Source organism: Serratia sp. CY47444, from assembly GCF_052168635.1.
In the GTDB taxonomy this organism is placed as follows: Bacteria; Pseudomonadota; Gammaproteobacteria; order Enterobacterales; family Enterobacteriaceae; genus Serratia; species Serratia bockelmannii.
Genome location: NZ_JBJNMH010000021.1, coordinates 1 through 55,543, shown reverse-complemented (window position 1 = coordinate 55,543; position 55,543 = coordinate 1). Strand labels below are relative to the sequence as shown.

The 55,543-nt window shown below is 59.8% G+C and carries 52 protein-coding genes, 1 rRNA gene and 1 riboswitch; of the genes, 25 read left to right on the top strand and 28 right to left on the bottom strand.

The annotated features are described in order from the left end of the window. Positions 1 to 6 precede the first annotated feature (6 nt). The 3 genes from secB (at position 7) to cysE (ending at position 2,424) form a co-directional block, all read left to right on the top strand. Positions 7 to 477 (top strand): protein-export chaperone SecB, encoded by a 471-nt coding sequence (secB, locus tag ACJ8IL_RS21610; RefSeq protein WP_025304678.1) that lies wholly within the window; start codon positions 7 to 9, stop codon positions 475 to 477. Continuing rightward, positions 477 to 1,496 (top strand): NAD(P)H-dependent glycerol-3-phosphate dehydrogenase, encoded by a 1,020-nt coding sequence (gene gpsA, locus ACJ8IL_RS21605; protein WP_060448503.1) that lies wholly within the window; start codon positions 477 to 479, stop codon positions 1,494 to 1,496. Before secB ends, gpsA begins: the two co-directional genes overlap by 1 nt. A 106-nt stretch (positions 1,497 to 1,602) precedes the next feature. Beyond that, positions 1,603 to 2,424: a serine O-acetyltransferase gene (gene cysE / locus ACJ8IL_RS21600; RefSeq protein ID WP_025304676.1), complete on the top strand. Its 822-nt coding sequence runs from the start codon at positions 1,603 to 1,605 to the stop codon at positions 2,422 to 2,424. A gap of 61 nt (positions 2,425 to 2,485) precedes the next feature. On the opposite strand, the gene ACJ8IL_RS21595 is transcribed toward cysE, so the two are convergent. From ACJ8IL_RS21595 to cpxR, 5 genes are all read right to left on the bottom strand, one after another. Next, entirely contained in the window at positions 2,486 to 3,157 is a 672-nt protein-coding gene (locus tag ACJ8IL_RS21595; protein WP_025304675.1) for a DUF3313 domain-containing protein, read from the bottom strand. Positions 3,158 to 3,260: 103 nt separating this feature from the next. Further along, positions 3,261 to 4,034, bottom strand: a complete 774-nt coding sequence (locus ACJ8IL_RS21590) for a CHAD domain-containing protein (RefSeq protein ID WP_261427571.1) — start codon at positions 4,032 to 4,034, stop codon at positions 3,261 to 3,263. A gap of 50 nt (positions 4,035 to 4,084) precedes the next feature. Next, entirely contained in the window at positions 4,085 to 4,558 is a 474-nt protein-coding gene (gene trmL / locus ACJ8IL_RS21585) for a tRNA (uridine(34)/cytosine(34)/5-carboxymethylaminomethyluridine(34)-2'-O)-methyltransferase TrmL (RefSeq protein WP_025304673.1), read from the bottom strand. Between the two features lie 43 nt (positions 4,559 to 4,601). Further along, complete coding sequence (gene cpxA, locus ACJ8IL_RS21580) at positions 4,602 to 5,996, bottom strand: envelope stress sensor histidine kinase CpxA (RefSeq protein WP_015379421.1); 1,395 nt, start codon at positions 5,994 to 5,996, stop codon at positions 4,602 to 4,604. Beyond that, on the bottom strand, positions 5,993 to 6,691 hold the full coding sequence (gene cpxR / locus ACJ8IL_RS21575) for an envelope stress response regulator transcription factor CpxR (RefSeq protein WP_025304671.1): 699 nt from the start codon (positions 6,689 to 6,691) through the stop codon (positions 5,993 to 5,995). Before cpxR ends, cpxA begins: the two co-directional genes overlap by 4 nt. Before the next feature lie 148 nt (positions 6,692 to 6,839). Here cpxR and cpxP point away from each other — a divergent pair, with 148 nt between their 5' ends. The 4 genes from cpxP (at position 6,840) to ACJ8IL_RS21555 (ending at position 10,721) form a co-directional block, all read left to right on the top strand. Continuing rightward, complete coding sequence (gene cpxP, locus ACJ8IL_RS21570; RefSeq protein WP_004931122.1) at positions 6,840 to 7,319, top strand: cell-envelope stress modulator CpxP; 480 nt, start codon at positions 6,840 to 6,842, stop codon at positions 7,317 to 7,319. A 132-nt stretch (positions 7,320 to 7,451) separates the two neighbouring features. Next, positions 7,452 to 8,354 (top strand): CDF family cation-efflux transporter FieF, encoded by a 903-nt coding sequence (fieF, locus tag ACJ8IL_RS21565; RefSeq protein ID WP_025304670.1) that lies wholly within the window; start codon positions 7,452 to 7,454, stop codon positions 8,352 to 8,354. Between the two features lie 231 nt (positions 8,355 to 8,585). Next, the gene (gene pfkA / locus ACJ8IL_RS21560; protein ID WP_004931116.1) at positions 8,586 to 9,548 is read left to right on the top strand and encodes a 6-phosphofructokinase; all 963 of its coding nucleotides are present in this window, start codon (positions 8,586 to 8,588) and stop codon (positions 9,546 to 9,548) included. Between the two features lie 183 nt (positions 9,549 to 9,731). Then, positions 9,732 to 10,721 (top strand): sulfate ABC transporter substrate-binding protein, encoded by a 990-nt coding sequence (locus tag ACJ8IL_RS21555; RefSeq protein ID WP_043140999.1) that lies wholly within the window; start codon positions 9,732 to 9,734, stop codon positions 10,719 to 10,721. A gap of 65 nt (positions 10,722 to 10,786) precedes the next feature. Here ACJ8IL_RS21555 and tpiA read toward each other — a convergent pair whose 3' ends face one another. Both tpiA and ACJ8IL_RS21545 read right to left on the bottom strand, forming a co-directional pair. After that, on the bottom strand, positions 10,787 to 11,554 hold the full coding sequence (gene tpiA / locus ACJ8IL_RS21550) for a triose-phosphate isomerase (protein WP_004931113.1): 768 nt from the start codon (positions 11,552 to 11,554) through the stop codon (positions 10,787 to 10,789). 127 nt (positions 11,555 to 11,681) lie between these two features. Beyond that, entirely contained in the window at positions 11,682 to 12,266 is a 585-nt protein-coding gene (locus ACJ8IL_RS21545; protein WP_025304668.1) for a DUF1454 family protein, read from the bottom strand. Between the two features lie 199 nt (positions 12,267 to 12,465). On the opposite strand from ACJ8IL_RS21545, the gene ACJ8IL_RS21540 reads away from it, so the two are divergent. Then, entirely contained in the window at positions 12,466 to 12,885 is a 420-nt protein-coding gene (locus tag ACJ8IL_RS21540; protein WP_197781697.1) for a DUF805 domain-containing protein, read from the top strand. Positions 12,886 to 12,896: 11 nt separating this feature from the next. Here ACJ8IL_RS21540 and fpr read toward each other — a convergent pair whose 3' ends face one another. Both fpr and ACJ8IL_RS21530 read right to left on the bottom strand, forming a co-directional pair. Continuing rightward, positions 12,897 to 13,643 (bottom strand): ferredoxin--NADP(+) reductase, encoded by a 747-nt coding sequence (gene fpr, locus ACJ8IL_RS21535; protein ID WP_442516824.1) that lies wholly within the window; start codon positions 13,641 to 13,643, stop codon positions 12,897 to 12,899. Positions 13,644 to 13,646: 3 nt separating this feature from the next. Further along, positions 13,647 to 14,258, bottom strand: a complete 612-nt coding sequence (locus tag ACJ8IL_RS21530) for a helix-turn-helix transcriptional regulator (RefSeq protein ID WP_442516823.1) — start codon at positions 14,256 to 14,258, stop codon at positions 13,647 to 13,649. A gap of 297 nt (positions 14,259 to 14,555) precedes the next feature. Between ACJ8IL_RS21530 and emrD the strand changes: the two genes are divergently transcribed. Next, positions 14,556 to 15,740, top strand: a complete 1,185-nt coding sequence (emrD, locus tag ACJ8IL_RS21525; protein WP_025304666.1) for a multidrug efflux MFS transporter EmrD — start codon at positions 14,556 to 14,558, stop codon at positions 15,738 to 15,740. A 135-nt stretch (positions 15,741 to 15,875) separates the two neighbouring features. Further along, on the top strand, positions 15,876 to 16,850 hold the full coding sequence (gene tehA / locus ACJ8IL_RS21520; protein ID WP_141971943.1) for a dicarboxylate transporter/tellurite-resistance protein TehA: 975 nt from the start codon (positions 15,876 to 15,878) through the stop codon (positions 16,848 to 16,850). A gap of 40 nt (positions 16,851 to 16,890) precedes the next feature. On the opposite strand, the gene glpX is transcribed toward tehA, so the two are convergent. The 3 genes from glpX to ACJ8IL_RS21505 form a co-directional block, all read right to left on the bottom strand. Continuing rightward, positions 16,891 to 17,901, bottom strand: a complete 1,011-nt coding sequence (gene glpX / locus ACJ8IL_RS21515) for a class II fructose-bisphosphatase (RefSeq protein WP_025304665.1) — start codon at positions 17,899 to 17,901, stop codon at positions 16,891 to 16,893. A gap of 132 nt (positions 17,902 to 18,033) precedes the next feature. After that, a complete protein-coding gene (gene glpK, locus ACJ8IL_RS21510) occupies positions 18,034 to 19,542 on the bottom strand; it encodes a glycerol kinase GlpK (protein WP_025304664.1) in 1,509 nt (502 codons plus the stop codon). 42 nt (positions 19,543 to 19,584) lie between these two features. Beyond that, a complete protein-coding gene (locus ACJ8IL_RS21505; protein WP_049195738.1) occupies positions 19,585 to 20,430 on the bottom strand; it encodes an MIP/aquaporin family protein in 846 nt (281 codons plus the stop codon). A 524-nt stretch (positions 20,431 to 20,954) separates the two neighbouring features. Between ACJ8IL_RS21505 and zapB the strand changes: the two genes are divergently transcribed. After that, the gene (gene zapB, locus ACJ8IL_RS21500; protein ID WP_004931092.1) at positions 20,955 to 21,194 is read left to right on the top strand and encodes a septal ring assembly protein ZapB; all 240 of its coding nucleotides are present in this window, start codon (positions 20,955 to 20,957) and stop codon (positions 21,192 to 21,194) included. 60 nt (positions 21,195 to 21,254) lie between these two features. Here zapB and rraA read toward each other — a convergent pair whose 3' ends face one another. The 7 genes from rraA to priA form a co-directional block, all read right to left on the bottom strand. After that, positions 21,255 to 21,740: a ribonuclease E activity regulator RraA gene (gene rraA / locus ACJ8IL_RS21495; protein WP_004931090.1), complete on the bottom strand. Its 486-nt coding sequence runs from the start codon at positions 21,738 to 21,740 to the stop codon at positions 21,255 to 21,257. A 75-nt stretch (positions 21,741 to 21,815) separates the two neighbouring features. Next, on the bottom strand, positions 21,816 to 22,733 hold the full coding sequence (locus tag ACJ8IL_RS21490; protein WP_015379416.1) for a 1,4-dihydroxy-2-naphthoate polyprenyltransferase: 918 nt from the start codon (positions 22,731 to 22,733) through the stop codon (positions 21,816 to 21,818). Positions 22,734 to 22,829: 96 nt separating this feature from the next. Further along, positions 22,830 to 24,164, bottom strand: coding sequence for an HslU--HslV peptidase ATPase subunit (gene hslU, locus ACJ8IL_RS21485; protein WP_025304663.1), 1,335 nt, complete (start codon positions 24,162 to 24,164; stop codon positions 22,830 to 22,832). A 12-nt stretch (positions 24,165 to 24,176) separates the two neighbouring features. Next, complete coding sequence (hslV, locus tag ACJ8IL_RS21480; RefSeq protein WP_004931085.1) at positions 24,177 to 24,707, bottom strand: ATP-dependent protease subunit HslV; 531 nt, start codon at positions 24,705 to 24,707, stop codon at positions 24,177 to 24,179. Between the two features lie 102 nt (positions 24,708 to 24,809). Beyond that, positions 24,810 to 25,748 (bottom strand): cell division protein FtsN, encoded by a 939-nt coding sequence (gene ftsN / locus ACJ8IL_RS21475; protein WP_442516822.1) that lies wholly within the window; start codon positions 25,746 to 25,748, stop codon positions 24,810 to 24,812. Between the two features lie 65 nt (positions 25,749 to 25,813). Then, on the bottom strand, positions 25,814 to 26,842 hold the full coding sequence (gene cytR / locus ACJ8IL_RS21470) for a DNA-binding transcriptional regulator CytR (protein WP_025304661.1): 1,029 nt from the start codon (positions 26,840 to 26,842) through the stop codon (positions 25,814 to 25,816). A 291-nt stretch (positions 26,843 to 27,133) separates the two neighbouring features. Then, positions 27,134 to 29,329 (bottom strand): primosomal protein N', encoded by a 2,196-nt coding sequence (gene priA, locus ACJ8IL_RS21465; protein ID WP_346421478.1) that lies wholly within the window; start codon positions 29,327 to 29,329, stop codon positions 27,134 to 27,136. A gap of 199 nt (positions 29,330 to 29,528) precedes the next feature. Here priA and rpmE point away from each other — a divergent pair, with 199 nt between their 5' ends. Next, the gene (gene rpmE, locus ACJ8IL_RS21460; RefSeq protein ID WP_004931078.1) at positions 29,529 to 29,744 is read left to right on the top strand and encodes a 50S ribosomal protein L31; all 216 of its coding nucleotides are present in this window, start codon (positions 29,529 to 29,531) and stop codon (positions 29,742 to 29,744) included. A 77-nt stretch (positions 29,745 to 29,821) separates the two neighbouring features. Here the strand turns inward: rpmE and metJ are convergent, their stop codons facing one another. Beyond that, the gene (gene metJ, locus ACJ8IL_RS21455) at positions 29,822 to 30,139 is read right to left on the bottom strand and encodes a met regulon transcriptional regulator MetJ (protein ID WP_006317756.1); all 318 of its coding nucleotides are present in this window, start codon (positions 30,137 to 30,139) and stop codon (positions 29,822 to 29,824) included. Between the two features lie 304 nt (positions 30,140 to 30,443). Between metJ and metB the strand changes: the two genes are divergently transcribed. The 3 genes from metB to metF all read left to right on the top strand — a co-directional run bounded on the left by metB (position 30,444) and on the right by metF (position 35,168). Further along, the gene (gene metB, locus ACJ8IL_RS21450) at positions 30,444 to 31,604 is read left to right on the top strand and encodes a cystathionine gamma-synthase (protein WP_025304659.1); all 1,161 of its coding nucleotides are present in this window, start codon (positions 30,444 to 30,446) and stop codon (positions 31,602 to 31,604) included. A 2-nt stretch (positions 31,605 to 31,606) separates the two neighbouring features. Then, positions 31,607 to 34,042 carry a bifunctional aspartate kinase/homoserine dehydrogenase II gene (locus tag ACJ8IL_RS21445; RefSeq protein WP_442516821.1) on the top strand — a complete coding sequence of 812 codons (2,436 nt, stop codon included), beginning with the start codon at positions 31,607 to 31,609 and terminating at the stop codon, positions 34,040 to 34,042. Positions 34,043 to 34,271: 229 nt separating this feature from the next. Further along, positions 34,272 to 35,168, top strand: a complete 897-nt coding sequence (gene metF / locus ACJ8IL_RS21440) for a methylenetetrahydrofolate reductase (protein ID WP_004931071.1) — start codon at positions 34,272 to 34,274, stop codon at positions 35,166 to 35,168. Positions 35,169 to 35,275: 107 nt separating this feature from the next. Here the strand turns inward: metF and ppc are convergent, their stop codons facing one another. Then, positions 35,276 to 37,912: a phosphoenolpyruvate carboxylase gene (ppc, locus tag ACJ8IL_RS21435; RefSeq protein ID WP_049205361.1), complete on the bottom strand. Its 2,637-nt coding sequence runs from the start codon at positions 37,910 to 37,912 to the stop codon at positions 35,276 to 35,278. A 257-nt stretch (positions 37,913 to 38,169) separates the two neighbouring features. Beyond that, the gene (gene argE / locus ACJ8IL_RS21430; RefSeq protein ID WP_038630012.1) at positions 38,170 to 39,315 is read right to left on the bottom strand and encodes an acetylornithine deacetylase; all 1,146 of its coding nucleotides are present in this window, start codon (positions 39,313 to 39,315) and stop codon (positions 38,170 to 38,172) included. 216 nt (positions 39,316 to 39,531) lie between these two features. On the opposite strand from argE, the gene argC reads away from it, so the two are divergent. From argC to argH, 4 genes are all read left to right on the top strand, one after another. Further along, positions 39,532 to 40,536: an N-acetyl-gamma-glutamyl-phosphate reductase gene (gene argC, locus ACJ8IL_RS21425; protein WP_025304655.1), complete on the top strand. Its 1,005-nt coding sequence runs from the start codon at positions 39,532 to 39,534 to the stop codon at positions 40,534 to 40,536. A 20-nt stretch (positions 40,537 to 40,556) separates the two neighbouring features. Beyond that, complete coding sequence (gene argB / locus ACJ8IL_RS21420) at positions 40,557 to 41,330, top strand: acetylglutamate kinase (RefSeq protein ID WP_016929723.1); 774 nt, start codon at positions 40,557 to 40,559, stop codon at positions 41,328 to 41,330. A gap of 25 nt (positions 41,331 to 41,355) precedes the next feature. Next, the gene (locus ACJ8IL_RS21415) at positions 41,356 to 42,576 is read left to right on the top strand and encodes an argininosuccinate synthase (protein WP_004931061.1); all 1,221 of its coding nucleotides are present in this window, start codon (positions 41,356 to 41,358) and stop codon (positions 42,574 to 42,576) included. Between the two features lie 69 nt (positions 42,577 to 42,645). After that, a complete protein-coding gene (gene argH / locus ACJ8IL_RS21410; RefSeq protein WP_261427562.1) occupies positions 42,646 to 44,019 on the top strand; it encodes an argininosuccinate lyase in 1,374 nt (457 codons plus the stop codon). Positions 44,020 to 44,055: 36 nt separating this feature from the next. Here argH and ACJ8IL_RS21405 read toward each other — a convergent pair whose 3' ends face one another. The 4 genes from ACJ8IL_RS21405 to ACJ8IL_RS21390 form a co-directional block, all read right to left on the bottom strand. After that, positions 44,056 to 44,382: a type II toxin-antitoxin system HicB family antitoxin gene (locus ACJ8IL_RS21405; RefSeq protein WP_019452249.1), complete on the bottom strand. Its 327-nt coding sequence runs from the start codon at positions 44,380 to 44,382 to the stop codon at positions 44,056 to 44,058. Next, on the bottom strand, positions 44,369 to 44,629 hold the full coding sequence (locus ACJ8IL_RS21400; protein WP_025304653.1) for a hypothetical protein: 261 nt from the start codon (positions 44,627 to 44,629) through the stop codon (positions 44,369 to 44,371). The genes ACJ8IL_RS21405 and ACJ8IL_RS21400 overlap by 14 nt, the downstream gene beginning before the upstream one ends. Positions 44,630 to 44,793: 164 nt before the next feature. After that, a complete protein-coding gene (locus ACJ8IL_RS21395) occupies positions 44,794 to 46,242 on the bottom strand; it encodes a dihydrolipoyl dehydrogenase (RefSeq protein ID WP_261427560.1) in 1,449 nt (482 codons plus the stop codon). Positions 46,243 to 46,314: 72 nt separating this feature from the next. Further along, positions 46,315 to 47,046 (bottom strand): glutathione peroxidase, encoded by a 732-nt coding sequence (locus tag ACJ8IL_RS21390; protein ID WP_015379403.1) that lies wholly within the window; start codon positions 47,044 to 47,046, stop codon positions 46,315 to 46,317. Between the two features lie 151 nt (positions 47,047 to 47,197). On the opposite strand from ACJ8IL_RS21390, the gene oxyR reads away from it, so the two are divergent. Then, positions 47,198 to 48,115 (top strand): DNA-binding transcriptional regulator OxyR, encoded by a 918-nt coding sequence (oxyR, locus tag ACJ8IL_RS21385; RefSeq protein ID WP_025304651.1) that lies wholly within the window; start codon positions 47,198 to 47,200, stop codon positions 48,113 to 48,115. On the opposite strand, the gene sthA is transcribed toward oxyR, so the two are convergent. Next, on the bottom strand, positions 48,098 to 49,495 hold the full coding sequence (sthA, locus tag ACJ8IL_RS21380) for a Si-specific NAD(P)(+) transhydrogenase (protein ID WP_004931047.1): 1,398 nt from the start codon (positions 49,493 to 49,495) through the stop codon (positions 48,098 to 48,100). The two genes, oxyR and sthA, sit on opposite strands and share 18 nt — an antisense overlap. 218 nt (positions 49,496 to 49,713) lie before the next feature. Here sthA and fabR point away from each other — a divergent pair, with 218 nt between their 5' ends. Together fabR and ACJ8IL_RS21370 are read left to right on the top strand one after the other, a co-directional pair. Further along, positions 49,714 to 50,346, top strand: a complete 633-nt coding sequence (gene fabR, locus ACJ8IL_RS21375; protein WP_004931044.1) for an HTH-type transcriptional repressor FabR — start codon at positions 49,714 to 49,716, stop codon at positions 50,344 to 50,346. A 15-nt stretch (positions 50,347 to 50,361) separates the two neighbouring features. After that, positions 50,362 to 50,733 carry a YijD family membrane protein gene (locus ACJ8IL_RS21370; RefSeq protein WP_025304650.1) on the top strand — a complete coding sequence of 124 codons (372 nt, stop codon included), beginning with the start codon at positions 50,362 to 50,364 and terminating at the stop codon, positions 50,731 to 50,733. 34 nt (positions 50,734 to 50,767) lie between these two features. On the opposite strand, the gene trmA is transcribed toward ACJ8IL_RS21370, so the two are convergent. Next, positions 50,768 to 51,871 carry a tRNA (uridine(54)-C5)-methyltransferase TrmA gene (gene trmA / locus ACJ8IL_RS21365; protein ID WP_147823565.1) on the bottom strand — a complete coding sequence of 368 codons (1,104 nt, stop codon included), beginning with the start codon at positions 51,869 to 51,871 and terminating at the stop codon, positions 50,768 to 50,770. A 115-nt stretch (positions 51,872 to 51,986) separates the two neighbouring features. Then, positions 51,987 to 52,206, top strand: a riboswitch (cobalamin riboswitch). A 69-nt stretch (positions 52,207 to 52,275) separates the two neighbouring features. On the opposite strand from trmA, the gene btuB reads away from it, so the two are divergent. The 3 genes from btuB to ACJ8IL_RS21350 form a co-directional block, all read left to right on the top strand. Next, positions 52,276 to 54,153 (top strand): TonB-dependent vitamin B12 receptor BtuB, encoded by a 1,878-nt coding sequence (gene btuB, locus ACJ8IL_RS21360; RefSeq protein ID WP_147823566.1) that lies wholly within the window; start codon positions 52,276 to 52,278, stop codon positions 54,151 to 54,153. Next, a complete protein-coding gene (gene murI / locus ACJ8IL_RS21355) occupies positions 54,098 to 54,961 on the top strand; it encodes a glutamate racemase (protein ID WP_025921004.1) in 864 nt (287 codons plus the stop codon). The genes btuB and murI overlap by 56 nt, the downstream gene beginning before the upstream one ends. 373 nt (positions 54,962 to 55,334) lie before the next feature. Beyond that, a 16S ribosomal RNA gene (locus ACJ8IL_RS21350) occupies positions 55,335 to 55,543 on the top strand; the annotation flags it as partial.

Genomic DNA, 55,543 nt, shown 5'->3' with positions numbered 1-55,543 from the left:
ACTCACATGTCAGAACAAAACAGCACCGAAATGGCTTTCCAGATCCAACGTATCTATACCAAGGATATCTCCTTCGAAGCGCCGAACGCGCCGCAGGTTTTCCAGCAGGAATGGCAGCCGGAAGTTAAACTTGATCTGGATACCGCGTCCAGCCAGCTGGCTGACGAAGTGTATGAAGTGGTACTGCGCGTAACCGTGACGGCGAGCCTGGGCGAAGAGACCGCGTTCCTGTGCGAAGTGCAACAGGCGGGCATCTTCTCGGTAGCAGGTATCGAAGGCACGCAGCTGGCGCATTGCCTGGGTGCATACTGCCCGAACATCCTGTTCCCGTATGCGCGCGAGTGCATCACCAGCCTGGTTTCCCGCGGTACATTCCCGCAGCTGAACCTGGCACCGGTCAACTTTGACGCGCTGTTCATGAACTATCTGCAGCAGCAGGCGGAAGGCGAAGGTGCCGCACCACATCAGGATGCCTGATGAACACCGTCAATGCTTCAATGACTGTTATCGGTGCCGGCTCGTACGGCACCGCATTGGCCATTACGCTGGCGCGTAACGGCCATGCCGTGGTGCTGTGGGGGCATAACCCCGCGCAAATTCAAACGTTGCAGCAAGATCGCTGCAATCAGGCGTTTCTGCCCGACGTTCCTTTCCCCGATACCCTGCTGCTTGAGGCCGATTTGGCGCGTGCGCTGGCGGCCAGCCGCGACGTGCTGGTGGTGGTGCCAAGCCACGTGTTTGGCGACGTGCTGCGTCAGCTGAAGCCGCATCTGCGCCCGGACGCCCGCATCGTGTGGGCCACCAAGGGGTTGGAAGCGGAAACCGGGCGATTGCTGCAGGACGTGGCGCGTGAGGCGTTGGGCGAGGCGATCCCGCTGGCGGTGCTCTCCGGGCCGACGTTCGCCAAAGAGCTGGCCGCCGGTCTGCCGACGGCGATCGCGCTGGCGGCGACCGATGCGCAGTTCGCCGACGATCTGCAACAGCTGCTGCACTGCGGCAAGAGCTTCCGCGTCTACAGCAATCCCGACTTTATCGGCGTACAGCTTGGCGGCGCGGTGAAGAATGTGATCGCCATCGGCGCTGGCATGTCCGACGGCATCGGTTTCGGCGCCAACGCCCGCACCGCGTTGATTACGCGCGGGCTGGCGGAAATGAGCCGTCTGGGTTCTGCGCTGGGCGCCGATCCTTCGACGTTCATGGGCATGGCGGGGCTGGGGGATCTGGTGCTAACCTGCACGGACAACCAATCGCGCAACCGCCGCTTCGGCATTATGCTGGGGCAAGGTAAAGGCGTGCAGGAAGCGCAGGACAGCATCGGTCAGGTGGTCGAGGGCTATCGCAATACCAAAGAGGTGTTGGCGCTGGCGCAGCGGCACGGCGTGGAAATGCCGATCACCGAACAGATTTATCAGGTGCTTTACTGCCATAAAGACGCCCGCGAAGCGGCGCTGAGCCTGCTGGGGCGAGCCCGAAAGGACGAAAAACCCAGCGCGTGACATAAAACGATATGTCGGGGCAGCGGAATGCTGACCCCGCAAATGACCTGGGCCGCTCCGCGCTACCGTGTGAAACGGCCCGTTTGGCAAGGCAAAGGGGTATGTGATGTCGTCAGAAGAGTTGGAACAGGTCTGGAACAGCATTAAATCAGAAGCGCGAGCACTGGCTGATTGTGAACCGATGCTGGCCAGCTTTTTCCATGCGACGTTGCTCAAGCACGAGAATCTGGGCAGCGCGCTCAGCTATATGCTGGCCAACAAGCTGGCGACGCCGATCATGCCCGCCATCGCGGTGCGCGAGGTGGTGGAAGAGGCCTACAAGTCCGACAATCAGATGATCGTTTCGGCGGCGCGCGATATCCTCGCGGTGCGGCTGCGCGACCCGGCGGTCGATAAATACTCCACGCCGCTGCTTTACCTCAAAGGGTTCCATGCGCTGCAGGCTTACCGCATCGGCCATTGGCTGTGGCAGCAAGGGCGGCAAGCGCTGGCTATCTACCTGCAAAATCAAATTTCCGTCGCCTTCGGCGTGGACATCCACCCGGCGGCGACCATCGGCTGCGGCATCATGCTTGACCACGCTACCGGCATCGTGATCGGTGAAACGGCGGTGGTGGAGAACAACGTTTCTATCCTGCAGTCGGTCACGCTCGGCGGTACCGGTAAAACCAGCGGCGACCGTCACCCGAAAATCCGCGAAGGGGTGATGATTGGCGCCGGCGCCAAAATTCTCGGCAATATCGAAGTGGGCAAGGGCGCGAAGATCGGCGCGGGTTCGGTGGTTTTGCAGGCGGTGCCGCCGCATACCACCGCCGCCGGGGTGCCGGCGCGCATCGTCGGGCGGCCGGAGAGCGATACGCCGTCGATGGATATGGACCAATACTTCAACGGTACCAACCACGGTTTCGAGTACGGCGACGGCATTTGAACGCCGTTTGCGTATCCATTCAGGGGGAGCTTTGGCTCCCCCTGTGTTTTTCAGGCGGCGGTCAGCCCTGTTTCGGGAACTGGGTGATATCGGTAACGATGTCGTCGATCGCCGCCTTGACGTCATCCGCCGTGACCGGCGTGCTGTCGTTGTTGACGGTTTTACCGTAGGCCTTGCGTACCACTTCCATCACCGTTTTACCGGTATCCTGGTCGATCAACTCGCCTTCAATATACAGCGCGGTATTTTGCGTCCGGTGCCCGGTAGCCGCCATGGTGCTGGCAACCACTGCAGCGACCGGCACCACTTCATAGAACTTCATGTCTTCGTTTTCGGCCGAAACGGCGGTGATGGCGAGTTTGGCCACCAGAACGCGCGAGCCCGTCGGGCTTGGCAGAATGGTAAAGCGGTTCTGCAGCGCGGTTTTGATTCGCTGGGTCGCGTAGGCCTTAATCTTGTTCAGCGTGTCCTGGCTGACGCGCGCCGTGGGTTTCTCCGCCGGGAAATAGACCACCGGTTGGAAATAGATACCGCGATAGTTGGATTCCTTGTAGCTCGGATCTACCCAGCGCAGCGTTTTATGACCGCTTGGCGAGGTGGTTTCCTGCAGTTTGCTGTAATCGGACAAAAAGCCCGAATATTGCGACGTTTGGGTGACTTTGGACGAACAGCCCGCCAGCAACAGGCCCGCTGCCAGAACGGCCATGGCAACGCTCAAGCGTTGTTTTTTCATGTGGTTTCCTATGATGAGTGGTGATTACCCTTACAAAACATAGCGCATTATCTGCGCCTCATCGGGCATTTTCGGGGCCGGGCGTGCCCTGCTGCGGCCTTTTTCAGGATCGTGATGCGCCGCCGGTTTTCACCACCAGTGCGGGTGATAAGGCAACGAGCAAGATGTCCGCTCTGGCCAGCGCCTGGTGTTGCTCTGCTTGCCATCGGGGCAACAAGGGCCAGAGATCCGCCTGATGTTCTGCCTGCAGGCACCAGACCTCCCGGTCGTGCCAATCGCCGAGGGCGTTTTGCACCGCTTTCAGGCCCGCCATTGCGGCGGGAGAGAGGGGGAGGCGTTGCGGGTAGGCTTCGGCCGCGTAGCGCAGGCGTTTGACCAGCAGCCGCAGACGGTGGCGATCGTAGCCGGTATCAGCCAACGCCCTGCGCAATTGCCGCTGCTGGCGCTGCAGGCGTCGGTTCACACGGTGTTTGGCGGGGCGCTGCGCGATGCGGAGAAAGCGGTGCGGCCAGGCGTGCAATAGCGAAGGGAAGCTGATGAGCAGCGGGTTGGCGAGCAGTTGGCGGCAGCGGGCCTGAAAATCGCTTTGGCGCACGTTGGCCTGCCAATCGAGGCGATGGTGCGCCAATTCGACGATCAGCACCTCGAGATCGCGCAGCGGCGTCGTGAGCTTGCCCAACTCGGCGGCGGCCCGATCGAGCCGCGTTGCGCCGGGGCAGCCGCGCAACGGACGCAGCAGGCTGCGAATGCGGCGCAGGCAGACGCGCAAGTCGTGTAGCGCCTCGGTGTCTTGCGCCTGTTGCAGCCGCAACAGCGCCTCGTTCAGCGCCGATTCGAGCCGGCGAAGCTGGGTAACAATATCTGCGATGAAAGCCATGTGCCGTATCTGGAGAGGTTAACCCTTCCAGTATGGCGCGTCGTCGCGGATTACGCTTTGATCAGCGCGCCGGCATAGTCCAACTGCCGCCAGGCTTCATACACCACCACCGATACGGCATTCGACAGGTTCATGCTGCGGCTTTGCGCCTGCATTGGGATGCGGATTTTTTGCTGCGCGGGCAGCGCATCGAGGATGTCGGCAGGCAATCCACGCGTTTCCGGACCGAACAGCAGGTAGTCGCCGGCCTGGTAGCTGACGGCGCTGTGCGCCGGCGTGCCCTTGGTGGTGAGGGCAAACAGCCGCTGCGGATTTTCGGCGGCGAGAAAAGCGGCGTAGTCGGCATGACGGTGGACGCGGGTGAACTCATGGTAATCCAGCCCGGCGCGGCGCAGGCGTTTGTCGTCCCACGGAAAACCCAGCGGTTCGATCAGATGCAGATTAAAGCCGGTATTGGCGCACAGGCGGATGATATTGCCGGTATTGGGTGGAATTTCGGGTTCAAATAAAACGATGTTCAGCATGTTGCAGGCCCCTCGTGAACGAGGGGCGCAGGATAGCAAACTCTTACTGTTCTGTCTTAGACGATAGGCGTTGATGATGCAGCGGCAGCCACAGCACCAGCCGCAGGCCGCCAAGCGGGCTGTCTTCGGCCTTCACCCAGCCGCGATGCTGGTTGACCGCCGCCTCGACGATCGCCAGGCCGAGGCCGGTGCCGCCGGACTCACGGTCGCGCGCTTCATCGGTGCGGTAGAACGGACGGAAGATCTGCTCGCGGTCTTCGGCGCTGACGCCGGGGCCGTCGTCGTCAACCTGGATGGTCACGCCCTGATTGTCGGCGCTGAACGCCACGGCAATGCGGGTGTGAGAATACCGCAGGGCGTTGCGCACGATGTTTTCCAACGCGCTGTCCAGCGCGCTCGCGTTGCCGAACAGCGTCCACGGACCTGGCGGCGCAGCGATCTCCAGCTGCTTGCCCATCTGTTCCGCTTCGAAACGGGCGTTGTCCAGCACGTCGGCCCACAGTTCGTTGGCCTTCAACTGCTCGCGCGCCAGCTCGCCCTTTTGCTGCCCGCGCGACAGCGCCAGCAGATCGTTGATCATCGAATCCAGCCGCTGCGCTTCGGTTTCGATGCGCGCCAGTTCGTGCCCTTCGCCGTGGCGGCGGCGCATCAGCGCGGTGGCCAGCTGCAGGCGCGTCAGCGGCGTGCGTAGCTCGTGCGAGATGTCCGAGATCAGCCGTTGCTGGGCGTTCATCATGCGTTCCAGCGCGCTGACCATCTGGTTGAAGCTGGCGCCGGTGGCCAGGAACTCCTGCGGGCCGGCCTCCAGTTCCGGATGCTGCTTCAGGTTGCCGCGCGCCACGTCATCGGCGGCGTTCTTCAGCTTGCGTGCTGGTTTCGCCAGGCTCCAGGCCAGCCACAGCAGCAGCGGGGCGCTGATCAGCATGGTGACGATCAGCAGCAGCAGCGGCCGGTCGAACATCAGGTTGATGAAATCGGATTGCGGGCTGTTGGCGGGACGGATCAGGTACAGCTGGTAGTTGTCTTCGCCGTCGCGCACCGCGAACGGCCCGACCAGCTCGACGCGGCCGTACTTTTTCTTCTTGGGATGATCCGAATTATCGGATTGGCCGATGAAGTTGCGGACGATCTGCATTTCGTTGCGCTGCGCGCCGATCACCCGGCCTTCGCTGGTGACCAGCAACAGGCGTTGGCCCGGCGGCGCCCATTTGTCGATGGCGCGGAACAGGCGGCGCCACCACATCAGATCGTTGGCCGGATCGTTTTGCAACTCGGCCTCGACGTGCTGTTCCAGCATCAACCCCTGCCGCTGCTCGCTGTCGAGCAGCGAGGTCATTTGGCGGGAGTCGAGCTTGGGCACCATCAGCACCAGCATTAGCACCAGGGCTAACGTAAACCAGAAAATGGCGAAGATGCGTGCCGTCAAACTGTTGATCATGTTGCAGATACCATCAAATAACCACGCCCGCGCAGGGTTTTGAACCACGGATGCCCGTCTTTGCGATCCGGCAGCTTACGCCGCAGGTTGGAGATGTGCATGTCGATAGCGCGATCGAACGGAGTCAGGCGTTTGCCCAGCACTTCCTGGCTCAGCAGTTCGCGCGATACCACCTGCCCGAGGTGTTGCGCCAGCAGGTAAAGCAGGGTGAACTCGGTGCCGGTCAGATCCAGCACCTGGCCGTCGAAGCTGGCCTCCTGGCGGCCGGGATTCAGCTGCAGGCCATCGACATCCAGCGTCGGGGCGCCGCTGTCGACCTGCTGCTGCTGTTCGCTCCAGTTGGAACGGCGCAGAATGGCGCGAATGCGCGCGACTAGCTCGCGATCGTTGAAGGGTTTCGGCAGGTAATCATCGGCGCCCAGCTCCAGGCCCAGCACGCGGTCCAGTTCGCTGCCGCGCGCGGTCAGCATGATGACCGGTGTCTGGTGATGTTGGCGCAGTTCTTTCAGCGTATCGATGCCGTTTTTCTTCGGCATCATGATGTCGAGCAGCAGCAGATCGATGGAGCTGTCCAGCAGCGACAACGCCTGCTCGCCATCGTGCGCGACGACGATATTAAAACCTTCCATTTCAAGCAGTTCTTTTAACAGCGAGGTCAACTCGCGGTCGTCGTCAACTAACAGAATCTTGTTCATTATGATTTACCTCCAGACGCAAAATACGTCATCAACTGTTGCCATTCCATGACTTTACGTAGTTTTACATGCACTGACGCAGGTTTTCAGGTGTAGCGGTACACTGCTCCTCGTTGATTCGCAAAGTGAGAAAGCTTGAGGAGTTGAAATGCGTAAGGTGACCGCATTAGTTATGGCATCACTGCTGGCAATTGGTTCGACCGCTGCCTTCGCTGCCGACACTATACCGGACACAGCCCAACCTCCCGGCAACGACGCGATGACCCGAATACCCGGCCAGCACCATATGTTCGACGGTGTCAGCCTCAGCGAACAGCAGCGCCAGCAAATGCGCGATTTGATGCGCCAGGCCCGGCACGATCTGCCTGGTGTCAATGTAGCTGAAATGGAAGCCATGCATAAACTGGTGACCGCAGAGAAATTTGACGAAGCCGCCGTGTACGCCCAGGCGGAGAAGATGGCCCAACAGCAGGTCAAGCGCCAGGTCGAAATGGCCCGGGTGCGCAACCAAATGTATAACCTGCTGACGCCAGAGCAAAAAAGTGTTTTAGACCAGAAACATCAGCAGCGTATGCAGCAGATGGAGCAACAAATTTCTGGTTTGCAGCAAGCTTCTGCCCAGAAGTGAAGTACGACTGAGTAGTCCCCTGTTTTTCCTTGCCATAGACACCATCCCTGTCTTCCCCGCCATGATGGCGGGGTTTTTTTTATCCGACATTTCGCTATATTGAGCGCCACACCTTTTGACCGGGATCCCTTAATGGAACAGCGTTATGCTCGCCTGGTAAAGTCCGCTGCGTTGGCCGCAACTGCGTTGGCGTCGTCGCTGCTGTTGATCAAAATCGTCGCCTGGTACCACACCGGTTCGGTCAGCCTGTTGGCGGCGCTGGTGGATTCGTTGGTCGATATCGCCGCCTCGCTGACCAACCTTCTGGTGGTGCGTTATTCGCTGCAGCCGGCCGATGCCGAGCACACCTTCGGCCACGGCAAAGCGGAGTCGCTGGCGGCGCTGGCGCAAAGCATGTTTATTTCCGGCTCCGCCCTGTTTCTGTTCCTCACCGGCTTCCAGCATCTGTATGCGCCGCAAACGCTGCGCGATCCCGGCGTTGGGGTCGTCGTGACGGTGATCGCGTTAATCAGTACCCTGATTCTGGTCACCTATCAACGTTGGGTGGTCAGAAAAACCCGTAGCCAGGCGGTGCGCGCAGATATGCTGCATTATCAGTCAGATGTCATGATGAATGGTGCTATTCTTATCGCTCTTGGGCTAAGCTGGTACGGCTTCCACCGGGCAGATGCGCTGTTCGCGCTGGGCATCGGCGTATACATCCTCTATAGCGCGCTGCGCATGGGCTACGAAGCGGTGCAGTCGCTACTGGATCGGGCGTTGCCGGATGACGAACGCCAGGCGATTATCGAGGTGGTTTCCTCCTGGCCCGGGGTGAAAGGCGCGCACGATCTGCGCACGCGTCAGTCGGGGCCGACGCGTTTCATCCAGCTGCATCTGGAGATGGAAGACACGCTGCCGCTGCGTGAGGCGCATCGGTTGGCCGATCAGGTGGAACAGGCGTTGCGACACCGTTTTGCGGGGGCGGACGTCATCATTCACCTGGATCCGTGCTCCGTGGTGCCGCCGGGTAGGCAGGGGCATTGGGAGCTATAATCAGATAGAGGCATAGCGCGAAGTATTATCATGAATATCTGAGTTAGCTCAGCGTGCCATGCGGTGTTTTTACCGTTATATTGCGTGACTTGAATCAATTCAGCTGGGTGTTTTTGATATAATATCCAGCAATAAGCCGTAAAGCTGGTTTTCTGCAGCCGGAGAGGTTTCAAGACGATCGGCGGAGACAGAATTCTTAAGAAATTGCATCTACACAGTTCAGAGGTAGTCATGATCAAGAAAATCGGTGTACTGACGAGCGGCGGTGATTCGCCGGGTATGAACGCTGCAATCCGCGGCGTTGTGCGTTCTGCGCTTTCAGAAGGTCTGGAAGTTTTTGGTATTTACGATGGCTACCTTGGCTTGTACGAAGATCGCATGGAGCAGCTGGACCGCTATAGCGTGTCCGACATGATCAACCGCGGCGGCACCTTCCTCGGCTCGGCCCGCTTCCCGGAGTTCAGGGATGAAAACGTGCGCGCCAAGGCGATTGAAAACCTGAAGAATCGCGGCATCGACGCGCTGGTGGTGATCGGCGGCGACGGTTCCTACATGGGCGCCAAACGCCTGACGGAAGAAGGCTTCCCGTGCATCGGCCTGCCAGGCACCATCGATAACGATGTTGCCGGTACCGACTACACCATCGGTTACTTCACCGCGCTGGAAACCGTGGTGGAAGCGATCGACCGCCTGCGCGATACCTCCTCGTCGCACCAGCGTATCTCCATCGTGGAAGTGATGGGCCGTTACTGCGGCGATCTGACGCTGGCGGCGGCGATTGCCGGCGGTTGCGAATTCATCGTGCTGCCTGAAATCGAATTCAATCGTGAAGATCTGGTGTGCGAAATCAAGGCCGGTATCGCTAAGGGTAAAAAACACGCCATCGTAGCGATCACCGAGCACATCTGCGACATCGATGAGCTGGCGCGCCACATTGAGCAGGAAACCAAGCGTGAAACCCGCGCCACCGTGCTGGGCCACATTCAACGCGGTGGTTCACCGGTCGCCTACGACCGTATCCTGGCCTCGCGCATGGGCGCCTACGCCATCGAACTGCTGCTGCAGGGCTACGGCGGCCGCTGCGTCGGTATCCAGAACGAAAAAATGGTGCATCACGACATCATCGACGCGATCGAAAACATGAAGCGTCCGTTCAAGGGCGACTGGCTGGAAACGGCGAAAAAGCTGTACTGATTCGCCGCTCTCCGCGCGCTGAAAGCCTCCGCTTGCGGGGGCTTTTTTATGCTTGTCGGCGACATATTCCAGAATCATCTATCCCAAAATTTTTTATTCTTTAATTGCCGGGAAAGTTTCTGGCAGGCTCTGATGCTAAATCAACCGATTGAGGTTGCGTTAATTTTCTGGGAGAGCCTGTCGATGCGTAAATGGGGTGTAGGTCTGACATTGGTGCTGTTGGCGTCCGGCGCCATGGCGAAGGATATTCAGTTGCTGAACGTGTCATACGATCCGACGCGTGAGTTCTATCAGGCTTACAACACGGCATTCAGCAAGCACTATCAGGCGGAAACCGGCGACAAGGTGACGGTGCGACAGTCGCACGGCGGTTCCGGCAAACAGGCGACCTCGGTGATCAACGGCATCGAGGCCGACGTGGTGACGCTGGCGCTGGCCTATGACGTTGACGCCATCGCCGAACGCGGGCGCATTGAGAAAGACTGGATAAAACGCTTGCCGGACAACTCGGCGCCTTACACGTCGACCATCGTCTTCCTGGTGCGCAAAGGCAACCCGAAGCAAATTCATGACTGGCCTGACTTGATTAAGCCGGGCGTGTCGGTGATCACCCCGAATCCGAAAACCTCCGGTGGCGCCCGCTGGAATTACCTGGCCGCCTGGGGCTACGCGTTGCACCACAACAACAACGATAAGGCCAAGGCGCAGGACTTCGTCAAAAACCTGTACAAGAACGTCGAAGTGCTGGATTCCGGCGCGCGCGGCTCGACCAACACCTTCGTTGAGCGCGGCATCGGCGACGTGCTGATCGCTTGGGAAAACGAAGCGTTGCTGGCGGAGAAAGAGCTGGGCAAAGACAAGTTCGAGATTATTACGCCGAGCGAATCGATCCTGGCCGAACCGACGGTGTCGGTGGTGGATAAGGTCGTCGATAAACGTGGTACCCGCGACGTGGCGACCGCCTACCTGAAGTATCTGTATTCACCGGAAGGGCAGACTATTGCGGCGCAGAACTATTATCGCCCGCGCGATGCGGCGGTGGCGGCCAAGTTCGCCGGGCAGTTCCCGCAGCTGAAGTTGTTCACCGTGGATGACACTTTCGGCGGCTGGACCGAAGCGCAGAAGGTGCACTTCGCTACCGGCGGCGTGTTCGACGAAATAAGCAAACGCTGATGCCGTTTGAGAGGCAATAAAAAACCCCGGCAAGCCGGGGTTTTTTTATGGCAAGCCTAGGGCAATCAGGCTTTTTTTGCTGCGGCAGCGGCTTTGACGATCACGGCGAAAGCGTCGGCTTTCAGCGAGGCGCCGCCAACCAGCGCGCCGTCGATGTCCGGCTGGGAGAACAGCTCTGCGGCGTTCTTGTCGTTCACCGAACCGCCGTACTGGATGATGATTTCAGCGGCAACCGCGGCATCGTGTTTGGCGATGTGATCGCGGATAAATTTGTGCACGGCCTGTGCCTGTGCAGGGGTCGCGGATTTGCCGGTACCGATGGCCCAGACCGGCTCATAGGCGATCACGGTGCCTTTCATCGCCGGTGCGCCCAGCGTTTTCAGCACGGCGTCGATCTGGCGCGCGCACACTTCTTCAGTTTTGCCCGCCGCGTTTTCCGCTTCGGTTTCACCGATGCACAGTACCGGGATCAGGCCGGCTTCTTTCAGCACGGCGAATTTCTCGGCGATCACTTCGTCGCTTTCTTTGTGGTAGGTACGACGCTCGGAGTGGCCGATGATGATGTACTGGGCGCCGACGTCTTTCAGCATGTTGGCGGAAACTTCACCGGTGAAGGCGCCGGACAGGTTAACGTCCACGTTCTGCGCGCCCAGCGCGATGCGGCTGCCGGCCAGCGCGTGCTTGGCCTGATCCAGATACATCACCGGCGGGGCGATGGCGACGCCACAGCCGTCAACGCTGCTCAGCTCATTGCGCAGACCGGCGATCAGTTCGTTGACCATGTGAGTGCTGCCGTTAAGCTTCCAGTTACCCATAACTAATGGATGACGCATGTTTTTTCCTCCAACTAGGGAACGCGAGAGTCGAAATGACAACTGCCGGACCGGCAGTTTACCTGCCCAACAGTATAGAGATCATTAAGCGCGAAGGCTTTGCTTTTCGTCATTAAATGCCGCGCCGTTACGGCTCGGAAAGCGCCAGCTTAATCGGTTCAACCGCGAAGGTTACGCCTTTATCGCCGTTGTCCGAAACGACATAGCGAATGGCGCCGACCTGCTGTTGGTAAAAGCGCGATCCTTTGCCTTTTTCCAGCAGGCTGTTCACCTTGTTCTGGCTCTGTTCCACCGTCAACGCCGGTTCGAACTGGCGCATCAGCGCCGCCATGTAGCTGATGGCGATGGCGCGCGCGGCTTTTTCTTCATTGGCCTGCTGCAGCGGCAGGTGAGTGATCTGCAACGTTTTGATTTTACCGGTGCCTTTCTCCAGCGCGGTGGAGGCATACAGGTTTTCGTTGAGTTTGCTGGCGGCGCGCGTCAGCAGCGGCGAATCGTCTTCGGTGGCGGGAATGGCGCGGAATTCGCCAATCGGCAGCTTCGGGTTGTCGCGATTGTATTTTTCGCGGAATTTGACCACCGTCAGATCGAACGTCGGCGCCCCGGCCAGCAGGTAAGGTGCGGCAGGCGTCGCATCGGCGGCCGGTGGATCGGCCCAGGCGCTGGCGGCCACCTGCAGCAGGCAGGCGATAACGAGGGTTTTTCTCAGCATGGCGTATGGCATCAAGGACAAAGATGGCTCCGATTAAAGCGATAACCCGCGGGGCTTGTCAAAGATCCCACGCCATTATCGGTTCGCTGACGAGAAAGCTGTGCGGCGCGCCGCGTTATGCGAGGCGGAAAACTCGGCCCGGCAGCGCCTATGTTACACTGCGGCGCAGAATATGGGCAGGCTTAGAGCGCAGGAATCGATGACGTTACAACAGTGGTGTTTTTCTTTTAAGGGCCGCATCGGGCGGCGCGACTTCTGGATCTGGATGGGACTGTGGTTGGCGCTGATGGCGGCGGCGTTTACGCTGGCCAATTATCAGCTGATCGCCATCCAATCCATCGCCTTCTTTATCGTAGCGCTGCTGTGGCCGACGGCGGCGGTGCTGGTCAAGCGCCTGCACGATCGCAACAAGGCCGGCTGGTGGGCGCTGTTGCTGATCCTGGCATGGATGCTGGCGGCGGGGAACTGGCAGATGCTGGCGCCGATCTGGCAATGGGGCGTCGGACGTTTCATGCCGACGCTGATTATCGTGATGATGATGATCGATCTGGGTGCCTTCGTCGGCACGCCGGGGAGCAATCGGTTCGGCCCGGAAGCCGAACCGGTGAAGTTCCGCTGACCCTCGCCGGGTTACCAGTAGTGCTCGCTGGTGATGTGGCCCGGTTTGCGGCGCAGGTGTTTGCGCATTTTGCGGTGGTCTTTCAGCGTTTGCTGGGTGTCCCGCACCATTTGCGGGTTGCCGCACAGCATCACGTGGCTGGTTTCGGCGTCGATGGTCAAGCCGGTCGCCGCTTCCAGCCGGCCGTCCTCGATCAGCGCCGGCACGCGGCCGGTCAGTGAGCCGGGCGTTTCTTCGCGGCTGACGACGGTCTGGATGCGCAGCTTGCCGTTGTAGCGTTGTTGCAGTTGCTGCATCAGCGGCAGGTAGCTCAGGTCGCGCGCGAAACGCGCGGCGTGCACCAGCACCAGGTTGTTAAAGCGATCCAGTCCGATGCCCTGTTGCAGAATCGATAAATAGGGGCCGATGGCGGTGCCGGTCGCCAGCATCCACAGCGTGTCGCAGTCGGGCACCTCGTCCAGCACGAAGAAGCCGGCCGCTTCTTTGGTCACCATCACGTCCGAGCCTGGCCGCAGCTGATTGAGGCGCGGGCTCAGTTTGCCTTCCGGCACGGTGACCAGATAGAACTCCAGGTTGGCGTCATCGGGAGCATTGACGTAGGAATAGGCGCGCTGCACCCGTTCGCCGTCGATCTCCAGCGCCAGTTTGGCGAATTGCCCGGCGGTGAAAGGATCGATGGGGGCATTGACCACCAGGCTGAATAGCCCGTCGGTCCATTGTTTTACCTGCGTAACCTTGCCGTTTACCCATTCAGCCATACTCTAAAGCTCCCGTGGTCGAATCAAATAAGCACAATGTCGTGAGCCGGAAATGGCGTGCGCGGTGCGCTCTACCCGGTAGTCGTTGCCGAACAGGCGGTGAAACAGCTGTAGCTCGGAATTGCACAGGCTGCTGCAGCTGGAGCCGGCCACACCGACCGGACAGTGGTTTTCCACCAGCAGCGTACCGTGTGGATGATCGAGCAATTCGGCCATGTAACCGTCGTGTTGCCGCAGGCGCACCAGGCGGGCTAACCGGTCCTGATGGCTGCGCTCGGCGGACAGCTCTTCGGCATAACGCAGATAAAGCTGATCTTCGCGCGCGCTGAGCAACGGTTCCACCCCGGCGCCGCCAAACAGCTGCAGCGCGGATTCCCGCAGTCGCGCCTGATCGGCGGCCACATAGGCGTGCCCCCGTTCGGTCAGCGACCAGTAGCGCGTCGGGCGGCCGACCTTGCTGCGCGCTTCTTCGTAACAAACCAACTCACGTTTTTCCAGGGATTGCAGATGTTGTCGGATGCCCATCGGCGTGATGTCCAGACGCTCCGCCAGCATTTTGGCCGAGTGCGGGCCGAGAGCCTTTAACTGCAATAAAATCAGCTCAGGTGTTTTCATGAACCAAATCCCTATGGTGTTATTTTATTTCAAGTTGATGAAAATAATTATCGATTAAATGCTAAAGCCCGGCTACTGCAAGGGCGCTATTTTTAACTCCAAAGCGTTATACGTACAGTTTAATTTACGAGCCTGGTCGGGTTTGCTGCCAGTGTGACCTGGATCAATATCTGCCTGAAACTCGCTAAAAAAATCAGATTTGATTAGTTTATGCCGCCATAGAGGGCTGCTCGCCGTTCTGGCTGCTGCAACGGCCATACCGGGACGCTGTGACGAGTTGAAACGTTAACGAAGATAATGAGAAAACTAGAGAACTTTCACCTGCTGGTGATGCTTATCCTGTTGGTCGCCGTCGGCCAGATGGCGCAAACCATTTATGTTCCCGTGATTGCTGATATCGCCCACGATCTGTCGGTTCGTACCGGCGCCGTGCAACGGGTGATGGCGGCGTATCTGCTGACCTACGGTTTCTCCCAGCTGATTTACGGGCCAATATCGGATCGTATTGGGCGTCGTCCGGTGATCCTGACGGGTATGATGATCTTCCTGGTTGGCGCGCTGGGCGCGTTGCTGTCCACCAACCTGACGATGCTGGTCGCCGCCAGCGCCATCCAGGGGATGGGCACCGGCGTGGCGGGCGTGATGGCGCGCACCATGCCGCGCGATCTGTATGCCGGCACCGCGCTGCGCTATGCCAACAGCCTGCTGAACATGGGGATTTTGGTCAGTCCGCTGCTGGCGCCGGTGATCGGCGGCGCGCTGGCAATGGTGTTCGGCTGGCGCGCCTGTTACGCCTTCCTGCTGGCGCTGTGCGCCTGCGTCGCCTTCGCGATGTTCCGATGGTTGCCGGAAACCCGCCCGGTGCAAACTGAAAAACGCCGCATGCTGGCCAGTTTCCGCCAGCTGCTGAGCGACAGCACCTTCAGTTGCTATCTGGTGATGCTGATCGGCGCGCTGGCGGGGATTGCGGTATTTGAAGCCAGCTGCGGCGTGTTGATGGGTGGCGTGTTGGGGCTGAGCGGCCTGACCGTCAGCATCCTGTTCATTCTGCCGATCCCGGCGGCGTTTTTCGGTGCCTGGTACGCCGGGCGCGACGGCAAAACCTTCCACACCCTGATGTGGCATTCGGTGCTGAGCTGTCTATTGGCGGGAGCGATGATGTGGATCCCGGGCTGGTTCGGCGTGATGAACATCTGGACGCTGATCGTGCCGGCCGCGCTGTTCTTCTTCGGCGCCGGTATGCTGTTCCCGCTGGCGACCACCGGGGCGATGGAGCCGTTCCCTTACCTGGCCGGCGCAGCGGGCGCGCTGGTGGGCGGCATGCAGAATATGGGATCGGGGCTCGCGACCTGGCTTTCCGCCATGCTGCCGCAAACCGGGCAGTTCAGCCTCGGATTGCTGATGTTCGCGATGGCGCTGTTGATCCTGCTGTGCTGGTGGCCGCTGTCCAACCGGATGCAACATCAGGGGCATACCGCATAACACCCTCCCCGAACCGGCGCAGGCCTTAGTCTTGCAAGACGGCTGAGGTCATGCCGCCGGTTTTGACCCAGGTTATTACTGCGCTGTGGCGATCGGTATACACTTTACCGACAGTGTTTTTCCGGGTTATTCGCTATGTCATCACTGCAGTTCATTCAACGTGTTCCCGTCGGCTTCTTTGGGATGGTTCTGGGGGTTTTCGGCCTCGGCAGCGCCTGGCGATACGCCGCCACGCTCGGCTATGGCCCCGGCTGGCTGGGCGAGTCGCTCATCTTTCTCGGCAGCGCCATCTGGCTGACGCTGGCGCTGATCTATCTCTGCCGTTGCCTGATAGACTCACGCGCGGTGCGTGACGAGTTTCGCAGCAATACTCAGTTCAGCTTTATCAGCCTGCTTCCGGCGGGCGGCGTGCTGGTGTCCATCGGCCTGCATCCCTACAGCCTGCCGCTGGCGAATGGGCTGATGGTCGCGGGCTCCGTCGGCCAGCTCATCTTCTCGGCTTGGCGCTGTGCGCCATTGTGGCGCGGCGAGTTCGCGTCGGAGGCCACGACGCCGGGATTTTACTTGCCGACGGTGGCCGCTAACTTTATCTGCGCGATGGCGTTTGGCACCTCCGGCCACCCTGATATCGGCATGATGTTTCTTGGCGCCGGTTTGATTTCATGGCTGACCCTCGAACCCGCCATCATCCACCGTCTACGCACAAAGGCCGCGCTGCCGGCCGCCGCCCGCGGCGTTATCGGCATTCAGTTGGCTCCGGCCTTTGTCGCCTGCTACGCGTGGTTATGCGTCAATGGCAACGACTTCGATACGTTCGCCCTCATCCTGTTGGGCTACGGCCTGCTGCAGCTGTTCTTCATGTTCAGGTTGGTGCGTTGGTTTTTTGCCGGCGGCTTCAGCCCGGGCATGTGGGCTTTCTCGTTCGGCTTATCGGCAATGGCGAACGCGTCGCTGCGGTTGCTGCAGAGCCAGCGCGGGGAAGAGATGCAGGTGCTGGCCTGGGGGCTGTTCGTGTTGGCCAACCTGCTGCTCATCGGCCTGATGGTGAAGACGCTGTGGCTGCTGTTGCGCGGAAAACTGCTGCCCGCCAAAACCCCGGTGGCGGGATGAACCCGCCCTCAGCGGCTGCGGGGGGCGGTCTCTTGCCGGCTTACAGCAAAAACTCGTGCAGCGCCGGGTCCTTGCGATCCAGATAGTGGGTCGAACGGATGCGGCGGATGGTGCGCGACTTGCCGCGGATCAGCAGGGTTTCGGTCGTGGCCATGTTGCCCTGGCGGCTGATGCCCTCCAGCAGATCGCCCTTGGTGATGCCGGTGGCGGAGAAGATCACGTTGTCGTTGCGCGCCATCTGATCCAGACGCAGCGCCTGACCGGCTTCGATACCCATTTCCCGGCAGCGCGCCAGCTCCTGTTCGCCGATGCGGCGGTTTTCGGCGCTGTCGCCTTTCACCTTATGGCGCGGCAGCAAACGCGCCTGCATGTCGCCGTCCAGCGCGCGGATCACTGCGGCTGAGATCACCCCTTCCGGCGCGCCGCCGATGCCGTACATCACATCGACCTCGCTTTCCGGCATGCAGGTGAGAATGGAGGCCGCCACGTCGCCGTCAGGAATGGCGAATACCCGCACGCCCAGCTGCTGCATCTGCGCGATGACGCCGTCGTGGCGCGGTTTGGCCAACACGATGACCGTCAGCTGTGACAGCGGTTTGCTCAGCCGCGCGGCGACGTTCCGCAGGTTCTCCGCCAGCGGCAGATTGAGATCGATGGCGCCGCGCGCCGCCGGGCCGACCACCAGCTTCTCCATGTACATGTCCGGCGCGTGCAGGAAGGTGCCGCGATCGCCCACCGCCAAGACCGCCAGCGCGTTGGATTGGCCCATGGCGGTCATGCGGGTGCCTTCGATCGGATCAACAGCGATGTCGACCGCGTCGCCCTGGCCGCTGCCGACCTGTTCGCCGATATACAGCATCGGCGCTTCGTCGATCTCGCCTTCGCCGATCACGATGCGCCCATCGATGTCCACTTTGTTGAGCATGATGCGCATGGCGTGGACCGCCGCACCGTCGGCGGCGTTCTTGTCGCCGCGTCCCAGCCATTTGTAGCCCGCCAGCGCAGCGGCTTCGGTAACGCGGGAAAATTCGATGGCTAATTCACGTTTCATGGCAAACCTGTCTGTGAGAAAGGGAAGAAAATATCGGCAAAGTCTATCACAGCGCGGCGCCGGCGGGGGGCGGGGCAAAAAAAAGCGCCGCCCGCAGGCAGCGCAATTTGGGGGGTAACGGCAAGGCTGGGTTTAGTCGTGATCTTCCCACGCCTGCGCGCGTGCCACCGCTTTTTTCCAGCCGCTGTAGCGGTAGTTGCGTTCGGTGGTTTCGATGCTTGGGCGGAATTCACGCTCAATCACCGCTTTGCTCTTCACCTCATCCAGATCGTTCCAGTAGCCGATGGCCAGGCCCGCCAGGAACGCGGCGCCCAACGCCGTCGATTCACGCACTTCAGGGCGCTCTACGCGGGTGCCGAGGATATCGGACTGGAACTGCATCAGGAAGTTGTTGGCGACCGCGCCGCCGTCCACGCGCAGCGATTGCAGGCGGGTGTTGGCGTCGGCCTGCATGGCGTCCAGCACGTCGCGAGTCTGGAAGGCGATGGATTCCAGCGTGGCGCGGATGATGTGGTTGCTGTTGGCGCCGCGGGTCAGGCCAAAGATGGCGCCGCGGGCATACGGATCCCAGTAGGGCGCGCCCAGGCCGGTGAAGGCCGGCACCACGTAGACGCCGTTGCTGTCTTTCACTTTGGTGGCGAAATATTCGGAGTCGGCGGCGTCGCTGATCAGTTTCAGCTCGTCGCGCAGCCACTGGATAGACGCACCGCCGATGAACACCGCGCCTTCCAGCGCATAGTTCACTTCGCCGCGTGGGCCGCAGGCGATGGTGGTCAGCAGGCCGTTTTTCGAACGCACCGCTTCTTTGCCGGTGTTCATCAGCAGGAAGCAGCCGGTGCCGTAGGTGTTCTTCGCCATGCCCGGTTGAACGCACAGCTGGCCGTACAATGCCGCTTGCTGGTCACCGGCGATACCGGCGATAGGAATACGCGTGCCGCCCTTACCGCCGATGTTGGTCTGGCCGTACACCTCGGAGGAAGGACGGACTTTCGGCAGCATGGCGCGCGGGATATCCAGCACTTCCAGCATGCGCTCGTCCCAGTCCAGCTCGTGGATGTTGAACATCATGGTACGTGAGGCGTTGGTGTAATCGGTGACGTGTACGCGCCCCTGGGTCATCTTCCACACCAGCCAGGTATCGACGGTGCCGAACAGCAGTTCGCCGCGTTTGGCGCGCTCGCGGGCGCCTTCGACGTTGTCCAGGATCCACTTCACCTTGGTGCCGGAGAAGTACGGGTCAACCACCAGGCCGGTGTTGTGACGGATGTACTCTTCCAGGCCGTCGCGTTTGAGCTTCTCACAGATGTCGGCGGTGCGGCGGCACTGCCAGACGATGGCGTTGTAGACCGGCTTGCCGGTCTCTTTTTCCCAGACGATGGTGGTTTCGCGCTGGTTGGTGATGCCGATGCCGGCGATCTGATCGGAATTGATGTCGGCTTTCGCCAGCACTTCTACCAACGTCGAGCTTTGCGACGCCCAGATCTCCATCGGGTCGTGCTCAACCCAGCCGGCCTTTGGATAGATCTGCGGGAATTCGCGTTGCGATACCGCAACGATGTTGGCGTCGTGATCGAGCACGACGGCGCGTGAGCTGGTGGTCCCTTGGTCGAGTGCGACAATGTATTTTTTTTCTACAGTCATGGTAATTATCCTGCTGTTGTTAACCGTGTAAAACTGCACCCATCACGCTTTGCGCTGCTGGGTCTTGGCGTCGGGCTCTTCTTCCGTCACGCAGACGTCGCACGGCAGGTGGCGGCCAATCAGCGCGCGGTAACCGAAAGCGCCCAGGCCACAGCCGACGATAGGAGCGAAGATCGGCACCAGGAAGTATGGGATGTCGCGTGCGCCGGTGAAGGCGACTTTGCCCCAGCCGGCCAGGTAGGCGAACAGTTTCGGGCCGAAGTCACGCGCCGGGTTCAACGCAAAGCCGGTCAATGGTCCCATGGAGGCGCCGATCACGGCAATCAGAATACCGATCAGCAGCGGTGCCAGCGGGCCGCGCGGGATGCCGTTGCCGTCGTCGGTCAGCGCCAGGATCAGGCACATCAGGATTGCCGCGATCACCATTTCTACCAGGAAGGCCTGGCCGACGGAGATGTGCGCGTTAGGGTAAGTCGAGAAGATGCTGGCCAGTTCGAGGCTTTCGTTGCTGCCGCGCACCATGTGGTGCGCCGCTTCGAAGTCGAAGAACAGGTTGTAGTACAGCCCATAGACCAGGGCAGCGGCGCAGAAGGCGCCGGCGATCTGCGCAATGATGTAAGGCACCACTTTGCGCCCGTCGAAGCAGGCGAACAGCCACAGGGCGAGGGTGACCGCTGGGTTGAGATGCGCGCCGGAAATGGCGGCGGTCAGATAGATGGCCATGGCGACGCCAAGGCCCCAAATGATGCTGATTTCCCACTGGCCGAAGCTGGCGCCCGCCAGTTTCAGTGCGGCAACGCAGCCTACGCCAAAGAAGATCAGCAGCGCCGTGCCGAGGAACTCGGCGATGCACTGGCCTTTTAATGTCGGACTGGTGGTTTGGCTCATAATGTTGGTGTCCTGCAAAACGGCGGTTGTTGGTTTATAGGCTCAGTTGGGTAGAGATCCGGCCTATGGGCACATTTTTTTTCATCTCGTCCAATTATTGAATGAGGACGTGATGTAAATTTATCGTTAACGAACATAAACGAGAAATAGCGAAATCAAAATGTGTGTGGCGCGTCATAAAATTGAGCGATTTCGCGTCGTTTAGTGTTCTTTCTGAGCCATAAAAGTGTGATCTGACCAGTGGTTTGGTGAGGGCTGTTAACAACTCGCGGCGATGATGGTGGGGATTTTCAGTTTTTACTGATGGTGAGGGCAGGAAAATTGCAACAGACTGCGCGATGATCCGGTATGTTGCTAGACAGGCGGAGACTGGCTACTTACAATCGTTTTTAACGAATCGAGACTGGCGCGCCTTCCGTAACGGCGCGCGTCACTGAGCGCGATGCAATATTCGCAGTAGCTGCAGCCGACGTTGCGGCCGCTACTTATAGATGTACGCCTTGCTATCATGAGGGGACTGAAGCATGTCATTTGAAGTATTTGAGAAACTGGAAGCAAAAGTACAGCAGGCGATTGATACCATCACCTTGTTGCAGATGGAAATTGAAGAGCTGAAAGACAAAAACAACTCTCTGTCGCAGGAAGTTCAGGCTGCCTCCGGCAACCACGAAGCGCTGGTGCGCGAAAACCAACAGCTGAAAGAAGAACAGCACGTATGGCAAGATCGCCTGCGCGCGCTGCTGGGCAAAATGGAAGAGGTCTGATTCCTCACGTCATGCAGCAACGAAAAGGGCGCCTCAGGCGCCCTTTTTCATGTCCGAAAATCACTCGATGTCGAGCGGGTCTTCGGAGAGGATGATGCCGGTGTTGTCGGCATACAGGTGATCGCCGGAGAAGAAGGTGACGCCACCGAAGTTGACGCGGATATCGCTTTCGCCCACGCCTTCGCTTACGGCACCCGCCGGGATCGCCGCCATCGCCTGAATGCCGATGTCGAGCTCTTCCAGATCGTCCACCTGGCGCACCGCGCCGTACACCACGATGCCTTCCCATTCGTTCTGGGCGGCCAGGCGCGCCAGTTCGGCGTTGATCAGCGCCCGGCGAACCGAACCGCCGCCGTCGACCAACAGCACGCGGCCGCGGCCGTTTTCTTCAAGCAGATCGAATAACAGGCCGTTATCCTCAAAGCATTTCACCGTGGTGATCTGCCCGCCAAATGAAGTACGCCCGCCAAAATTGGAGAACAGAGGTTCAACAACGTTCACCTCTTCATGATAGATGTCGCAAAGTTCGGAAGTATCGTATTTCATAGGATTTTACGTCTGTTTGCCGCAGGAATGTTCAGTATATCCCTTTATTCGCCCTGTTGGCAAAATCATCAGTTTTTAACTGAGCGCCACGCCGATGGCGAACAGCAGGTTGGCCAGCAACGCCGCCTTGACCATGTGCTCCAGCATCGGCCGCATGCCGACCGGCGTCGGATCGCGCAGCACGCGCAGGCCGTGGCGCACCAGCAGCGGGATCGCCAGCACGAACAGCCAACCCCACGGACTGTGGAGGTTGAACAGCGTAAACAGCGCGAAACACAGCACCGCGCCGCCGAGCAGCAGGGCATGGTAAATGCGCGCCTTGTGCGGGCCGAGACGCACCGCCAGCGTATTCTTGCCGTTTTCGCGATCGCTCTCGATATCGCGCAGATTGTTGATGTTGAGCACCGCCGTCGCCAGCAGGCCACAGGCGGTGGCCGGCAGCATCACGACGCTGTCGAAGGTGTGCGTTTGCAAATAGTAGGTGCCGGCCACGCTCAGCCAGCCGAAGAACACCAGCACCGAGATGTCGCCCAGCCCCAAATACCCGTAGGGCTTATTGCCGACGGTATAGGTGATGGCCGCCACGATAGACAGCCCGCCCAGCACCAGGAAGCCCACCACGTCGCTGGGTTGCTCGCAGGCGACGGCGATCAGCGAACAGCCGGCGAGGGCGATCAGCACCACCGTCACCACCAATGCCCGTTTCATCTGCGCCTGGGTGATCATGCCTTTTTGCATGCCGCGCAAGGGCCCGATGCGATCTTCTTTGTCGCTGCCTTTGACCGCATCGCCGTAGTCGTTAGCCAGGTTGGAGAGGATCTGCAGCAGACCGGCGGTCAACAGCGCCAGCAGCGCCACTTCAGGTTTCAGGCTGCCGTGCCAGGCGGCGATCGCCGAGCCGACTACGATGGAGGCAAAGGCCAACGGCAGGGTGCGGGGGCGTAGACTTTCCAGCCAGGCGGAAATCGGGGTGGTGGAGGTTGATGAGCTCATGTTTCGCTTCTGTCAGTAAGTTGCGGTGTCCGTTAGAAATAATTGTGGGAGGCAATGCCTCCCACACAGATGACTGACAAGACAATGATTGAGCGATTATAGGATAAAACGACTCAAATCTTCATCCGCCACCAGTTCATCCAGATGACTGCGCACGTAATCCGCATCAATTGTAATGGATTGGCCATTAATTTCACTCGCATCGTAGGAAATATCTTCCATCAGACGCTCCAGCACGGTGTGCAGACGACGCGCGCCGATGTTCTCGGTGCTTTCGTTGACCTGCCACGCGGCTTCGGCGATGCGGCGGATGCCGTCGGCGGTGAATTCGATATTGACGCCTTCGGTGCCCATCAGCGCTTTGTACTGTTCGGTCAGCGATGCGCTCGGCTCGGTCAGGATGCGCTCGAAGTCTTCGGTAGTCAGCGCCTGCAGCTCAACGCGGATCGGCAGACGGCCCTGCAGTTCCGGGATAAGATCCGACGGATTGGCGGTCTGGAACGCGCCGGAAGCGATGAACAGGATGTGGTCGGTCTTCACCATACCGTGTTTGGTGGACACGGTGCAGCCTTCCACCAGCGGCAGCAGATCGCGTTGCACGCCTTCGCGCGAGACGTCCGGGCCGGAGCTCTGGCCGCCGCGCTTACAGATTTTGTCGATCTCATCGATAAACACGATGCCGTGCTGTTCAACCGCTTCGATCGCCTGCTCTTTCAGCTCTTCCGGGTTCACCAGCTTGGCGGCTTCTTCTTCCACCAGCAGCTTGAAGGCTTCTTTGATCTTCACCTTGCGCGGCTTTTGCTTCTGGCCGCCGAGGTTCTGGAACATCGACTGCAACTGGTTGGTCATCTCTTCCATGCCCGGAGGCGCCATGATTTCCACGCCCATCGGCGCGGCGGCCAGATCGATTTCGATCTCTTTGTCGTCCAGCTGGCCTTCGCGCAGTTTCTTGCGGAATGCCTGACGGGCGGCGGACGGCTCCTGATGCTCTTCCGGCTGGCCCCAGTTGTTCTTGGCCGGCGGGATCAGCACGTCGAGAATGCGCTCTTCGGCCAACTCTTCGGCACGGGTGCGGTTTTTCTCGATCGACTGCATACGCACCATTTTGATGGCAGCATCGGTCAGATCGCGGATGATGGAGTCCACTTCTTTGCCCACATAGCCCACTTCGGTGAACTTGGTGGCTTCAACCTTGATGAACGGCGCGTTGGCCAGCTTCGCCAGACGACGGGCGATTTCGGTTTTACCGACGCCGGTCGGGCCGATCATCAGAATGTTTTTCGGGGTCACTTCGTGGCGCAGCATCTCGTTGAGCTGCATCCGGCGCCAGCGGTTGCGCAGGGCAATGGCGACAGCGCGTTTGGCCTTGTTTTGGCCAATGATATAGCTGTCCAGTTCGCTGACGATCTCGCGCGGGGTCATTTCAGACATGGTATTCGATCCTTACGCTTTGGAAGGCAATTCTTCAATGGTGTGGAAATGGTTGGTGTAAATACAGATGTCACCGGCGATGTTGAGGGATTTCTCAACGATATCGCGGGCGCTCAGCTCGGTATTTTCCAACATGGCGCGGGCGGCGGCCTGAGCGTACGGGCCGCCGGAACCGATGGCGATCAGATCGTTTTCCGGCTGCACCACATCGCCGTTGCCGGTGATGATCAGCGAAGCGGTTTCATCAGCGACTGCCAGCAGCGCTTCGAGCTTGCGCAACATGCGGTCGGTGCGCCAATCTTTCGCCAGCTCCACGGCGGCTTTCACCAGGTGGCCCTGATGCATTTCCAGTTTGCGTTCAAACAGTTCAAACAGCGTGAAGGCGTCAGCGGTGCCACCGGCGAAACCGGCGATCACTTTGTCGTTATACAGGCGACGCACTTTCTTGACGTTACCCTTCATCACCGTATTACCCAGGGTTGCCTGGCCATCACCACCGATGACGACCTGGCCGTTGCGGCGTACGCTTACAATTGTTGTCACGAGCAGACCCTCGTTAAAGACGGAAAGAAGTCCCCGCAGCGCCTGCTTTCGCAGACGCTACGAGGCATATTGAGAGTATAGATGGGGGGGGATTGACGCTTTTCAACCCCCAACGGAGAGGGGAATGCAACTCGACATGCCGACGCCCTTCAGGCGCGAAAGGGTTTTGTCCGCTGCGGCGCGGCTGCTGTAGGGGCCGAGCACCACGCGATTCCAGCCGCCGCCGGCGGTGATGCGGCTCTCGATGCCTTCGAACGCCAGGCGCGCACGCACGGATTCAGCCTGATCGGTGGCGCGGAACGAACCGCATTGCACCATCCACTTCTGCTTCGACTCCGGTTTGGTTTCCTGCTTGGCCGTTTCCTGTTTCACTTCCGGTTTCGGCTCCGGCTCCGGCTTCGGTTGCGGCTTCGGCTCAGGCTGTTTCACCTGCACCGGCGGTGGGGTGACCGGCTTCGGCTGCTGGTGCTGCTGCACCGGCGCGGTGGTGGCCCCGTTGTTGAATGGGTTGCGCGGCGCCTGGGTAACCTGCTGCTGCTGTACCGGCTGCTGCTGCATTTGCTGTTGTTGCATCTGCTGCTGCTGGCGGTTACTGCGCGCGTTGACCTGGCCCGGATCGTTATACGGCACTTCGTTCAGCTGCGTCGGGCGCTGCTGCATGTCGGCCTGCATCTGCTCCAGCAACTGCCGCTGTTCGGCGGTCAGCTGAGTTTTGGAATTGAGCTCGCCGCCGGCCGTCGGTTCGGTCGGTGTTTGCACGCCGATCTGCCGGTTTTCCAGCTCTTTGATGTAGCGCCAGCGCTCTTCCGGCTTCGGCGGCAGGCCGTTGCCGGGGCGCGTGGTGTGCGCAGGCAACAACGGCGCGTCTTCCGGCTTGTTGTGGGTAATGAAATAGAGGCCACCGACAAAGATAACCAGCAACGCGGCGGCTAACGCCAGCACGGTTTTGGAAACCTTCGGAGAACTGCGTTTTTTACGGCTGGGGGTTTTACGCTTAGCTCCTGCTGCGCGCCCACGGCTTACATAGTCTTTTTGTGCCACTATTATTCCGCTGTGTCCTGATGAGAGGATAAGTCCGTCATGTTACTGAACCCTAAAATATTTGACTAGCGTTTCGGGGCAGCGGTGCTGCCTCTGATAATCAATTCACTGTCCAACAGCCGGGAGCCGCTGGCCACCGTCTGGCCGTTCAACTGCTCCAACAGCAATAACATCGCCTGTTGGCCTATCTGGAAACGCGGCTGCGCCACCGTGGTCAGCGGCGGATCGCAATATTGCGCCAGCTTGAGGTCGTCAAAGCCGACGATCGACAGATCCTGCGGTACCCGCAGCCCCATTTTCTTCGCCTGGGACAGCACGCCGATCGCCATGACATCGCTGTGGCAGAATACCGCCGTCGGCGGTTTCGGCTGAGCCATCAGCTGGGTCAGCGCTTGCGCGCCGGCTTCGTAGGTAAAATCACCCCGGGTAATATAGCTGCTTTCGACGGTAATGCCATTACGACGTAGCGCTTGAACGTAACCCTGTAGCCGATAATGGCTCAGCGGCATCTGTTCCGGCCCGGCGACGCAGGCGATCTGCCGGTGGCCCAGTTGATGCAAATAATGCACGGCTTCAAAGGCGGCGGTCAGGTTGTCGATATGCACCGTCGGCAGTTCCAGCTCGGGCGCGAACTCGTTGGCCATCACCATCGGCGGCAGGTTGCGCTGCTCTTCCTTGCTGGCGTCGAACGGCAGGTTAGAGCCCAGCAGCAGCATGCCGTCGATCTGTTTGGTGATGATCAGATTGACGAAGGTGCGTTCTTGCTGGTTTTGCTGCGCGCAGTCGCCGATCAGCACCAGATAGCCTTGTTGGGCGGCGGTCTGTTCGATCCCCTGGATCACATCGGCGAAAAACGGATCGCAGATGTCGGGCACGATCACCAGGATGGTGCGGGATTCGTTGCGCTTGATATTGCGTGACAGAGCATGAGGAGAATAACCCACGGCCAGGACGGCCTGTTCCACCTTCTGGCGCGTCGGCGTTGACACCTTTTCCGGGTTCATCAGCGCACGCGATACGGTAGCCGTTGAAACGCCCGCCATTTCGGCGACGTCTTTCATGGTCGCCATGGATAACTCTTTCTTGTGTTCCAACGCCTTTCTCCTTGCGTCAGCCCCATGCCGACGCCACTACTGCTGTTTGCTCACAATGTCCGGCATGCGGTGGCGAGATTGTTGTCATTGAGCGCCACTCGCGTTCGGGCACTCCGTCGCGCTGCGATGTGGCGACAAAATTTGCCCTCGCAGACATTCTAAACAGAATACGCCCCGCCTTTGTTACCTAATTTGCATAAAAAATGTGACCTGAGAAGGTTTTTTAGCGTTCGCTCGCAATTTCAAGGGTAAACGTTTGCACTGCGGCAGCTAAATCGGACTTTTCCGGGATCAGCTGTCGATCGGATCGACATCCAGCGTCCATTTCACCTTGCGCGTTTGCGGCAGGGTGCCGATCAGCGGCAGCGAGCTTTTCATCAGCTGTTGCAGGACGCGCCGCGTCGGATGTTGCAGCAACAGCTGCCAGCGGAAACGGCCGCCGCGTTTCGACTGCAGCGCCGGCACCGGGCCCATCACCCACAGCGAGTCGTCCTTCAGCGGGCTGGCTTCCAACAGATTGCGCAGCTGCTGCAAGAACAACGGGGCCTGCTGGTTGTCGTGATCTTCGGCGCGCACGATGATGTGGCTGGTGTAAGGCGGCAGAAACACGCTGTTGCGCTCCGCCAGCGTCTGTTTGGCGAAGGCGTCGTAACCCTGTTGCAGCAGCACCTGCAGCAGCGGGTGCTCCGGATGGTGGGTTTGCAGCAGCACTTCACCCTGTTTGCCCGCGCGGCCGGCACGCCCGGAGACCTGGGTATACAGCTGAGCGAAACGCTCGGCGGAGCGGAAGTCGGCGGAGAACAGCGCGCCGTCCACGTCCAGCAACGCCACCAGCGTGACGTCGGGAAAATGGTGGCCTTTGGCGAGCATCTGTGTGCCGATCAGAATGCGCGCTTCGCCGCGATGAATATCCGCCAGGTGTTGCTCCAGCGATCCTTTGCGGCTGGTGGTGTCACGATCGATGCGGGTGATCGGCGTGTCGGGGAACAGCGGCGCCAGCTCATGCTCCAGCTGTTCGGTGCCGACGCCGACCGACACCAGATGGGTGGATCCGCACTGTGGGCACTGGTGCGGCACCGGTCGCTGGCTGTCGCAGTGGTGGCAGCGCAGCTGACGCTGATGCTGGTGGAAGGTGTAGTAGTGATCGCAGCGCTGGCACTCGGCGATCCAACCGCACTCGTGGCACAGCAGCGCCGGGGCGTAACCGCGGCGGTTGAGGAACAGCATCACCTGGTTGCCGGCTTTTAAATGGTGCTGCATGCTTTTCAAAAGCGGTTGCGACAGGCCGACCTTCAGCGGCAGCCCTTTCAGATCGATCAGGTGCTGCGCCGCCGGTTTGGCGTTGCCCGCGCGCTGGGTGAGCTTCAACTGGCGATATTTGCCCAGTTGCACGTTGTGCAGCGTTTCCAGTGCCGGCGTGGCGGAGCCCATCACCATCGGGATGTCTTCTTCCCGGGCGCGGAACACCGCCAGATCGCGGGCGTGGTAGCGCCAGCCTTCCTGCTGTTTATAAGAGCTGTCGTGCTCTTCGTCGATGATGATCACGCCCAGCTGCCGGAATGGCGTGAACAGCGCCGAACGGGTGCCGATGACGATGGCGGCTTCGCCGCTGCGCGCGCGCAGCCAAACCGCCAGCCGCTCGCTGTCGTTCAACCCGGAGTGCAGCACGTCCACCGGCGCGTTGAAGCGCTCGCGAAAGCGGGCGATGGTTTGCGGCGTCAGGCCGATTTCCGGTACCAGCACCAGCGCCTGTCGGCCTTTGGCCAGCACGTTTTCCAGCACGCTGAGGTACACCTCGGTCTTGCCTGAGCCGGTCACCCCGGCCAGCAGCCAGGCGGCGAACTGCTCATCCTCGCTTCTGATCGCCCCGACGGCGGTGGCCTGTTCGGTATTCAGCCGCAGCCGTTCGCCGAGCACCGCGAAGTTGGGGCGCCAGTCGTGCGTATCCGCGACCTGAGCGCGCAGATCGATCAGCCCTTTGGCGCGCAGCGCCTGCAGGGCGCTTTCCGTCAGCTCCAACTGGCTGACCTGATGGCGATAGACCGGGCGTTGCAGCAGCGCCGCCAGCGCCTGCTGCTGTTTCGGCGCGCGTTTCAGGCTTTCGGGTGGGGTGGCGCGCCCCTCTTCGGTGGCGAACCATTGCCACAGCGGCGCGGCTTCGGCCGGTTTGCCTTGCCGCAGCAGGATCGGCAGCGCGTGAAACAGCACTTCGCCGATGGGGTAGTGATAGTAATCGCTGGCCCAGCGCAGGATGCGCCACAGGCTGGGGGAGAACAGCGATTCCGTGTCGATCACGCTGTCGATCGGTTTGAGCTTATCCAGCGGCAGTTCGCTGGTGTCGCTGCAGCCGGTGACGATGCCGATCGCATGCTGCCTGCCCCAGGGCACGCCCACGCGCGCGCCGGCCACCGGCTGCATGCCGGGCGGCAGCAGATAGTCGAAGGTGCGGGCGAGGGGGACCGGTAAGGCAACGTGTACGACGGGCATGATCTCATCCAAATTGAAAAAAGTGGGCATCAGTTTACACGGCGCATCGGCAAATGTACGGTTCCGATTGCGCGCCTCGGCTAATGCTGTATAATTTGCCGCCTTTGGTATAATTCGATACCAAAATTCTATTATCAACCACGTGTGGTGTCTGGCGAAACAGGGCTGGATAGCGACACGGCCTTAACTGAGGTTTCCCATGAAACAAGGTATCCACCCAAAATACGAAGAAGTTACTGCTAACTGCTCTTGCGGTAACGTGATGAAGATCCGCTCCACCGTGGGCCACGATCTGAACCTGGACGTTTGTGGCGCATGCCACCCGTTCTACACTGGCAAGCAGCGTGACGTTGCTACCGGTGGCCGCGTTGACCGCTTCAACAAGCGTTTCAGCGTACCAGGCGCTAAGAAATAAGATTTCTTATCGTCCGATGAAAAAGGCGCCTTTGGCGCCTTTTTTCGTTTCTGCCGCCGGCGTTCGCCGGGCGGTTCTCAATATTCCCAGGTATCGGGATCGACACCCAGTTCGCGCATCAACACTTTTGCGGCTTCCGGGATTTCATCGCTGCGCTCTTTGCGCAGGTCTTCATCGTTCGGCAGCGGCTGGCCGGTAAAGGCATGCAGAAACGCTTCGCACAGCAGTTCGCTGTTGGTGGCGTGGCGCAGGTTGTTCACCTGGCGACGGGTCCGTTCGTCGGTGAGGATTTTCAGGACCTTCAGCGGAATGGATACCGTGATCTTTTTGACTTGCTCGCTTTTTTTACCGTGTTCAGCGTAAGGGCTGACATACTCGCCGTTCCACTCAGCCATGGGACACCTTAACTTTGTCAGAAAAATTACAAAATTCTAAAAACCGGCCAATTATGCCCGATCTTCACTGTTCTCACTAAATAAATGTCAATTTTACGCGACCAGGGTCACTGAATGCCCCGCTTCGGTCAGGCATTGCCGCTTAACATCTTATCGTCATGTCATATCGGCATAATTTTAGCGGGTATTGTGTCATTGCTCAATCTATACGCAAAGAAGTTTAGATGTCCAGATGTATTGACGTCTATCAATCCTGCGATTACTCTTTAGGCCTCATTCACCGAACCGAGAGCCGAGCGAGACCATGACGCGTAAACCAGCCACGATTGCCGTACGCAGCGGCCTGAACGATGACGAACAGTACGGCTGCGTCGTCCCGCCGATTCATCTGTCCAGCACCTATAACTTTACCGACTTCAACCAACCCCGAGCCCATGACTACTCGCGCCGCGGCAACCCGACGCGCGACGTGGTGCAACGTGCGTTGGCGGAGCTGGAAGGCGGTGCCGGCGCGGTGATGACCGGCAGCGGGATGTCGGCGATCCATCTGGTGACCACTGTGCTGCTGAAGCCCGGCGATCTGCTGGTGGCGCCGCACGACTGCTACGGCGGCAGCTATCGGTTGTTCGACAGCCTGAGCAAGCGCGGCGCCTATCGCGTGCTGTTCGTCGATCAGGGTAATGAAGCCGCCCTGCAGCAGGCGCTGGCGCAAAAGCCGAAGCTGGTGCTGATTGAAAGCCCCAGCAATCCGCTGCTGCGGGTGGTGGATATCGCGGCGATCTGCGCCGCCGCGCACGCGGCGGGCGCGTTGACGGTGGTGGACAACACCTTCCTCAGCCCGGCCCTGCAACAGCCGATCGAACTCGGTGCCGATCTGGTGGTCCATTCTTGCACCAAATACCTGAATGGGCATTCGGACGTGGTGGCCGGCGCGGTGATTGCCAAAGATCCCGAGCTGGCGGTCGAATTGGCTTGGTGGGCGAACAATATCGGTGTAACCGGCGGTGCGTTCGACAGCTATCTGCTGCTGCGCGGCATGCGCACGCTGTCGCCGCGCATCAAGGCGGCGCAGCAAAACGCCGAAGCGATTGTCGGTTATTTACAGCAGCAACCGCTGGTGAAAAAGCTGTATCATCCCTCCCTGCCGGAAAATCCGGGGCATGAGATCGCCCGCCGGCAGCAGCGTGGTTTCGGCGCGATGCTGAGTTTTGAACTGGACGGCGATGAAGCGGTGCTGCGCCGTTTTCTCTCTGCCCTTGAGCTGTTTACTCTGGCAGAATCGCTGGGCGGCGTAGAAAGCCTGATCTCGCATGCAGCGACCATGACCCACGCCGGCATGGCGGCGGAGGCGCGGGCAGCGGCCGGCATCTCCGAGAGCCTGCTGCGCATTTCCGTGGGTATTGAAGACAGTGAAGATTTGATTGCCGATCTGGAACGCGCTTTCCAGGCGGCGGCAACGAGGTAAGCATGAATGCAATTGCTGTAGCAGGGCCGGTGAGCGGGCGTCAACTGCACAAGTTTGGCGGCAGCAGTCTGGCGGATGTGAAGTGTTATCTGCGTGTGGCCGGGATTATGGCGGAATACAGCCAGCCGGGCGACATGATGGTGGTATCGGCCGCCGGCAGTACCACCAACCAGTTGATCAACTGGCTGAAGCTCAGCCAGAGCGATCGCCTGTCTGCGCACCAGGTGCAGCAGACGTTGCGTCGTTATCACAGCGATCTTATCAGCGGCCTGTTGCCGCCGGAAAGCGCCGAGCCGCTGATCGCCGAGTTCATTCAGGATCTGGAACGTCTGGCGGTGCTGCTGGACGGTAAAGCTGACGAGCTGTGCTATGCCGAAGTGGTCGGGCACGGCGAGATCTGGTCGGCGCGCCTGATGGCGGCGGTGCTCAACCACCTGGATATGCAGGCGGCCTGGCTGGATGCGCGTGATTTCCTGCGCGCCGAACGCGCCGCGCAGCCGCAGGTGGATGAAGGCCGTTCTTATCCGCTGCTGCAGCAATTGTTGGCTCAACATCCGGGCAAGCGCCTGGTGGTGACCGGCTTCATTTCGCGCAACGACGCCGGGGAAACCGTGCTGTTGGGGCGCAACGGCAGTGATTACTCCGCCACTCAGGTCGGCGCGTTGGCCGGCGCTGCGCGCGTCACCATCTGGAGCGACGTGGCCGGGGTTTACAGCGCCGATCCGCGCAAGGTGAAAGACGCCTGCCTGCTGCCGCTGCTGCGTCTGGACGAAGCCAGCGAGCTGGCACGCCTGGCGGCACCGGTGTTGCATACCCGCACCCTGCAGCCGGTCTCCGGCAGCGATATCGATCTTCAGCTGCGCTGCAGCTACCAGCCGGAGCAGGGCTCGACGCGCATCGAGCGCGTATTGGCGTCCGGCACCGGCGCCAAGATTGTCACCAGCCATGATGACGTGTGCCTGATTGAGCTGCACGTCGCCGCTCAGCATGACTTCAAACTGGCGCAGAAAGAGTTGGATCTGGTGCTCAAACGCGCGCAGATCAAACCGCTGGCGGTGGGCATCCATCCTGACCGCAATCGGGTGCAGCTGTGCTACACCTCCGAGGTGGTCAACAGCGCACTGGCGATCCTGCAGGCCTCGGCGCTGCCGGGTGAACTGCATCTGCGTGAAGGGTTGGCGCTGGTGGCGATGGTCGGCGCCGGGGTATGCAAGAACCCGCTGCACAGCCACCGTTTCTATCAGCAACTGAAAGATCAGCCGGTCGAATTTATCTGGCAGGCGGAAGATGGCATCAGCCTGGTGGCGGTATTGCGCCAGGGGCCGACCGCGCTGCTGATTCAGGGGCTGCACCAAAGCCTGTTCCGCGCCGAGAAGCGCATCGGTCTGGTGCTGTTCGGCAAGGGCAACATCGGGTCGCGCTGGCTGGAGCTGTTCGCCCGTGAACAGACCAATATCTCCGCGCGCAGCGGCTTCGAATTTATCCTGGCGGGGGTGGTGGACAGCCGCCGCAGCCTGCTGAACTATGACGGGCTGGACGCCAGCCGCGCGCTGGCATTCTTTGAGGACGAAGCGCAGGAGCTGGATGAAGAATCGCTGTTCCTGTGGATGCGCGCGCACCCGTTCGACGATCTGGTGGTGCTCGACGTGACCGCCAGCGAAGAGCTGGCTGGGCAGTATCTGGATTTCGCCAGCTACGGTTTTCACGTGATCAGCGCCAACAAGTTGGCGGGGGCCTCGTGCAGCGACAGCTATCGCCAAATACGCGACGCCTTCGCCAAAACCGGCCGCCACTGGCTGTATAACGCCACCGTCGGCGCCGGGCTGCCGGTCAACCATACGGTGCGCGATCTGCGCGACAGCGGCGACAGCATTTTGGCGATCAGCGGCATCTTCTCCGGCACGCTTTCCTGGCTGTTCTTGCAGTATGACGGCACGGTGCCGTTCACCGAGCTGGTGGATCAGGCTTGGCAGCAGGGGCTGACCGAACCGGATCCGCGGGTCGATCTCTCCGGCCAGGACGTGATGCGCAAGCTGGTGATCCTGGCGCGTGAGGCGGGCTACGACATCGAACCGAACCAGGTGCGGGTCGAGTCGCTGGTGCCGGCGGGCTGCGAGCTGGGCTCCGTCGATCAGTTCTTCGAGAACGGTGAGGCGCTGAATCAGCAGATGCAGCAGCGCTTTGAGGCCGCCAGCGAAATGGGCCTGGTGCTGCGCCACGTGGCGCGTTTCGACGCCAACGGCAAGGCGCGGGTCGGTGTGGAGGCGGTGCGCCCTGAGCACCCGCTGGCCTCGCTGCTGCCGTGCGACAACGTGTTTGCCATCGAAAGCCGCTGGTATCGCGATAATCCGCTGGTGATCCGCGGGCCGGGCGCCGGCCGCGATGTGACCGCCGGCGCTATCCAGTCAGACCTTAACCGTTTGGCGCAGCTGCTTTAATCCTCTGCGGGCGCGGGCTCACCGCGCCCCTTTGCTTTTCCTGCCATACTTATCTTTGCCGCGATCATGAAATTCCCTCGTTGAGCGGGTGAGGATTAATCATCTTATTCCCCTCATTTTCCTGTTGACTCTTTAGCCAACATGCGGCATTTTCTATCTAGACGTCTAAACGTATAGACGCTCATCAAGATGAAATAAAAACAGTGATCGATAAAGAGGTGAGCAGGGTATGAGTTTTTTCCACGCAAACCAGCGGGAAGCGCTGAATCAGAGTCTGGCGGAGTTGAACGGCCAGATTAACGTATCATTCGAGTTCTTCCCGCCACGCACCAGCGAGATGGAAGAGACCCTGTGGCAGTCGATCGATCGTCTGAGCATCCTCAAACCTAAATTCGTTTCCGTCACCTACGGCGCCAATTCCGGCGAGCGCGATCGCACCCACAGCATCATCAAGGGGATCAAGGAGCGCACCGGCCTGGAGGCGGCGCCGCACCTGACCTGCATCGACGCCAGCCCGGCGCAGCTGCGCGACATTGCGACCGATTACTGGAACAGCGGCATCCGCCATATCGTGGCGCTGCGCGGCGATCTGCCGCCGGGCGGCGGCAAGCCGGACATGTACGCGACCGATCTGGTGGCGTTGCTGAAAGACGTGGGTGACTTCGACATTTCCGTCGCCGCCTACCCGGAAGTGCACCCGGAGGCGAAAAGCGCCCAGGCCGATTTGATTAACCTGAAACGCAAGATCGATGCCGGCGCCAGTCGCGCAATTACCCAGTTCTTCTTCGACGTTGAGAGCTACCTGCGCTTCCGCGACCGCTGCGTTGCCGCCGGTATCGATGTGGAAATCGTGCCGGGCATTCTGCCGGTGTCCAACTTCAAGCAGCTACAGCGCTTTGCCACCATGACCAACGTGCGGGTGCCAAGCTGGATGACCAGCATGTTCGAAGGGCTGGACGACGATGCGGAGACCCGCAAAATGGTCGGCGCCAACATCGCCATGGACATGGTGAAGATCCTGAGCCGCGAAGGGGTGAAAGATTTCCACTTCTATACGCTGAACCGTGCAGAGATGAGCTACGCGATCTGCCACACGCTGGGCGTGCGCCCGGTGGCCGCCGCCTGACAGGCTTGTTCCATTGAAAAAGGGCGTCGCTTTACCGCGGCGCCCTTTTTTTGTGGGGGAAAGGCATAAAAAAACGGCCCCGATAAACGGGGCCGCGATGAGGCTCACTAGCCGGTGTTGCGCATCCCGGCGGCGACGCCGGCGATGGTGACCATCAGCGCCTGCTCGACGCGGGCGTCCGGTTGCTCCTGCTGACGAGAACGGTGCAGCAGTTCAGCCTGCAAGACGTTCAGCGGGTCGGTGTAAACGTTGCGCAGCGCGATGGATTCAGCGATCCACGGCAGGTCTTCCATCAGGTGCGCATCGTTGGCGATGGTCAGCACCACCTTGATGTCGCTTTCCAGCTGATCGCGCAGCTGTTGACCCAGCGGCCACAGTGCTTTATCCACCAGGCGCTGATCGTAGTATTCCGCCAGCCACAGGTCGGCTTTGGCGAACACCATTTCCAGCATGGCGATACGGGTGGAGAAGAACGGCCAGTCGCGACACATCGCTTCCAGCTCCGCCTGTTTGCCGGCTTTCACCGCTTCCTGCAATCCGGCGCCGGCGCCGAGCCAGGCCGGCAGCATCAGGCGGTTCTGCGTCCAGGCGAAGATCCACGGAATGGCGCGCAGGCTCTCTACGCCGCCGTTCGGCTTGCGCTTGGCCGGGCGTGAACCCAGCGGCAGTTTGCCCAGCTCCAGCTCCGGCGTGGCCGCGCGGAAGTAAGGCACAAAGTCCGGGTTTTCACGCACGTAGCCGCGATACATCCGGCAGGAGGTCTCGGACAGGTCGTCCATCAGCGCCCGCCATTCTTTCTTCGGTTCCGGCGGCGGCAGCAGGTTGGCCTCGAGGATCGCGCCTGCATACAGCGCCAGGCTGCTGATGGTGACTTCCGGCAGGCCGAACTTGAAGCGGATCATCTCGCCCTGTTCGGTGACGCGCAGGCCGCCCTTCAAGCTGCCCGGCGGCTGAGACAGCAGCGCCGCATGCGCCGGTGCGCCGCCGCGGCCGATGGAGCCGCCGCGGCCGTGGAACAGCGTCAGCGCTACGCCGGCCTTTTCACAGGTTTTGATCAGCGCGTCCTGCGCGCGGTACTGCGCCCAGGAAGCGGCCATCACGCCGGCGTCTTTCGCCGAGTCGGAATAGCCGATCATCACCATCTGTTTGCCCTGGATGAAGCCGCGATACCAGTCGATGTTCAGCAACTGGGTCATCACGTCGTCGGCGTTGTTCAGGTCGTCGAGGGTTTCGAACAGCGGGGCGACCGGCAGCGCGAACGGGCAGCCGGCCTCCTTCAGCAGCAGGTGCACCGCCAACACGTCGGAAGGCGTGCGCGCCATCGAAATCACGTAGGCGGCGATCGAACCCTGCGGCGCTTCGGCGATCACCCGGCAGGTTTCCAGCACTTCCTGCGTATCGGCGCTCGGTTGCCATTTCAGCGGCACCAGCGGGCGTTTGGAGTTCAGTTCGCGGATCAGGAACGCCTGCTTATCGGCTTCCGACCAGCTTTCATAATCGCCCAGCCCCAGATAGCGGGTCAGCTCGGCGATGGCTTCGGTATGGCGGGTGCTTTCCTGGCGCACGTCGATACGCACCAGCGGCACGCCGAAGCAGCGCACGCGGCGCAGGGTATCCAGCAGTTGACCATTGGCGATGATGCCCATGCCGCAGGCCTGCAGCGACTGGTAGCAGGCATACAGCGGCTCCCACAGCTGCTCGTTGTTCACCAGCAGGTCGTGCGGTTTCAGCACGCGCTCGCCCTTCAGGCGACCTTCCAGATAGGCCTGGGAGCTCATCAGCTGGCTGCGCAGCTGCTTCATGATTTCGCGGTACGGTTCCTGCACTTCGTCACCGCCGGCGCGGGCGCGCAGCTCCGGGGTGCACTCGGTCATCGACAGCTCGGAGACCAGTACCTGAATATCGCGGGTAAACAGGTCGCAGGCTTTCCAGCGGCTGAGCAGCAGCACATGGCGGGTAATTTCGGCGGTGACGTTCGGGTTGCCGTCGCGATCGCCGCCCATCCAGGAAGTGAAGCGCACCGGCACCGCTTCTACCGGCAGGCTGTAATCGATGGAGTTTTCCAGCTGTTCGTTGAATTCGCGCAGGAACGCCGGCACGCCTTCCCACAGGCTGTTTTCCACGACGGCAAAACCCCATTTGGCTTCGTCGATCGGAGAAGGGCGGTGTTTGCGAATTTCATCGGTGTGCCACGACTGGGCTACCAGCTGACGCAGGCGGCGCATGATCTTGTTGCGCTCGTAGTCGGCCAGATCGTTGTGATCGAGCTGGCTGAGGCAGGTGTTGACCTCCACCAGCTTGTGGATCAGGGTGCGGCGGGTGATCTCCGTCGGGTGCGCCGTCAGCACCAGCTCGATGGAGAGTTGCGACACGGCGTGCTGCAGCTCTTTATCGCTGAGCTTTCTGTCTTTGAGGCGGCTGAACAATTGAGCCAGCGCTTCCGGATTGCTGGCGGCTTCGCCGTTGGGCGAAATGCTGTGGTACTGCTCGGCGACGTTGGTCAGGTTGAGGAACTGGCTGAAGGCGCGCGCCACCGGCAGCAGCTCGTCGTTGGACAGGTTCTGCAGGGTGGAGAGCAGCTCCTGGCGATGCGCTTCGTTGCCGGCGCGTGAGGATTTGGAAAGCTTACGGATGGTCTCAACGCGATCGAGAATATGCTCGCCCAGCGCTTCTTTGATGGTATCGCCGAGCAATTTGCCGAGCATACTGACATTACTGCGCATTGCCGAATATTGTTCGTTCATATAACCCCTGACCCAGTTCTGTATGATTTTTATCTTGTAAATAAATTTCACGCGTCAGGCGCAGACCGCCTGCCTGATCACATCGCGTTCCTGTCCAATCGTCAATTGACACTATTTTTAGCAAAAAAACATCAAAATCGGCGCATTTTCTGAAATTTAATTACGCCGCGTGGGTTATCAGCGTGGCTTATTTCGCTGCCTTCTACTTATTTTGAGTTAGGGGAAGCATAAAGCATTTCCCCTGCTAAATGTCGGGTTTATTGCTGGCAAAAGTGATTGATCAGCTGGCCCAACAGTTTGCGCGTCGGTTCGATAAACGCGGTGTCGATGTATTCGTCCGGCTGGTGGGCCTGATCGATGGAACCGGGGCCGAGCACCAACGTCGGGCAGACCTGCTGAACGAACGGCGCTTCGGTGCAGTAGTTGACCACCTGCGTGCGGGTGCCCAGCAGTTCCTCGATCACTGCCACCATGCGGTGGTCGGTCGGGCATTCGTAGCCCGGTACCGACGCGTGCAGCTCTTCGATGGTCAGGCGGCCCGGCCAGCGTTGGCTCACCGGCTCCAATGCCTGATGCATCAGTTCGTTGATGTTGTCGAGCGTCATGCCGGGCAGCGGGCGGATATCCAGGTGCAGTTCGCAACAGGCGCAGATGCGGTTGGCCGCGTCGCCGCCGCTGATATGGCCGAAGTTCATGGTGGGATAAGGCACGGCGAACGCCGGATTGTTGTAGCGCTCCTGCAGGGTCTTGCGCAGCTCCATCAGGCGGCCGATGGACTCGTGCATCAGATCGATGGCGTTGACGCCGCGCGCCGGATCGCTGGAGTGGCCGGACTGGCCGACGATGCGAATGGCGTTGGCCATGTGGCCCTTGTGCGCGCGCACCGGCTGCAGCGAGGTCGGCTCACCGATGATGGCGAAATCCGGCCGAATCGCGGTGGAGGCGGCGAAATAACGTGCGCCGGCCATCGTCGTTTCTTCATCTGCGGTGGCTAAAATGTACAGCGGCTTGGTCAATTTGCTCGCGTCGATATCGCGCACCGCATCCAGAATAAAGGCGAAGAAGCCTTTCATGTCGGCGGTGCCCAGGCCGTAGAGCTTGTTGTCATGCTCGGTCAGGGTGAAGGGATCGCGCGTCCAGCGGCCCTCGTCGTAAGGCACCGTATCGGTATGACCCGCCAGCAGCAGGCCGCCGCTGCCTTCGCCGATGCTGGCCAGCAGGTTGAATTTGTGGCGCGACTCCGGCACCGGCTGTACGTCGACGCGAAAGCCCAGGTCGGCAAACCATCCGGCCAGCAAGTTGATTAACGCCTCATTGCTCTGATCGAGGCCGGCATCGGTGGCGCTGATTGACGGAGTGGCGATCAACGCCCGGTACAGCTCAATAAATGGAGGTAATTTCATCTTCACTGTTGACAGCCTTTGGTTAGGATAGTATCAATATTCATGCATTTATTTTGAATAAAAATACAGTAAGCCGAAGCGTAAGGGAACCCGATACCCGGATGTTTATAAAAGCATCAACGCCTGGCTCCGTGGGTGAACGGCGCAACAACGCTGGCTAGCCCTGTTACCTGGGTCGCAAGCGACCGCACGTCAGTTTAGAAGGTGAAAGGCCACATGTTGAATACGCTGATCGTTGGTGCCAGCGGTTACGCCGGAGCGGAGCTCACGGCTTACCTGAATCGCCACCCACACATGAACATAACCGCTTTAGCGGTTTCAGCGCAAAGTGCAGATGCAGGAAAGTTGCTTTCCGATCTCCATCCCCAGTTGAAAGGCATCGTCGATCTGCCGCTGCAACCGTTGACCGACGTTGCCAAGGCGGCGCAGGGCATCGACGTGGTGTTCCTCGCCACCGCCCATGAAGTCAGCCACGATATCGCACCGGCCTTCCTGGCGGCGGGCTGCGTGGTGTTCGATCTGTCCGGCGCCTTTCGCGTGCAGGACGCCGGTTTTTATAGCCAGTACTACGGTTTCGAGCATCAGCATGGCGCCCTGCTGGAGCAGGCAGTGTACGGCCTGGCGGAGTGGCAGAGCGACAAGATCAAACAGGCGCAGCTGATCGCGGTGCCGGGCTGTTACCCGACGGCGGCGCAGCTGGCGCTGAAACCGCTGATCGAAAAACAGTTGCTGAATCTGGATCAGTGGCCGGTGATCAACGCCACCAGCGGCGTTAGCGGCGCCGGGCGCAAGGCCAGCATGACCACCAGCTTCTGCGAAGTGAGCCTGCAGCCGTACGGTATTTTTACTCACCGGCACCAGCCGGAGATCGCCGCGCACCTGGGCGTGCCGGTTATCTTTACGCCGCACCTGGGCAACTTCCCGCGCGGCATCCTTGAAACCATCACCTGCCGCCTGAAAGCCGGCGTGACCGCGCAGGACGTCGCGGCCGCCTATCATGCCGCCTATGACGACAAGCCGCTGGTGCGGTTGTACGACCAGGGCGTGCCGGCGCTGAAAGCGGTGGTGGGGTTGCCGTTCTGCGATATCGGTTTTGCGGTGCAGGGCGAGCATCTGATCGCCGTCGCGGTGGAAGACAACCTGCTGAAAGGCGCGGCGGCGCAGGCGGTGCAATGCCTGAATATCCGTTTCGGCTTCCCGGAAACCCAGTCACTCCTTTAAACCAGCGTGAGTAAACAGCAATGAACCCGTTAATTATCAAGTTAGGTGGCGTGTTATTAGACAGTGAAGAAGCGCTGGAGCGTCTGTTTACCGCGCTGGACAGCTACCGCCAGCAGCATCAGCGTCCGCTGGTGATCGTGCACGGCGGCGGCTGCGTGGTGGACGAACTGATGAAGCAGCTCGCTTTGCCGGTGGTGAAAAAGAACGGCCTGCGGGTCACGCCGGCCGATCAGATCGACATCATCACCGGCGCGCTGGCCGGCACCGCCAACAAAACGCTGCTGGCGTGGGCGATTAAACATCAAATCAACGCCGTCGGCCTGAGCCTGGCGGACGGCGGCAGCGCGGTCGTGACCCCGCTCGATCCGGCATTGGGCCACGTCGGCAACGCGCAGCCCGGTTCGCCCGCGCTGCTCAATACCCTGCTGGGCGCCGGCTACCTGCCGGTTATCAGCTCCATCGGCATCACCGCCGAAGGGCAGTTAATGAACGTGAACGCCGATCAGGCGGCGACGGCGCTGGCGGCGACGCTGGGGGCGGACCTGATCCTGCTGTCGGACGTCAGCGGCATCCTCGACGGCAAGGGGCAACGCATTGCGGAAATGACGGCGCAAAAAGCGGAACAACTGATCGCGCAAGGCATCATCACCGATGGTATGGTGGTGAAGGTGAATGCGGCGCTCGACGCCGCCCGCACCCTCGGCCGCCCGGTGGATATCGCCAGCTGGCGCCATGCCGATCAGCTTCCTGCTTTGTTTAACGGCGTGTCGATTGGCACCCGGATCCTCGCTTAATTTTAGAATTAGAAAGGAATAGATCATGCAAAACCAAGGCATCAAAAAAATCGTTCTGGCGTACTCCGGCGGCCTGGATACCTCGGCCATCATTCCATGGCTGAAAGAGAACTACGGCGGCTGTGAAGTGGTGGCGTTCGTGGCGGACATCGGCCAGGAGCGCAGCGATCTGGAAGGCGTGGAGCAAAAAGCCCTGCAGTCCGGTGCCTCTGAATGTCACGTGGTCGATCTGCGTGAAGAATTTATCCGCGATTACGTTTATCCGGTGCTGCAGACCGGCGCCCTGTACGAGGGCAGCTACCTGCTGGGTACCTCGATGGCGCGGCCGATCATCGCCAAGGCGCAGGTCGAGCTGGCGTTGAAAGTGGGCGCCGATGCGCTGTGCCACGGCGCGACCGGCAAAGGCAACGACCAGGTGCGTTTCGAGACCACCTACACCGCGCTGGCGCCGCAGCTGAAAGTGGTGGCGCCGTGGCGCGAGTGGAACCTGCGTTCCCGTGAAGCGCTGCTGGATTACCTGAAAGAGCGCAACATCCCGACCACCGCGTCGCTGGAAAAAATCTATAGCCGCGATGAGAACGCCTGGCACATCTCCACCGAAGGCGGCGTGCTGGAAAGCCCGTGGAATGCGCCGAACAAAGATTGTTGGGTATGGACCGTCGATCCGCAGGAAGCGCCGGATCAGCCTGAGCAGGTGACCGTCACCGTTGAGAAAGGCCGCGTCGTGGCGGTTAACGGGAAAGCGCTGTCGCCGTACCAGTGCCTGGAAACCCTGAACGCGCTGGGCGCCAAGCACGGCGTCGGCCGGATCGACATCGTGGAAAACCGTCTGGTGGGCATCAAATCCCGCGGCTGCTATGAGACCCCAGGGGGCACCATCATGGTGGCGGCGCTGCGCGCCATCGAGCAGCTGGTGCTGGATCGCGACAGCTTCAAATGGCGCGAGCAGCTGGGCCTGGAGATGTCCTATGTGGTGTACGACGGCCGTTGGTTCGCGCCGCTGCGCCGCTCGCTGCAGGCCTCTGCCGAAGCATTGGCTGAAGAGGTGAACGGCGAAGTCGTGCTGCAGCTGTACAAAGGTCAGGTGACGGCGACTCAGAAGAAATCCGCCAACAGCCTGTACTCCGAAGAGTTCGCCACCTTCGGCGAAGACGAAGTTTACGATCACAGCCACGCGGGCGGCTTTATCCGCCTGTTCTCTCTGTCTTCACGCATCCGCGCGTTGAACGAGAAAAAGAATAAATAACCGATTGGCGTGACTCTGCAAGGGCGCAGCATGCTGCGCCCTTTCGCATAAAAATTCAGGAGTAAAGGTATGGCACTTTGGGGCGGACGGTTCACTCAGGCGGCGGATCAGCGGTTCAAGCAACTCAATGATTCGCTGCGGTTCGATTATCGCCTGGCGGAGCAGGATATCGTGGGCTCGGTGGCCTGGTCGAAGGCGCTGGTGACCGTTAACGTGTTGACGGCAACGGAGCAACAGCTGCTGGAGCAGGCGCTGAATGCACTACTGACGGAAGTCCAGGCCGATCCTTTGGCGATAGTCCAAAGCGATGCCGAAGACATCCACAGCTGGGTGGAGCAGAAGCTGATCGAGAAGGTCGGCGATTTGGGCAAGAAGCTGCACACTGGCCGCAGCCGCAACGATCAGGTCGCGACCGATCTGAAGCTGTGGTGCAAACAGCAGATCGGCGATCTGCATCAGGCGATCGTCCAGCTGCAGCAGGCGCTGGTGGAGACCGCCGAAGCCAATCAGGATGCGGTGATGCCGGGGTATACCCACCTGCAACGCGCGCAGCCGGTGACTTTCGCGCACTGGTGCCTGGCCTATGTCGAGATGCTGGAGCGCGATGAGAGCCGACTGCAGGATACCCTGAAACGGCTGGACGTCAGCCCGCTGGGCAGCGGCGCGCTGGCCGGCACTGCGTATCCTATCGATCGCGAGCAACTGGCCGGCTGGCTGGGCTTCGCCTCGGCGACCCGCAACAGCCTGGACAGCGTATCCGATCGCGATCACGTGCTGGAGTTGCTGTCCAACGCCGCCATCAGCATGGTGCACCTGTCGCGCTTCGCCGAAGATCTGATCTTCTTCAACAGCGGCGAAGCGGCGTTTGTCGAGCTGTCTGACCGCGTGACCTCCGGCTCTTCGCTGATGCCGCAGAAGAAAAACCCGGACGCGCTGGAGCTGATCCGCGGCAAGTGCGGCCGCGTACAGGGCGCGCTGACCGGCATGATGATGACGCTGAAAGGCCTGCCGCTGGCGTACAACAAAGACATGCAGGAAGACAAAGAAGGGCTGTTCGACGCGCTCGACACCTGGATGGACTGCCTGCAGATGGCGGCGCTGGTGCTGGACGGCATTCAGGTGAAGCGCCCGCGCTGTCAGGAAGCGGCGGAGCAGGGCTATGCCAACGCCACCGAACTGGCGGATTACCTGGTCGCCAAGGGCGTGCCGTTCCGCGAAGCGCACCATATCGTCGGTGAGGCGGTGGTAGAGGCGATTCGCCAGGGCAAACCGCTGGAAGCGCTGCCGCTGGCGGATTTGCAGCAGTTTAGCGCGACGATTGGCGACGACGTCTATCCGATCCTGGCGTTGCAATCTTGCCTGGACAAACGTGCGGCCAAAGGCGGCGTCGCGCCGCAGCAGGTGGCCGCGGCAATCGCCGCAGCGAAACAGCGTTTAGCTTGAGGACGATAAGGGCGGCCTGGTGCCGCCCTTGCACCTCTACCCCGCCAGGCGTGCGCACAGATAACGGTTCAGGCTCACGCCTTCCTCCATCGCGCCGATCGCCAGCCGGCGATGCTGTTCCGGCGTCATGCGTAACACCAGTTTTCCGCTGAAGTTCTTTTCCGCCAGCGCCTGCGGCGGCGTTTCACCTTGCGCCAGCATGTCGGCGATCGTTTCGCTCACGACTTTTTCGATACCCTCCAGTGCGCCGGTACGCGTGGCGGCCAGCCAGGACAGCGAGGGGAATTCGGCGCACAGCCCGACATATTCACGATCTTCCGCTGACCAGGTGATGCGATAGGTATAGTGTTCATGCTTTTCCATGTTCTTCCTCCATTCTGGCCAGTGCGGCGATGACCTGCTTAACCTGATATGCCTTGGCCGCGCCGTTGTTGCCGCGTTGGATATTGATGCGCGGATCGCCTGGCCAGGGCATGCGATAAACGTGATGGCTGCTACCGTTTATGCGCGGCGGCCCAAACCATCGCACGCAGACTTTCGCTAACTCGGCGAATTTGATGCTGTTCTGCCGCTGTTGCAAATCAGCGATGTCATCCCTGATCTCGTTCATGCTGCCTCCATTTTAGTATCGTTATTGGTATCACTTCAATGCCAAAGCATAAAAAAATGAGCGCGGGCGGGCCGTGAGGCAAGCGGAGGGAGGAAATTGTGGAAAGTGCTGCGCAAAAAAAACCGGGCCTGAAGGCCCGGTGGATATAAACGGAGAATAAGAGGTTACTCACCCGGACAGCGCTGGCAGCGCTCGATTTCGGCCGTGCCGAGTTTGAGCTTCGCCTGCAGGTCGCGCAGCGCAGTGCGCAAGCCTTCTTCGATCACCGGATGATAGAACGGCATGTCCAGCATCTGATCGACGGTCATCTGCTGTTGGTGCGCCCAGGCTAACAGGTGCGCAATGTGTTCGGCGTCGGGGCCGATCATTTCCGCGCCGAGGAAACGGCCGGTGCCTTGCTCGCCGTAGACGTGCAAAATGCCCTTATTGCGCAGCATCACCCGCGAGCGGCCCTGATTCTCAAACGAGACTTTGCCCACTTCAAAGCAGCCGCAGGCGCTGAACTTCTCGCTCAGCTCGCGGAAAGTTGAGCCGACCATGGCGATCTGCGGATCGGAGAACACCACCGAAATCGCGCTGCGGCGCAGACCTGGATTGATCTCCGGGAAGCTGCCGGCGTTGGCGCCGGCGATGCGCGCCTGATCGCTGGCCTCGTGCAACAGCGGCAGCTGGTTGCTGGCGTCGCCGGCGATAAAGATATGCGGCACGCTGGTTTGCATCGTCAGGCGGTCGGCCAGCGGCACGCCTCGAGCGTCGAGCTGCAGGTCGGTGTTTTCGAGACCCAGCCGATCGACGTTGGGGCGGCGGCCGGTGGCGGCCAGCACGTAGTCCACCAGGATCTCCTGCGACTGGCCTTGCAGATCCTGATAGCGGATAAATACGCGGTCGCCTTCGCGCTGCATCATCTCCACTTTCACGTCGGCGTCGAGGTAGAACTCTTCCCCCAGCGTTTTGGCGGCGTAATCGCGCACGGCGCTGTCGGTCAGCGGCCCGACGGCGCCGCCGATGCCGAAGACCTTGGTGTCGACGCCGAGGCGGTGCAGCGCTTGCCCCAGCTCCAGCCCAATGACGCCGGGGCCGAATACCGCCACGGACTGCGGCAAGTCATCCCAGTTGAACAGATCGTCGTTGACGATCAGGCGATCGCCCAGTTCGTTCCACAGCGCTGGCCAGCTGGGGCGAGAGCCGGTGGCGATCACGATGCGTTGCGCCACGATGCGCGTATGGTCATCGACCTGCAGCGTGTTGTCGTCGATAAAGCGGGCATAGCCCTGAATTTTGTCGGCGGCCGGGATCTCGTCCACGCCTTCCAGCACGAAGCCGACGAAACGATCGCGTTCGCGTTTGACGCGCGCCATCACCTCGCGTCCGTCGATGCGGGTTTTACCGGCTGGGTGCACGCCAAAGCCCGGCGCGCGTTCGATTTGATGCACCGCTTCGGCGGCGGCGATCAATAATTTGGATGGCATGCAGCCAACGCGCGCACAGGTGGTGCCGTAAGGCCCGCCTTCAATCATCACCACGCTGGGGGTAGACAGTTTGGCCGCGCGATAGGCGCCGAGCCCTGCGGTGCCGCCGCCGATGACCGCAACATCAACGTTCAACAGTTTCATATCCGCTCCTGAAAGGTAAAAAAAGGGCGGGCCGTAGCCCGCCAAAGTTCACGTTGGCTTTGTTATTACTTATTAAGCTGACAGGAAAGTTTCCAGATCGTCGCTGCCGCCAATGTGACGGCCGCCGATGAACACCTGCGGCACCGTGGCGCGGCCGCTGACGGCGCGCAGGCTAACGGTGGTGGCGTCTTTGCCCAGGACGATCTCTTCATACTGAATGCCGCGCTCTTGCAGCATCTGTTTGGCTTTGGCGCAGAATGGGCAACCCGGTTTGGTGAACAGGGAGACCGATTCCTGCACTTTGAATTCCGGCGCCAGGTATTTCAGCATGGTGTCGGCGTCGGACACTTCAAACGGGTCGCCCGGCTTGTTCGGCTCGACGAACATTTTCTCGACCACGCCGTTGCGCACCAGCATCGAGTAGCGCCATGAACGAGGGCCAAAGCCCAGGTCCGCTTTCTCGACCAGCATGTTCATGCCTTTGGTGAATTCACCGTTGCCGTCCGGCACGAAGGTGATGTTTTCCGCATGTTGGTCGGCTTTCCAGGCGTTCATCACGAAGGTGTCGTTCACGGAGACGCAAAGAATGCTGTCGACGCCGTGCTGCTTGAATACGCTGGACAGTTCGTTGTAGCGCGGCAGGTGGCTCGAAGAACAGGTCGGCGTGAACGCGCCCGGCAGCGAGAAAACAATGACGGTTTTGTTTTTGAATAGGTCATCAGTGGTCACATCAATCCATTGGTCGCCCTGACGGGTGTGGAAAGTAACCTGAGGAACTTTCTTGCCTTCTTGACTGGTAAACATTGATTAACCCCTTAATTAGGAAAAGTAATTTTTAGCATTTAGCGCGATATCGCTTCGTTGGGACACATTATTGTCGCTGGGGCTTGATAGATCTAATCGCTCATTGCTATCTTATCTATCGCCATGAGCTATCATGGAATGGAGGGAAACAATGAATATTCGTGATTTAGAGTATCTGGTCGCCTTGGCCGAGCACCGGCACTTCCGCCGCGCGGCCGATTCATGCCATGTAAGCCAACCCACGCTGAGCGGGCAGATCCGCAAGCTGGAAGACGAGTTGGGCGTCATGCTGCTCGAACGCACCAGCCGCAAGGTACTGTTCACCCAGGCGGGCCTGTTGCTGGTGGAGCAGGCGCGTACCGTGCTGCGCGAAGTGAAAGTGTTGAAGGAGATGGCCAGCCAGCAGGGCGAGGCCATGTCCGGGCCGCTGCACATCGGTCTGATCCCGACCGTGGGGCCTTATCTGCTGCCGCAGATCATCCCGACGCTGCACAAAACCTTCCCGAAACTGGAAATGTACCTGCACGAAGCGCAAACCCACCAACTGCTGGCGCAACTCGACAGCGGCAAGCTGGACTGCGCCATTCTGGCGTTGGTGAAGGAAACCGAGGCGTTTATCGAAGTGCCTCTGTTCGATGAACCGATGAAGCTGGCGGTGTATTCCGATCACCCGTGGGCGCAGCGCGAGCGCGTGGCGATGCCGGATTTGGCGGGAGAAAAGCTGCTGATGCTGGAAGATGGCCACTGCCTGCGCGATCAGGCGATGGGCTTCTGCTTCCAGGCGGGCGCGGACGAGGATACCCACTTCCGCGCCACCAGTCTGGAAACGCTGCGCAATATGGTCGCGGCCGGCAGCGGCATTACCCTGCTGCCGTCCCTGGCGGTGCCGCCGCAGCGCGAGCGCGATGGCGTCTGCTATCTGGATTGCTACAAGCCGGAGCCGAAGCGCACCATCGCGTTGGTGTATCGCCCCGGTTCCCCACTGCGCAGCCGTTATGAGCAGTTGGCCGAAGCGATCCGCGAGCACATGCAGGGCTACATCGACAACGCGTTAAAACAGGCGGTTTAAGCCGTTAAGCGCTGCCACCCGGTAGGCTTCGGCCATGGTCGGATAGTTGAAGGTCGTATTAACGAAATACTCGATAGTATTGCCTTCACCTTTCTGTTCCATGATCGCCTGACCGATGTGGATGATCTCCGCCGCACGTTCGCCGAAGCAGTGGATCCCGAGGATCTGCAGGGTGTCGCGATGGAACAGGATCTTCAGGCTGCCGACGTTCATCCCGGCGATCTGCGCACGCGCCAGATGTTTGAACTGGGCGCGGCCCACTTCATACGGCACCTTCATCGCCGTCAGTTCCTGCTCAGTTTTGCCGACGGAGCTGATTTCCGGAATGGTGTAGATGCCGGTCGGGATATCTTCGATTAAGTGACCGCTGGCTTCACCGGAGGCGATCGCCTGCGCGGCGATGCGGCCCTGATCGTAGGCGGCGGAAGCCAGACTCGGATAGCCGATGACGTCACCGACCGCATAAATGTGCGACAGCGCGGTTTGATACATGCTGTTCACTTTCAGCAGCCCGCGGCTGTCCGACTCCAGGCCGACGTTCTCCAACCCTAACGAATCGGTATTACCGGTACGGCCGTTGGCGTACAGCAGGCAGTCCGCTTTCACCTTCTTGCCGGACTTCAGGTGCACGATCACGCCGTCTTCGGTGCCTTCGATCTTCTCGAACTCTTCGTTGTGGCGGATCACCACCCCGTTGTTCCAGAAGTGGTAAGAGAGCGAATCCGACATCTCCTGATCGAGGAACGCCAGCAGACGGTCGCGGGTGTTGATCAGATCCACCTTGACGTTCAGGCCGCGGAAGATAGACGCATATTCGCAGCCGATCACCCCGGCGCCGTAAATGATCACGTGGCGCGGTTCATGGCTCAGCTCGAGAATGGAATCGCTGTCGTAGATGCGCGGGTGATTGAAATCGACGCTGGCCGGATGGTAAGGGCGCGAGCCGCAGGCGATCACGATGTGATCGGCGCGGATGGTGTCCTGGGTGCCGTCCATGTAGCTGACGCTGACGGTGTTGGCGTCGATGAAGCGCGCGTCGCCGGCGAACAGTTTGCACTGGTTCCGCTCATAGAACCCTTGGCGCATGCGGGTCTGCTGGCTGATGACGTTATCGGCGTGGCGTAAAATGTCAGGGAAGGTCGCGCTGAGCGTGCGCGAGTTGTTGTAAAGCGGGTTCTGGTTGAATTCGATAATGCGGCTGACGGCGTGGCGGAGGGCTTTGGAAGGGATGGTGCCCCAGTGGGTACATCCGCCGCCTACGTTGTTGTACCGCTCGATAACGGCCACGCGGGCGCCCTGTTTCACCAGCCCCATGGCGGCACCTTCACCACCAGGGCCCGAGCCAATCACAATGGCATCAAATTGATAGTGCTGTTGCATGTAGGAGAGACCTGTTTTTTTATACAAGATTACAACGGTATCTTAACATCATAGCGCTGCTCACCCAATCACCATTAGGCTTTTTGAGTCAAAGCACAATCGGCTCAGGGCGGAAGTGTGATAGAGCGCGTTAGTATAAATGCTGTTGCAATAAAATTTGCTATATTGCCGAGTCTAGGGCGTTAGACTGAGAAAATGGAACCTATCCGGATATGCATATGGGCGTCAGAGCACAACAAAAAGAACGGACTCGTCGTTCCCTGATCGAAGCCGCTTTCAGCCAGCTGAGCGCCGAACGCAGCTTCGCCAGCCTGAGCCTGCGGGAAGTTTCACGCGAGGCGGGCATTGCGCCCACGTCGTTTTATCGCCATTTCCGCGATGTGGACGAGTTGGGGCTGACCATGGTGGACGAAAGCGGCCTGATGTTGCGTCAGTTGATGCGCCAGGCGCGCCAACGCATCGCCAAAGGTGGCAGCGTGATCCGCACCTCGGTATCCACCTTTATGGAATTTATCGGCAACAACCCGAACGCCTTCCGCCTGCTGCTGCGTGAGCGCTCTGGCACGTCGGCGGCATTCCGTGCGGCAGTGGCGCGCGAGATCCAGCATTTCATCGCTGAACTGGCGGACTACCTCGAATTGGAAAACCACATGCCGCGCAGTTTTACCGAAGCGCAGGCGGAAGCGATGGTCACCATCGTGTTCAGCGCCGGCGCGGAAGCGCTGGATATCGACGTCGAGCAGCGGCAGCAGCTGGAAGAACGGCTGGTGCTGCAGCTACGGATGATCTCCAAAGGGGCGTATTACTGGTATCGTCGCGAACAAGAAAAAGCTTCTGTGTCCCACGTATAAAAAAGGTAAAAAATGATGGAAAAACCAGGCCGTGAAAATGGCACCTTACTGCTGGCGTTAATTGCCGGCCTTTCGATCAACGGTTCCTTTGCTGCGCTGTTCAGCTCGGTGGTGCCGTTTTCGATCTTCCCGCTGATCGCGTTGGTGCTGGCGGTGTACTGCCTGCATCAGCGTTACCTGAACCGCGCCATGCCGGACGGCATGCCGAAGCTGGCGGCGGCCTGTTTCCTGCTGGGGCTGTTGCTGTACAGCGCCATCGTGCGCGCCGAGTATCCGCAGATCGGCTCCAACTTCCTGCCGTCGGTGATCTGCGTGGCGCTGGTGCTGTGGATCGGCATGAAACTGAAGGCGCGTAAGGCGCCGGATGCGCCGACTCAAGAATCGTAATGAAACGGGGCGCCATCATGGCGCCCCTGTCATATCAGCGGTGCTTTTCCAGCAACACGCCGCATTCCATGTGATGGGTATAAGGGAACTGATCGAACAGCGCCAGACGGCTGACCCGGTGGGTGGCCTGCAGCGTTTCCAGGTTGGCGCACAGCGTTTCCGGATTGCATGAAATATACAGAATGCGCGGGTAAGCCTGCACCATCTTCACCGTTTCATCGTCCAGCCCGCTGCGCGGCGGATCGACGAAAATCGTCTCGCAGTTGTAGCCGCTCAGATCGATGCCTTTCAACCGGTTGAATTCGCGTACTCCATTCATCGCCTGAGTGAAGTCTTCCGCCGCCATGCGGATGATCTGCACGTTGTCGATATGGTTGGCGGCGATGTTGTACTGCGCCGCCGCCACCGACGGTTTGGCGATCTCGGTCGCCAGCACGCGCTCGAAATTGCGCGCCAGCGCCAGCGAGAAGTTGCCATTGCCGCAGTACAGCTCCAGCAAATCGCCTTTGGAACCGGCGGTAACCGCCAACGCCCACTCCAGCATCTGCACGTTCATGGCCGCGTTGGGCTGCGTGAAGCTGTTTTCCACCTGACGATAGATCATGTCGCGGCCGGCGACCGGCAGCACTTCGTCAACATAATCCTGGTCGAGCATGATCTTGGTCTTCGACGCCCGGCCGATCAGCTGCAGGTCGAAACCCTGAGCGCGCAGCTCGTCGCGCAGCTGCTCGGCTCGCTGTTGCCAAACGTCATCCAGCTTGCGGTGATACAGCAGCGAAGCGATGATTTTGCCGCTTCGCGTCGACAGATAATCGATCTGGAACAGCTTGTGGCGCAGGATCGGCTCCGGTTTCAGCGCGGCGATCAGGGCGGTCATCAGGCGGTTGATCAGCTCGCTGGCCGCCGGGAACTGGTCGACGCGAATACGCTGCTTGGTCTGTTGATCGAACATGATGTGATACATGTCATCCGCGTCGTGCCAGATGCGGAATTCGGCGCGCATGCGGTAATGGTCGACTGGCGAGCGGAACACTTCCGGCTCGGGCGCCGCGAACGGTGACATCAACATCTTCAGGCGGGCGACTTTCTCCGCCAGTTGGTCATCGTAACGTTCAATAGGCAAATTCTCGGGCGTCATGTGTGTCTTCTCGTCAGGCAAATTTGATCAGCGGGGATTGTAGGGAATCAGCCCGTGAAGTCCAGTTTTGTCGCGTTTATTATTTGTAACATTAGTAGCAGTCTAGACATCTATTTTCATTGATCGTAGCATTGCCGTCCGGCCTCAAGCAGCGAGTGAAAAGGGAATCCGGTGTGAATCCGGAGCTGACGCGCAGCGGTAAGGGGAAGTCACGGCGATAGCGTTTCGACGCAGACACTGTCCACTGCAGGATGGGAAGTCATCGCCCGTTGCTGGTCGCGCCCCGCGGCCCGCAAATCCCAAGCCCGAAGACCTGCCGGTGTTACGTCGCAATGTCCGTGGCCGTCGCGAACTACCGGCCATGATCCTGCGGCATCCGCCAATTAAGTTTGGATGCTTTTCTCATGACAATTACAAAAAATACGCTGCTGGCGGTGGTCTCCTCCGTCACGGCTTTTTCTGGATGGGCGCAAGACAACACCACAGCCACGAATGGCGATAACCTGGTGGTGACCGCCAACCGTTTCCCGCAGCCGGTTTCTTCCGTGCTGGCGCCGACCTCCGTCGTCACCCGCAACGATATCGATCGCTGGCAGGCCAAGAGCCTGACCGACGTGATGCGCCGTTTGCCAGGCGTGGACGTTGGCCAAAACGGTGGATTGGGACAAAAGAGCTCGCTGTTTATTCGCGGCACCAACTCCAGCCATGTGCTGGTGCTAATTGACGGCATTCGCCTTAATCAGGCGGGCGTCAGTGGTTCTTCCGATCTCAGCCAAATCCCGATTTCGCTGGTGCAGAAAGTCGAATACATTCGCGGCCCGCGCTCGGCGGTGTACGGCTCCGATGCCATCGGCGGCGTGGTCAACATTATTACCACCCGCGAAAAGAACGGCACGACGCTCTCAGCCGGCGTCGGCTCCAACGGCTATCAATCCTATGACGCGTCGACCCAACAACAACTGGGTGACAGCACCGTGGCGACGGTGGCGGGGAATTACACCTATACCAAAGGGTATGACGTGGTGGCTGAAGGTAATACCAGTATTCCTCAGCCCGATCGCGACGGCTTTATGAGCAAATTGCTCTACGGCGCATTGCAGCACCAATTTAACGAGCAAATCAGCGGTTTTGTGCGTGGTTATGGTTACGATAATCGTACAGGCTACGATGGATTCTATTCTTACGATAAAGACTTCAATATTACCGGTCTGCCCGATACCCGTAAGCTGTACAGCCAAACATGGGACACGGGGTTGCGCTATCAGGAAGGGATTTACGCCACGCAGCTAGTGGGGAGTTACAGCCACAGCAAAGACTACAATTACGATCCGCGCAAAGGCCAGTATGCGATCTCCTCCAGTTTGGATGATTCGGAACAGTACAATCTGCAGTGGGGCAACACGTTCAAGGTTGCCCAAGGCACCATTAGTGCGGGCGCAGATTGGCAGGATCAACAAATCAAACCGGGTACCGCGTCCGTCAGCAGCGAGAGAAGCCAGCGCAATACTGGCATCTATCTGACTGGGCAACAGTTGGTGGGACCGGTGACGCTGGAGGCTGCTGCGCGTGGCGACGACAACTCGGAGTTCGGTTGGCACGGCACCTGGCAAACCAGTGCAGCCTGGGAATTCATCGAGGGGTATCGTTTCATTGCCTCTTACGGTACCGCGTTCAAAGCGCCAAACATGAACCAGTTGTTTAGTACCACTTACGGCAACAATAATTTGAAACCGGAAGAAAGCAAGCAATGGGAAGGCGGTTTTGAAGGCTTGACCGGGCCTGTGACCTGGCGTATTTCCGGTTATCGCAATGACATTGATAATCTTATCGACAGCGATCCGGTGAGTTATCGCTATTATAATATCGGTAAGGCGACCATTAAAGGTGTAGAGGCCACGGCTTCTTTTGAAACCGGCCCGCTGACGCATCAGATTGGTTACGATTATGTCGACCCGCGCAATGCTAAAACCAACGAAGTGCTGCTGCGCCGCGCTAAACAGCAGGTGAAATACGAGCTGGATTGGCAACTGTACGACTTTGATTGGGCAGTGACCTATCAATACCTGGGTGAGCGCTACGACAAGGATTATGGCGTTTATCCTAGCCCGACGGTTAAACTCGGCGGCGTGAGCCTGTGGGATCTCGCAGTTTCGTATCCGGTCACATCTCATCTGACAGTTCGTGGTAGAATTGCCAACCTGTTTGATAAAGATTATGAGACGGCCTATGGCTACGCTACTCCAGGAAGAGAATACTACCTCACTGGAAGCTATACCTTCTAACAGCACCGCCACACCTCGCCCGACGGTGCTGGTTTTCGATTCCGGCGTCGGCGGGCTGTCGGTGTATCAGGAGATTCGGCAGTTGCTGCCGGATCTCCACTATATATACGCTTTCGACAACGTGGCGTTCCCCTACGGCGAGAAGTCCGAAGAGTTTATCGTTGAGCGCGTGCTGGAAATTGTCGGCGCGGTACAGCAACGTCATCCTCTGGCGATTGTCGTCATTGCCTGCAACACCGCCAGCACCGTTTCCTTGCCGGCCTTGCGCGAGCGTTTCAGTTTCCCTGTCGTGGGCGTGGTGCCCGCCATCAAACCGGCGGCCCGTCTTACCGTTAATGGCATTGTCGGCCTGTTGGCGACCCGCGGTACCGTACAGCGCAGCTACACCCACGAACTGATTTCCCGTTTCGCCACCGACTGCAAGATTGAACTGCTGGGCTCTTCAGAGCTGGTGGAGCTGGCGGAGGCCAAGCTCCATGGCGAAGCCGTGCCGCTGCCGGTGCTGAAGAAGATCCTGCATCCGTGGCTGAGCATGCGCGAGCCGCCGGATACCGTCGTGCTGGGCTGCACCCATTTCCCTCTATTAGCTGAAGAGTTGATGCAGGTGTTGCCGGAAGGCACCCGGCTGGTGGATTCCGGCGCGGCGATTGCCCGCCGCACCGCCTGGCTCATCTCAACGCAGGAAAATCTGGTCTCGAGCCAGGAAGAGAATCTGGCGTATTGCATGGCGTTAAATGAAGATACTGACGCTTTATTGCCCGTTTTGCAGGGTTATGGCTTTAAATCGTTGAAAAAACTGCCGCTTTAACGGTGTTTTGGTTAAACATTCAACGGTCGGAAAAAATATTGAAAATAGGGGTTGCGGCCTGCCGAGAACTCCCTATAATGCGCCTCCACTGACCGGGAACAACGACTGACAAGCCGCCGGGTCAGCGAGAAGAAAGCGAAATAAACGCTTGACTCTCAGGGCGAAAAGCGTAATATACGCAGCCCGCGCCGATGAGTTTCTCGGCACTGCTCTTTAACAATTTATCAGACAATCTGTGTGGGCACTCCACAAGACGATATCCAGCATCTTCGGATGCAAAAAAATATCAAGTCTTGAAGAGTGACTAACTGAAGTAAAATTCATGCAGTAAATCTTTGAGCATCGCTTCTCGAGTGGAAGCAAATCAAGCTTTTAATTGAAGAGTTTGATCATGGCTCAGATTGAACGCTGGCGGCAGGCTTAACACATGCAAGTCGAGCGGTAGCACAGGAGAGCTTGCTCTCTGGGTGACGAGCGGCGGACGGGTGAGTAATGTCTGGGAAACTGCCTGATGGAGGGGGATAACTACTGGAAACGGTAGCTAATACCGCATAACGTCGCAAGACCAAAGAGGGGGACCTT

Bases quoted from the DNA above. Each gene is read 5' to 3' on its own strand.
- secB (WP_025304678.1), top strand. From the start codon at position 7: ATGTCAGAACAAAACAGCACCGAAATGGCTTTCCAGATCCAACGTATC.
- gpsA (WP_060448503.1), top strand. From the start codon at position 477: ATGAACACCGTCAATGCTTCAATGACTGTTATCGGTGCCGGCTCGTAC.
- cysE (WP_025304676.1), top strand. From the start codon at position 1,603: ATGTCGTCAGAAGAGTTGGAACAGGTCTGGAACAGCATTAAATCAGAA.
- ACJ8IL_RS21595 (WP_025304675.1), bottom strand. From the start codon at position 3,157: ATGAAAAAACAACGCTTGAGCGTTGCCATGGCCGTTCTGGCAGCGGGC.
- ACJ8IL_RS21590 (WP_261427571.1), bottom strand. From the start codon at position 4,034: ATGGCTTTCATCGCAGATATTGTTACCCAGCTTCGCCGGCTCGAATCG.
- trmL (WP_025304673.1), bottom strand. From the start codon at position 4,558: ATGCTGAACATCGTTTTATTTGAACCCGAAATTCCACCCAATACCGGC.
- cpxA (WP_015379421.1), bottom strand. From the start codon at position 5,996: ATGATCAACAGTTTGACGGCACGCATCTTCGCCATTTTCTGGTTTACG.
- cpxR (WP_025304671.1), bottom strand. From the start codon at position 6,691: ATGAACAAGATTCTGTTAGTTGACGACGACCGCGAGTTGACCTCGCTG.
- cpxP (WP_004931122.1), top strand. From the start codon at position 6,840: ATGCGTAAGGTGACCGCATTAGTTATGGCATCACTGCTGGCAATTGGT.
- fieF (WP_025304670.1), top strand. From the start codon at position 7,452: ATGGAACAGCGTTATGCTCGCCTGGTAAAGTCCGCTGCGTTGGCCGCA.
- pfkA (WP_004931116.1), top strand. From the start codon at position 8,586: ATGATCAAGAAAATCGGTGTACTGACGAGCGGCGGTGATTCGCCGGGT.
- ACJ8IL_RS21555 (WP_043140999.1), top strand. From the start codon at position 9,732: ATGCGTAAATGGGGTGTAGGTCTGACATTGGTGCTGTTGGCGTCCGGC.
- tpiA (WP_004931113.1), bottom strand. From the start codon at position 11,554: ATGCGTCATCCATTAGTTATGGGTAACTGGAAGCTTAACGGCAGCACT.
- ACJ8IL_RS21545 (WP_025304668.1), bottom strand. From the start codon at position 12,266: ATGCTGAGAAAAACCCTCGTTATCGCCTGCCTGCTGCAGGTGGCCGCC.
- ACJ8IL_RS21540 (WP_197781697.1), top strand. From the start codon at position 12,466: ATGACGTTACAACAGTGGTGTTTTTCTTTTAAGGGCCGCATCGGGCGG.
- fpr (WP_442516824.1), bottom strand. From the start codon at position 13,643: ATGGCTGAATGGGTAAACGGCAAGGTTACGCAGGTAAAACAATGGACC.
- ACJ8IL_RS21530 (WP_442516823.1), bottom strand. From the start codon at position 14,258: ATGAAAACACCTGAGCTGATTTTATTGCAGTTAAAGGCTCTCGGCCCG.
- emrD (WP_025304666.1), top strand. From the start codon at position 14,556: ATGAGAAAACTAGAGAACTTTCACCTGCTGGTGATGCTTATCCTGTTG.
- tehA (WP_141971943.1), top strand. From the start codon at position 15,876: ATGTCATCACTGCAGTTCATTCAACGTGTTCCCGTCGGCTTCTTTGGG.
- glpX (WP_025304665.1), bottom strand. From the start codon at position 17,901: ATGAAACGTGAATTAGCCATCGAATTTTCCCGCGTTACCGAAGCCGCT.
- glpK (WP_025304664.1), bottom strand. From the start codon at position 19,542: ATGACTGTAGAAAAAAAATACATTGTCGCACTCGACCAAGGGACCACC.
- ACJ8IL_RS21505 (WP_049195738.1), bottom strand. From the start codon at position 20,430: ATGAGCCAAACCACCAGTCCGACATTAAAAGGCCAGTGCATCGCCGAG.
- zapB (WP_004931092.1), top strand. From the start codon at position 20,955: ATGTCATTTGAAGTATTTGAGAAACTGGAAGCAAAAGTACAGCAGGCG.
- rraA (WP_004931090.1), bottom strand. From the start codon at position 21,740: ATGAAATACGATACTTCCGAACTTTGCGACATCTATCATGAAGAGGTG.
- ACJ8IL_RS21490 (WP_015379416.1), bottom strand. From the start codon at position 22,733: ATGAGCTCATCAACCTCCACCACCCCGATTTCCGCCTGGCTGGAAAGT.
- hslU (WP_025304663.1), bottom strand. From the start codon at position 24,164: ATGTCTGAAATGACCCCGCGCGAGATCGTCAGCGAACTGGACAGCTAT.
- priA (WP_346421478.1), bottom strand. From the start codon at position 29,329: ATGCCCGTCGTACACGTTGCCTTACCGGTCCCCCTCGCCCGCACCTTC.
- rpmE (WP_004931078.1), top strand. From the start codon at position 29,529: ATGAAACAAGGTATCCACCCAAAATACGAAGAAGTTACTGCTAACTGC.
- metJ (WP_006317756.1), bottom strand. From the start codon at position 30,139: ATGGCTGAGTGGAACGGCGAGTATGTCAGCCCTTACGCTGAACACGGT.
- metB (WP_025304659.1), top strand. From the start codon at position 30,444: ATGACGCGTAAACCAGCCACGATTGCCGTACGCAGCGGCCTGAACGAT.
- ACJ8IL_RS21445 (WP_442516821.1), top strand. From the start codon at position 31,607: ATGAATGCAATTGCTGTAGCAGGGCCGGTGAGCGGGCGTCAACTGCAC.
- metF (WP_004931071.1), top strand. From the start codon at position 34,272: ATGAGTTTTTTCCACGCAAACCAGCGGGAAGCGCTGAATCAGAGTCTG.
- ppc (WP_049205361.1), bottom strand. From the start codon at position 37,912: ATGAACGAACAATATTCGGCAATGCGCAGTAATGTCAGTATGCTCGGC.
- argE (WP_038630012.1), bottom strand. From the start codon at position 39,315: ATGAAATTACCTCCATTTATTGAGCTGTACCGGGCGTTGATCGCCACT.
- argC (WP_025304655.1), top strand. From the start codon at position 39,532: ATGTTGAATACGCTGATCGTTGGTGCCAGCGGTTACGCCGGAGCGGAG.
- argB (WP_016929723.1), top strand. From the start codon at position 40,557: ATGAACCCGTTAATTATCAAGTTAGGTGGCGTGTTATTAGACAGTGAA.
- ACJ8IL_RS21415 (WP_004931061.1), top strand. From the start codon at position 41,356: ATGCAAAACCAAGGCATCAAAAAAATCGTTCTGGCGTACTCCGGCGGC.
- argH (WP_261427562.1), top strand. From the start codon at position 42,646: ATGGCACTTTGGGGCGGACGGTTCACTCAGGCGGCGGATCAGCGGTTC.
- ACJ8IL_RS21405 (WP_019452249.1), bottom strand. From the start codon at position 44,382: ATGGAAAAGCATGAACACTATACCTATCGCATCACCTGGTCAGCGGAA.
- ACJ8IL_RS21400 (WP_025304653.1), bottom strand. From the start codon at position 44,629: ATGAACGAGATCAGGGATGACATCGCTGATTTGCAACAGCGGCAGAAC.
- ACJ8IL_RS21395 (WP_261427560.1), bottom strand. From the start codon at position 46,242: ATGAAACTGTTGAACGTTGATGTTGCGGTCATCGGCGGCGGCACCGCA.
- ACJ8IL_RS21390 (WP_015379403.1), bottom strand. From the start codon at position 47,046: ATGTTTACCAGTCAAGAAGGCAAGAAAGTTCCTCAGGTTACTTTCCAC.
- oxyR (WP_025304651.1), top strand. From the start codon at position 47,198: ATGAATATTCGTGATTTAGAGTATCTGGTCGCCTTGGCCGAGCACCGG.
- sthA (WP_004931047.1), bottom strand. From the start codon at position 49,495: ATGCAACAGCACTATCAATTTGATGCCATTGTGATTGGCTCGGGCCCT.
- fabR (WP_004931044.1), top strand. From the start codon at position 49,714: ATGGGCGTCAGAGCACAACAAAAAGAACGGACTCGTCGTTCCCTGATC.
- ACJ8IL_RS21370 (WP_025304650.1), top strand. From the start codon at position 50,362: ATGGAAAAACCAGGCCGTGAAAATGGCACCTTACTGCTGGCGTTAATT.
- trmA (WP_147823565.1), bottom strand. From the start codon at position 51,871: ATGACGCCCGAGAATTTGCCTATTGAACGTTACGATGACCAACTGGCG.
- btuB (WP_147823566.1), top strand. From the start codon at position 52,276: ATGACAATTACAAAAAATACGCTGCTGGCGGTGGTCTCCTCCGTCACG.
- murI (WP_025921004.1), top strand. From the start codon at position 54,098: ATGGCTACGCTACTCCAGGAAGAGAATACTACCTCACTGGAAGCTATA.